Consider the following 57,013-nt stretch of genomic DNA (forward strand, 5'->3'; position numbering starts at 1 on the left):
TCTTCGAGTACGTCGCGATCTGGGCGGCCAAGCGGGCGAAAGGATCGCCGCTGCGGGTGATGATCCTGCTGACCCTGATCACCGCGACCGCGTCCGCGTTCCTCGACAACGTGACGACGGTGCTGCTGATCGCGCCGGTCACGTTGCTGGTCTGCGACCGGCTCGGCATCGACCCGGTCCCGTTCCTGATCGCCGAGGTGATGGCGTCGAACATCGGCGGCGCCGCGACGCTGATCGGCGACCCACCCAACATCATCATCGCCAGCCGGTCCGGGCTGACCTTCAACGACTTCCTGATCCACCTGACGCCGCTGGTCGTGCTCGAGCTGCTCGTGTTCACGCTCGTCCTGCCCCGGCTGTTCAAGGGCTCCTTCACAGTCGATCCCGAGCGGGTGGACGACGTACTGCGGCTGAACGAGAAGGAGGCGATTCAGGATCGCGGGCTGCTGATCAAGTGCGGCCTGGTGCTTCTGCTCGTCTTCACCGGTTTCGTCGGGCACGCCGCGTTCCATGTCGCGCCTTCTGTGGTCGCGCTGCTGGGGGCCGGCGTACTCGTTCTGATCTCGAAGGTTCAGACCCGCGACTACATGGCTGCCGTGGAGTGGCAGACCCTGCTGTTCTTCGCTGGTCTGTTCGTGATGGTCGGTGGGCTGGTTAAGACCGGGGTGATCGAGCACCTGGCCGACTGGGTCGGCTCACTGACCGGCGGGCAGCCGCTGTTCGCCACGATGCTGGTGCTGATCGTGTCGGCGCTGCTGTCCGGCGTCGTCGACAACATTCCGTACGTCGCCACGATGAGTCCCGTGGTCCTCGATCTGACCCGCGGCATCGCCGATCCTGCGCACGCGCACGCCGTCTGGTGGGCACTGGCGATCGGCGCCGACTTCGGTGGCAACGCGACCGCGATCGGCGCCAGCGCCAACGTGGTGGTGATCGGGCTGGCCTTGCGAGCCGGGTATCCGATCAGCTTCTGGGAGTTCACCCGCAAGGGCGTGGTGATGACGGCGATCACGATCCTGGTCGCGGCGCCGTACCTGTGGCTGCGCTATTTCGCCTTTTCCTGAAGGACTTCCGCCAGCGTGGTGAAGTCCGGCACGACGAGGTCCGGCGGCAGAAATGCTTGCGGGTACGGCGTTTTCCGGCGGTCGATGTACACGGTTTGGAGACCGGCTCGGCGGGCGCCGTCGATGTCCCACGGGTGGACCGCGGCGAGCGCCATCCGTTCCGTGGGTACGCCGCAGACGTCGGCCGCGTACCGGTAGGCGTCGGCGTGCGGTTTCCAGTGCTGCGGTACTGAGACGTCGAGGCGGTGCTCCAGGAGCGGCAGGATTCCGCCGTTCCGGAACACGTTTTCGGACATCGCTGCCGCGCCGTTCGTCAGCGTGACGATCCGGACGCCGGCCTCGTGGATCTTCTGGAGTCCTGGTGCGACGTCGGCGTGCAGCGGTAGCCGGGTGAATCCGGACAGTACGTTTCCTACCGTTTCCGCGCTGGGCTCGATCCCTGCCGCCGTCAGTTGCGCCTCGAGGAGTTCGGTGGCCAGGTCGCGGAAGCTGGCGTACGCGCCGACCGCGGTCAGTGCGAGGCCGTCGCGGAGGATTGCGGTGAACCATTCCTCGAGCGTGTGCCGGGGCAGGCCGGCCGCTTCGAAACCGTCGCGCAGCGGTTCCATGTCGGTCAGCGTCTCGTTGACGTCGAGCACCAGTACGTCGATCATCAGGACTCCTCATCTTGGATCAGTCGTTCCAAGATATGATGCTGGGTATGCCGGATGTCAAACATTTCGACGAGGCCGAGGCGCTGGTCGCTGTCGAGCAGCTGTTCTGGCGGCGCGGGAGCGCGGCGACCGGGATCCAGGACGTGGTCGCGGCGACCGGGCTGAGCCGGTCGAGCCTGTACAACGCGTTCGGCGGCAAGGACGCGCTCTACGCTGCGGCCGCCCGGCGGTACCTGGAGCACCGGTCGCGGCCGATGTTCGACCAGCTGGCTGCGGACGGTCGTGGGCTGCCGGCGGTGCGTACGTTCTTCGACAAGCTGCTGCGGCTACGGCTGGCGGGGGAGTACGCCGGCTGGGGGTGCATGATGGCGAACGCGAACACGGAGAGCCCGCCGGATGCCGTACGGGCGGTGCTGTCCGAGCATCACGCCGTACTGCGGGACTCGCTGGCCACCGCGCTGACCGTTGCTCAGAGCAACGGAGAGTTGCGGTCCGGGGTCGAGGTTGCGGGGGCGGCGGAGATGCTCACGCTGCTCGCGTACGCGATCAACCTGCGGTCCCGGGCCGGGGCGACGCGGGCGCAGCTCAAGGCTGCCGTGGTTGCCGCCCTGTCAGCCCTCGCGGTCTAGGCGGTCCAGACCCGCGGGTCCGGGCCCTTCGGGACGATTCGCGTCGGGTTGATGTTCTCGTGGGTGACGTAGTAGTGCCGCTTGATCTGGTCGAAGTCGACGGTCTCGCCGAAGCCGGGCAGCTGGTACAGGCGGCGCGCGTACGCCCACAGGTTCGGGAACTCGGTCAGCTTCTGGCGGTTGCACTTGAAGTGGCCGTGGTACACCGCGTCGAAGCGGACGAGCGTCGTGAAGACCCGGATGTCGACCTCGCGGAACGTGTCGCCGAGCAGGTACGTACGGTCCTTCAGCCGGTCCTCGAGTACGTCGAGGCGGGCGAACAGCGCATCGTACGCCGCGTCGTACGCCTCCTGGCCGGCCGCGAAACCGCAGCGGTAGACGCCGTTGTTCACGTCGCGGTAGATCTCGTCGATCAGCTGGTCCATCTCGGCTCTATCGGCCGGGATCAGTTGCGGTGCGTCGGCGCGGTGGAAGTCGCTCCACTCCGTGGAGAAGTCGAGCGTGATCTGCGGGTAGTCGTTCGTGACCACCTGGCCCGATCTCGTGTCGACGATCGCGGGCACCGTCACGCGGCCGTCGTACGACGGGTCGGTGCGCAGGTAGGCCTCGGACAGGAACTTGATGCCGAGCACCGGGTCGCGGTCGTCCGGGTCGAGGGTGAACCGCCAGCCGCGTTCGTCGCGGACCGGGTCCACGACCGCGAGGCTGATCGCGTCCTCGAGGCCGAGCAGCCGGCGGACGATGATCGAGCGGTGCGCCCACGGGCAGGCGAGACTCACGACCAAGCGGTACCGGCCGGGTTCGACTGGCCAGCGACCCTGGTCGTCCGGACCCTCTCCCGGCGCGGAAGCCGACTCCCGGCTGATCCGATCGGTGAATCGGTTGCCCTGCCGCTTCCACTCACCGGTTGCCGACGTCTCCTGTACGAACTGTGCCCGGGTCATAGCGCTAAAACTACCCCCGTTGCGAATTGGCTGAGCCTGTGGACGGTCGCTGGCCGTTGGATGGCAGCGGACGTTACAGTCGTGCTGACATGGTCGTCCGGGACAACGGGGTCGCGGACGGTCTGCGCGGTTACGACACCGCGGCCCGCGTACCCCGGCAACCGGTTTGCCGGCCAGATTCCCAGGGATACTGACCTCATGGCCCGCCCACGGAACAACCCCGGCGACCTCGCCGAGCTCCCCACCGAGCTCCGCACGGATCGCCCGAAGGGTGACCAGATCCGCGAGATTCTGGAGAACCTCACCCGCTCGCTGGCCGTCGGCACCGTGCTGCCGTCCGAGCGCGTCCTGGCCGAACGCTTCGGCGTGGCCCGGATGACCGTCCGGCAAGAGGTCGACCGCGTCGTGGCCGAGGGCCTGGCCAATCGCCGCCCCGGTGGCGGCACCTTCGTCGCCGAACCGCGCCCGTCCCGGATGCTCGCCTCGTCGTTCAGCCAGGACATGATCAACCGCGGCATCGAGCCCGGCGCCAAGGTCCTCGAACACCGCGTCGGCGCCGCCGACGAGCACCTCGCCCGCGAACTCGAGGAACCGATCGGCACCCCCGTCCTGCACCTCGTCCGCCTGCGCACCGCCGACGGCGACCCGATGGCGATCGAACGTACGGCCCTCTCCCTGAATCGCTACCCCGGCCTCGACGAGATCGACTTCGCCGAGAAGTCCCTGTACACGGTCCTCGCCACCCGATACGGCGTGACCCTCGGCATGGTCTCCGCCTCCATCGTCGCCGCCCCACCACAGCCGTCCGACGCCGAACTCCTCGAGATCGACAGCACCACCCCCTGCCTGATCATCACCTCGGCCCCCCGCACCGCCACCGACCAGGTCATCGAGTTCGGCATCTCGACCTACCGCTCAGACCGCTACGACATAACCGTCGCCTACCGCGCCACCTGAGCTCGGCTGCTGGCGGGGGCTATACGTTCAGGCTGCGCAGGACATTTGGTGGTTGGCCGCGATCTGTTAGGCGGGTTACTACCTCGACCGTGAGGGCCTGGAGGAGTAGGGCACCGACCATGGTGGAGGTTGCGCCGGTGGGTTCTGTCGTGCCTGGGATGGTGATCACGGCGTCGCCGGGGACTCCGCAGTTGTCTATTACTACGTCGGCGGTTTCGAAGAGGCGTTGGCCGGTCGGGGCGCGGGACGTGGTGGCGTTCGAGTGGGCGAGGGAGGTCAGCGCGATCACCCGGACGCCGCGCTCGCGGGCGCCGAGGGCGAATTCGACCGGTACGGCGTTGCGGCCGGAGTTGGACGCGATCAGTAGTACGTCGCCGGCTTCGAGCGGGTTGGTCTCCAGCAGGACGTCGGCGAGGCCGGGGAGCCGTTCCAGGAGGGAGCTCTTCTGGAGGCCTTCGTGGAGCATCAGGCCCGGTTCGAGGATCGCGCGTACGTCGGCCAGCCCGCCCGCTCGTCCGTACAGCTCCTCGGCGAGCGTGTGGCTGTGACCCGTTCCGAACACCCAGAACGTCCGGCCGTCGGCGAGCGCGTCCGCGACCAGCCCGGCGGCGACGCGGATCGCGGGTAGCTGCGTCTCGGCCGCCCGGTGCGCGATCGCCAACGCCTTGTCCAAGTACTCCTCGGCCCCAGCCATGCCCTGAACCTATCGTCCGTACGACGACGCCCGCGAGCGACCCATCTAGACCAGTACGCCGAAGGCCGCTCGGTGCCGCGACGGGTGGTCCACCTCGTCGACGAGCGCGACCGCGAAGTCGGCGTACGAGATCAGCGCCCGCGCATCCGGTGGCGCCACGCGATAACGGCCCTTCCGGGACGGGTCCGCGTGGTCGAAATCCCCGGACGGGGCGATCGACACCCAGTCGAGGGACGATTCCGCGAACACGTCCAGCGCCGCCCGGTGCGCGAGGAAGAGTGAGTGGTACTCCTCCGGATACCCATCGAGCAGCAACGGACCTGCCGTGGTCGGCAGCACCGACGCCAGCCCGACCCAGACGAGCCGCGGTACTCCCGCCTTCACCAATCCGTCGACGAGCGCCCGCGCCGCCCGCGGGAAGAACTCCGCCGGATCACTCCCGCCGTCGTACACCCCCGCGATCACGGCGTCGTACCCCACCGCCAACTCGGCGATCCGCCCCGCATCGGTGACGTCCCCGACAACCAGTGAATCGCCCGCAGTACGCGCGACGCCGATCACGTCATGCCCGCGTCCTCGCGCCTCCGCGACCGCCGCCGAACCGGCGCGTCCGCGCGCGCCGATCACCAGAATCTTGCTCACCGCAACCTCCTCGAGAAAGTGGTACGGCGACCGTAGAAGGAGGGGTGGTTACCGATTGGGTACCTTGGCTGACATGGTTGCCCTGAGCGCGGACATGTTCGAGGAGATCTGCCCGTCGACCGTGCTGCCCTTCCGGATCGGCGGCGACAAGTGGGCGGCTCTGGTGCTGGCGTGCCTCGCGGGCGGCCCGCGCCGCTATTCCGAGCTGCGGGTCCCGCTCGCTCGCGTCAGCCCGAAGGTCCTGACCCAGTCGCTGCGTACCCTCGAACGTGACGGTTTCATCACCAGAACGGCCGAAGAGCGGCGGGTCACGTACGAGCTCACCGCCCTCGGCCGCAGCCTGCTGGAGCCGCTCCGTGCCATGTGCGACTGGGCCGAGGAGCACTGGGACGAGCTCCTGGACGCCCGCGAATCGTAGGCGCGGCCAATAGATCGCCGGGAGCGAACCGCTGACGACTTAGACTGCGCGGGTGGATGAGCAGACGCCGAGCGCCCTGACCCAATTGCCGAGCTGGTTGCTGACGCAGAGTGCGGCCCAGGCGCACCGGATCGTCACCGAGTCGTTCGCGGCCGGAGGTGCCCGGGCGTACCACTTCCGCCTGCTCGCGACGCTGGTCGAGTTCGGGCCGGCCAGTCAGGCGGAGCTCGGGCGGCGCAGTTCGATCGACCGCAGCGATGTTGTTGCCGCGCTCAACGAGCTGGAGACCGACGGGTACGTCGAACGCAGCCCGGACCCGGCCGACGGCCGCCGCAACGTCATCACGATCACCACCGCCGGCAAGCGGCACCAGCGCCGCCTGACGACCTTGGTCGGGAAGGCGCAGGAGGAGATCTTCGGCCACCTGTCGGCCACCGACCGCACCCGCCTCACCACCATCCTCACCAAACTCCTGACCCACCACCAGCAGTAGAACCTGGGGAGGATCCCGTCCCGAATCGGGCGCACAATCCTCCCCAACCCGCGCGGCCGGCGCAGCGCCCCGCGGTGGCGGTGGTGGTGGCGTGGCGGTGGTTCAGGCGGCGGGCAGCTGTGCGCGGGCCGCGCGCTGGGTGCGGCGGACGCGGAGCTCGCGGGCGTGGACCCGGCGCCGGGCGGCGCGGGAGATCTTCCGGCGTTCCTCGGTGACAACGTTCGGCATCTGCGCGGTCGGCTGCATCGGGTTCACAAACAGTCCGATGCACGCCGGCTCGGAATGGTTCCGCCGGACCCCGAAATGACCCTCGGACCGGCCTACTCTGCGCGGATGCCGCTGCCCAGGCTCGTCGCGATCGCCCTGATCCTTGCCCTGGTCGCAGGATGTCAGGCGAAGGCGGAAGCGAAGTACCCGGACAGCCTGACCGCGTGCGAACTGCTGCCGCGGGAGGCGGCGAGCCGCGTCACGGACGTGGGCGCGAAGCTCGGCGACGGGCAGGCGAAGGAGTCGCACATCCTGTTCAAGTACAAGTACTGCGAGTGGAGCTACGAGCAGCCGCGCAAGCACGTCTGGTCGTCGTACCAGCCCGGGCCGGTCGAGCGGCGACTGACGATCAGGTTGACCGTGATCTCCGCCGGACGTCACGGCGCGGCCGGGGCCGCGGGAGAGTACACCGGCCAGCGGGACAGCCAGGTCAAGGACGGTGCCGCGGTCGCGGACCTGCCCGGGCCTGGTGAATCGGCGTTCATGGCAACGGACGAGTTCGGCGGGCAGACGACGGCGACGGTCTGGTTCCGGCGGTCGAACGCGGTCGTACAGGTGGAACTGTCCGGGCGTGACTGCTGTCGTCGCACCGGCGACATGCAGGCAGCGAACCGGCGCAAACTGGTGATCGCCGCCGCGACCGCAGCCGATCACACGCTGCTCACCCGCTGACCGTCGGCGCCGGTCCGCCCGGCCCCGAATTGGTCCTGTTCGGCGCAGATTCGAAACGACTCGGCGATACACCGGTTCCCGTCGCGGGGTCAGCGTTGGTAGAAAGGTAGCCGGGCGCGCCGGCGCGCCCGGAGCCAGCGATGAGGAGCCGTCGACGTGACGAACCAAGAACCAGCGCAGTCCGAGGCACTGTCGAACCTGATGCACGAGGAGCGTCGGTTCGAGCCGCCGGCCGAGCTGGCCGCGAACGCGAACCTGAAGGCCGACGCCTACGAGCAGGCCGCCGCCGACTTCGAGGGCTTCTGGGCGGAGCAGGCCAAGCGGCTGACCTGGGCAACCGAGCCGACCGAGGTGCTCGACTGGAGCAACCCGCCGTTCGCCAAGTGGTACGCCGACGGCAAGCTGAACGCGGCGTACAACTGCGTCGACCGGCACGTCGAGAACGGTCTCGGCGACAAGATCGCGTACTACTTCGAGGGTGAGCCTGGTGACACCCGCGAGATCACTTACGCGCAGCTCAAGGACGAGGTCAGCAAGGCCGCGAACGCGCTGCTCGAGCTGAACGTCAAGGCCGGTGACATCGTCGCCATCTACATGCCGATGATCCCCGAGACCGTGGTCGCGATGCTCGCCTGCGCCCGGATCGGCGCTCCGCACACCGTGGTCTTCGGCGGCTTCTCGGCCGAGGCGCTGAAGGACCGGATCCTGGACTGCGACGCCCGGGTCGTGATCACCTCCGACGGCGGGTACCGCCGGGGTGCGGCGGCGGCGCTGAAGCCAGCGGTGGACGCCGCGCTGGTGGACTGCCCCGACGTACGCAACGTGGTCGTGGTGAAGCGCACCGGCCAGGAGACCAACATGGTCGAGGGCCGTGACCTGTGGTGGGACGACGTCGTCGGCAAGCAGTCCGCGGACCACACCCCGCAGGCCTTCGACGCCGAGCACCCGCTGTACGTGATGTACACGTCGGGCAGCACGGGCAAGCCGAAGGGCATCCTGCACACCACGGGCGGGTACCTCGTCGGTACGTCGTACACGCAATGGGGTGTCTTCGACCTCAAGCCGGACACCGACGTGTACTGGACCGCGGCCGACATCGGCTGGGTCACCGGCCACAGCTACATCGTGTACGGCGCCCTCGCGAACGCGACCACCTCGGTGCTGTACGAAGGTACGCCGGACACCCCGCACCAGGGTCGCTGGTGGGAGATCGTCCAGAAGTACAAGGTGTCGATCCTGTACTGCGCCCCGACCGCGATCCGGACCTTCATGAAGTGGGGTTCCGACATCCCGGCGAAGTTCGACCTGTCGTCGCTGCGGGTGATCGGGTCGGTCGGCGAGCCGATCAACCCGGAGGCGTACGTCTGGTACCGCGAGCACATCGGCGGGAACAACGCGCCGGTCGTCGACACCTGGTGGCAGACCGAGACCGGTATGCACATGATCTCGCCGCTGCCGGGCGTGACCGCCGGCAAGCCGGGCGCCGCGATGAAGGCGATCCCGGGGGTGGCGGTCGACGTGGTGGACGACGCCGGCAAGTCGGTGCCGGACGGGTCCGGCGGGTACCTCGTGATCACCAAGCCGTGGCCGGCGATGCTGCGTACGCTGTGGGGCGACGACCAGCGGTTCGTCGACACGTACTGGTCGCGCTGGCCGGGCGTGTACTTCGCGGGCGACGGCGCGAAGAAGGACGAGGACGGCGATCTGTGGCTCCTCGGCCGCGTCGACGACGTGATGAACGTGTCCGGGCACCGGCTGTCGACGACCGAGATCGAGTCCGCGCTGGTCTCGCACCCGAAGGTCGCCGAAGCCGCGGTCGTCGGTGCGACGGATCCGACCACCGGTCAGGCGATCGCCGCGTTCGTCATCCTCCGCACGGAGGCCGGCGACGGCGGACCGGACGTGGTGCAGGAACTCCGCAACCACGTAGCCAAGGAAATCGGCCCGATCGCCAAGCCCCGCCAGATCATGGTCGTCTCGGAACTCCCCAAGACCCGCTCCGGCAAGATCATGCGCCGCCTCCTCCGCGACGTCGCCGAGAACCGCGAGGTAGGCGACGTCACCACCCTTGCCGACTCCACCGTCATGGACCTGATCAAAACCAACCTGGAATCCGGCAAGTCCGACGAGGACTGAACACTTCGATAAGTCAGCAGGCCCCCGGTTCGCCGGGGGCCTGCTGCCGTTCAGGCGGGTTCTTCCAAGAGGGACGGGAGTTGTTCGAGGGCGACTACCTCCGGCGGTGGGAAAGCCTCTGACTCACCAATGGGGCCGGCCGTGCACCTGATACTTGGGCAGGATCTTGACGTCGTAGGCGACAACATCCCCGACCCGCCGGCCAGGGCACCACTGACCGCTCCGGTGAAACACCTGTATCTCATCCACCCGCGCGACTCTTTCACGGGATGGAACCAGGTGGGGACTACCGTCGTGGGGTGACGGCGGTGCTGGCGATTGTTCATGTGGGGCTGGCTGCGGCGTGGGTCGGTGGGATGGCGTACTCGTTGTTCGTGGTGCAGCCGAAATTGAGGAAGTATTTCGGGGACGATCAGGGTGGGCGTGAGGCGCTGATCGCGGTGATTGCTTCGGGCAACCGGTGGAAGGTGGTCGGGCTGATCGGGGCGATCGCGGTCAGTGGGATCGCTTTGCTGGTGAGGAATCATGATCATTGGCAGATCCACGTAATCAAAGGGGTTCTGCTCGTGGTGGCGAGTGGGATCTTCTGGTACGTGTCGTGGCGGCACTGGCCGCAGCGGGTGTTCGCGACCGCCGCGGAGTTGCCGGGGTTGCAGCGGCGGCTGATCCGGTTGGCGACCGCCATGCTCGGACTCGCCGGTACCGCCTTCGTGCTCGGCGTTCTCGCAACCCATCTCTGAGCCGTGTCAGGATCTGGAGGTATGGGGAAGGGAACTCGGTGGGCGGCCGCTGTGGGGACCTGCATCGTCGTCGGCATCGTCCTGCCGATGCTTTGGCACCACTCGTTCGTCGACCTGAAGGTCTACCGCCTCGGCGGCAACACCCTCCTGCACGACCCTTCGCAGCTGTACGGCGTCCAGCTCGGGGGCACCGTCCTGCCGTTCACCTATCCGCCGTTCGCGGCGATCGTGATGGTGCCGTTCGCGCTGGTTCCGTGGCCCGTCGCCGTGGCGGTCTGGACGCTCGGTACGGTCGTGTCGCTCGTGCTGGTCTGGCGGCTGTCGATCCGGCTGCCCGCCCCGATCGCGCTGATGGTGGTCGCCGCCTCGCTCCTGTTCGAGCCCGTACGGGAAACCCTCGGCTTCGGCCAGATCAACCTCATCCTGTGCGCGTTGATCCTGTTCGACGTCCTGGACCGCAAGCATCCGGGACGCGGCCTCTGGATCGGTGTAGCGGCCGGCCTCAAGCTCACCCCGCTCGTCTTCTTGGCCTTCCTGGCCGTGACCCGGCAGTGGAAGGCGCTGCTGAACGCGGCAGCTGGATTCGTCGCGACAGTGTTGCTCGGCTTCTTGGTGGCGCCGCACGCGTCGTGGCAGTACTGGACCTCGCTCGTGTCGAAACCGACGCGGATCGGCGGTCTGGCGTACGCCGGTAACCAGTCCTGGAACGCCTTCCTGATCAGGCTGACCGGTGACCTCGACGGTGGCGGACCGGTCTGGGTCGTCCTCGTACTGCTCACAGTCCTCGGCGGGCTCGTCCTGTGCCGGACCCTCTGGCTGCGCGACCAGCAGCTCGCCGCTGTGTCGGTCTGTGCGCTGGTCGGTCTGCTCTGCTCACCCGTGTCTTGGAGCCATCACTGGGTCTGGGTGATCCCGCTCGGAGTGTCGTTGCTCCAAGTCGTCGAACAGCGCCTACGGCTGCCGGTCGGGATCGCGTGGTTCGCACTCGTTGCCCTCGGCCCGATCTGGTGGCCGCCGAATCACGACAATCGTGAACTCAGCTGGTCGCCCGTCCAGCAGCTTCCCGGAAACGCGTACTTGATCGCCGCCGTGGTCGCGACCGGAGTTCTCGCCTGGTCGCCGGCCCAGGCCTGTCTGAGACGTTGGTCACGGAAGAGAGCGGTTGTGTGACGCTTCGTCAGAAATACATTGGAACGGGATGTACTTCTGGCAAGCGAGAGGAGCGACCGGATGTGCGGGATCACCGGGTGGGTGGCGTACCGGCAGGACCTCGAGGCGGAGCGGGCGGTCGTCGACGCGATGACCGAGACGATGTCGTGCCGCGGGCCGGACGCGCGCGGTACCTGGTACGCCAGACACGTCGCGCTCGGCCATCGCCGGCTCGCGGTCATCGACCTCCCCGGCGGCGAGCAGCCGATGACCACCGACGTCCCGGACGCCACGCTCGGGATGGTCTACAGCGGTGAGGTCTACAACTACACCGAGCTGCGTGACGAGCTCCGCCGCCGCGGACATCCGTTCACGACCGACTCCGACACCGAGGTCGTGCTCCGCGCGTACGTCGAATGGGGTACGGCGTTCGCCCAGCACTTGAACGGGATGTACGCGCTCGCGATCTGGGACCCGCGGAACGAGACCCTGGTGATGGTCCGCGACCGGATGGGCATCAAGCCGTTCTTCTACTACCCGACCGCGGACGGCGTCCTGTTCGGGTCCGAACCGAAGGCGATCCTCGCGAACCCCGCCGTACCGGCCGTGGTCGAGGCCGACGGACTGCGCGAACTGCTGACCGTGTCGAAGACGCCCGGCGCCTCGCTCTGGGCCGGCATGCACGAGGTCGAGCCCGGGACCGTGGTGACCGTCGACCGGAACGGCATCCACACCACCGTGTACTGGCGCCTCGAGACCAAGCAGCACGTCGACGACCAGCAGACGTCGGTCGCGCACGTCCGCGAGCTGCTCGACGACATCACCCGCCGCCAGCTCGTGGCCGACGTACCGAAGTGCGTGCTGTTGTCCGGCGGTCTCGACTCCAGCGCGATCACCGCGCTCGCGGCCGGCCAGCTCGCCGAGGAGGGTCGGAAGGTCCGCAGCTTCTCGGTCGACTTCGTCGGGCAGGAGAAGAACTTCCAGCCGGACGAGTTGCGCGGTACGCCGGACACTCCGTACGTGCACGACGTCGCGGACCTCGTGCACTCGCAGCACTCCGACATCGTGCTGGACAACGCGGCGCTGACCGATCCGGAGATCCGCCGGAAGGTGGTGCGCGCGAACGACGCCCCGCTCAGCGGCGACATCTACGGGTCGTTGTACCTGTTGTTCTCGGCGATCCGCGAGCAGTCGACGGTCGCGCTGTCGGGCGAGTCGGCGGACGAGGTTTTCGGTGGGTACCTGTGGTTCCACGACCCCGAGGTCCGGAACAGGCCGATCTTCCCGTGGATCGCGTACATGGCGTCGCGCCGCCGTCCGAACCAGACGCACGTACTGCGGAAGGACGTACTGAAGCAGCTCGACCTCGGCGGTCACCTGCGCGATCGCTACGCCGAGGCGGTCCGCGAGGTGCAACGCCTCGACGGTGAGTCCGACGACGAATGGGCGATGCGGAAGGTCTGCTACCTGCACCTGACCCGGATGGTGCGGATCCTGCTCGACCGCAAGGACCGGATGAGCATGGCCGTCGGGCTGGAGGTCCGCGTCCCGTTCTGCGACCACCGGCTCGTTGAATACGTGTACAACACCCCGTGGTCGCTGAAGACGTTCGACGGGTACGAGAAGAGCCTGCTGCGCGCCGCGACCCAGGACGTGTTGCCGCAGTCGGTCGTGGACCGGCGCAAGTCGCCGTACCCACAGACCCAGGACCCGGCGTACGTCGTGACGTTGGCCGGCCAGGTCCGCGACCTGCTGGCCGAAAAGCATCCGGTCTTCGAACTCGTGGATCGCAGGAGCGTACGGAAACTGGCCGACAGCGCCGACGCGACGGCCCGCCGCCAGCTGGAACAGACTCTTTCGCTGGCGACCTGGATGGACCTCTACCACCCGGAGATCAAGTTGCTGAGATAGCAGGCGTTTGGATGCCTGTGCCAGGATGGCGCTTCCCGACGGAGGTGATCACGATGGCGCAGGAAGCATTGCAGCTGCTGGTCAGCATGCACCGGATCGTCAGGCATCTGCGCCGGAGCCGGACCACCACGCTGATGCATCCGACCCAGTTCCTGGCGTTGATGCTGATCGCCGACGAGCAGCCGATCCGGATCGGCGAGATCGCCACCCGGGTGCCCTGCTCGCAGCCGACCGCGACCACCACGGTCGCGGGCCTGGAGGAGGCCGGCCTGGTCCGGCGCGAACCGGACCCGGTCGACGGCCGCGCGACCGCGGTGGTACTCACCGACGCCGGCGCCGAGACGGTCGAGGCGTCCGGACGGCAGGCGGCCGAGGAGCTCGCCAAGCTGCTCAGCCGTCTCGACGACGCCGACCGGAAGCTCGTCCTGGAGGCCGGCGCGGTCCTCGCCCGGGTGACCGACGACCTTTAGTGCAGACCCGGGACGACGCTGACGGTGTACGGCGGCGTACCGGGCGCGACGTCGAGCTGACTGTTCACCCACAACAGCCGGCCGCGATCACGGGCGATCGTCGTCGGGGTGGCGCCGACCGCGGCCGGGCTGGAGTCCGCGATCAGCGTCGCCGCGGTGAAATCGTCGTTCAGGATCGCGAAGCGGGTGACGTACTTCCCGCCGCCCGCGTTGTAGACCGCGTACAGGCGGTGTCCTTCGAGGAGGTAGCCGTCGCCGGACAGGATCCCGTTCGGGACGTCGAGGACGCTGACCTGCTTGGTGCTCAGGTCGACCCGGTACGTGACGTCCTGGCCCTGTTCGCCGACGAGCAGGACCCTGCCGTCGGTGACGATGCCGTTGAGGAAGTACGGCGTCGGCTGGAGCTGATCGCGGGTGATCCACGGCTCGAGCTTGCCGAGGCCGCTGCGGGTGAGCGGCGCGCGCCAAAGCTGGTTGTGCGCGGAGTCGGTCACGTACACGGCGTCGCCCGCGATCGTGAAGTCGTTGAGGAACGAGCCTTCCGCCGCCTGTTGTACGTCGAGCAGCCGGCCGCTGGCGTCGTACAGGAAGAGCTTCGACGTACTCGCGCCGGCGATCAGGACGCGGCCCCAGCGGTCGACGTGGATGCCGGTGGCCGACGTACGGCCGTCGCTGCCGGGTGGGAGGAAGCGGGTGAGGTACGGCGAGCGGGTGTTGCCGCGGTAGACGGCGCCGGTGCCGACGCTGGTGACGTACATCGTCCCGTCCCGCGTGACTGCGATCCCTTCGAGGTTGTCGCCGGGCGTGGTCGAGACGACGTACTCCGTCGGCCGGTGGACCGTGGCCGCGTTGGCCGTCGGTGCGGTGAGGAGCAGGAGGGCGGTGACGAGCGCGAGACGTTTCATCCGGTCAGTGTCGGAGGGTACGGCCGGGCGACGCGACCGGATTCGGTTCTGGCCGAAGAGGTCTGGGCGCGGACGTTCCCGGCCGTCACAATCGGGAGATGATCCGGTTTCACTTCACCGCGGCTGACCTCGGCCGGGTCACGTTCCCGGTCGAGCCGCACCCGCTGTGGGAGGCCGCGCTCGCGGCACGCGCGTTGGGGGCTCGGTCGGTGGCACCTGGGGTACGGCGTTGGCGTCGTACGGCGGCGCCGCGGGTGCAGGGATCGATGCGCCCGCTGTTCAAGCTGATCTCGCCGGGCGGGTTGTTTCCGGACTTCCTGACGCCGGAGGTGTCCGCGCCAGGGCTGGAGCCGGCGGTCGAGACGTTGATGGAGACGCCCGCGGACGTCATCCGCGACGAGCTGGGACCGTGGCTGCCGCCCGAGATCGACCGCTACATGGGTGGTCTGCTGGAAGGCCGCGCCGGGTCGCGCCGTGCTTTGGGCAACGCAGTACGCGCCTTCCACGAACAGGTGCTGATGCCGTCATGCGCCGAACTCCAACGCCGCTACGGCGCCGACCTCGGCCTCCGCACCCAAGCCCTGCTCCACGGCGGAGTAGACGCCTTGCTGTCCTCTCTTCACCCGGACGTCGAGTGGGACACGCCGGTCCTCACGACGTACGGCCCCACGGAGACCTGGACCACCGACATCCACCTGAACGGCCGCGGCCTCGAGCTGTACCCGTCCCCGCTGGTCACCAACTGCCTGGCCATGGACGCCCTCGACCGCCGCCCTGTCCTCGTCTACCCCTGCACCGACCTGACCGACACCGACGTCGACCCCACCACCACGGACGCACTCGCCGACCTACTCGGCCGCACCAGGGCCGCCGTACTTCGCTCCCTCACCCAACCCGCCACCACAACCCAACTCTCCCGCCGCCTAGGCATCTCCCTGGCTTCGACCTCGGACCACACTCGAATCCTCCGAGCCGCAGGCCTGATCACCACCCACCGAACCCAAGGCACCGCCGTACACTGCCTAACCCCCGCCGCCCGCCCGCTGCTGACCAAAGAAGCCGCAACAAGCTGAGCGGATGACGTCACCACGACGGTGGTTGCCTTTAGCAATATCCACAGTTGTGGACAACTAATTCCCTTGTTTTCAAGGGGATTCGGCTTTGAAAACTGTCGGAGGGCATGTCTAGAGTCTTAGGCATGGACAAGGCGCCGGAGGTGATGACCGAGGACGAGCTGGTGTGCGCCCTGGACCAGACCGCCGTCGACATCGCCGGCCTGGAGACCCGCCGCCTGCGCCTGATCGCCGCGCTGGACAAGACCGGACACGCCGAACGGGTCGGCGCCCGCGACACCCGCCAGTTCATCGAGTACCGCTACCGCCTGGACCACTACCGCGCCCGCCGCGACCTCCAACTCGCCCGCGCCCTGCCCAAATACCCGGCCATCACCAGGCAACTCGACGAGGTGAAACTACGCCCCGCCCAGGCCGAAGCGATCGTGTTGGAGCTGGAGAAGGCACCCTCGACGGTGCCGGTGGCCGACCTGGAGTTCGCCGAACGGGAACTGTCCCGCCTCACCCATCTACCACCCACCGAACTGCGTAAGGCCGCCATCCAGGCCCGCGACATCCTCGACACCGACGGCCCCGAACCCGAAGAACACAAGGCCTCGGCCCGCGAAACCCTCACCCTCCGCGGCGTCAACTTCAAGGGGTACCTGGCCAACGAGAACGCCGAACTCTTCCGAACCTTGATCACGACCGGCGCCCGTCCGCACAAGACCGTCGACGGCGCTCCCGACCCGCGCTCGCGCGAAAAGCGCCAGGCCGACGCCCTCACCACCGCCCTGACCCTGGCCGCCACCGCCCTCGACACCGGCGTCCCGTCCCCCACCATCCCCCGCCCCACCACACCCGACACGTCGGCCACCACAGGCACAACGGCGTCGGGTACTGCAGCGGCCGGTGAAGCGGCATCGGGCACTGAAGCGGCTGGCACGACGACGCCGGGCGCTACGGAGGGTACGGCAGCGCCCGGTACATCCGGCGCGACCTCGACGGCAAGCGCGGCCCCGTCCGGCAGCTCTGTGCCTGCGGAGGACGGCAGCGCAACCCCTGGCGACTCAACCACCGGCAGCAGCGCAACCACCAGCAGCGCAACCACCAGCGGCGCGTTCACCAACGCCACAACCCGCGATACCGCGCTAGAAGAACCTGCGACGCAAGGACCTCTGACGGACGGACGCACTGCTGGCACAGCAACCGACTGGACCGCGCCAACTGGCTCAGCTCGTCAATGCGGCCTACCCGGCGGAGATGTCGTACCAGGCTTTGGGGCAAAGGCGAACATCACCGTCACCATCGACCTCGACGACCTCAAAACAGCCACCGCGGACGCCATCGGGCAAACCGTCTACACCAACGGCCTGTCCGCCGCCACCATCCGCCGCCTCGCCTGCGACGCCAACATCATCCCCATCGTCCTCGGCTCCAAATCCGAACCACTGGACGTCGGCCGCTGCGAACGCCTCGTCACCAAAGGCATCCGCCGCGCCCTGAACACCCGCGACCGCGGCTGCGTCGTCTGCGGAGCCCCACCCGTCATGTGCGACGCCCACCACCTCATCTCCTGGCTCGACGGAGGCCCCACCGCCATCTGCAACCTCGTACTCCTCTGCCGACGCCACCACACCGACCTCCACAACGGCCACTGGCACATCACCATCACCAACGGCGTCGTCCACGTCAGCCGCCCCACCTGGGCAGACCCACCGCCCCGCGATCAACTCCCTCCACCGGCCGCAGCTTCACCACCATCAACGCCACCGCCCGACCGCTCGGACGTCGGCCGATCATCCACGGGCGACGCAAACCTCGACGATCCATCCCGGCGCCGCACTGCCGCAGGTCGATCAGTCACCGACCCGCGAACGGACGGTGAGGACGAGCAGGCCTTGCGCGCCGCGACCTACCTGGCGATCTGGGGCGAACCCCTCCCATCCGACCCCAACAAACGACCAGCCGAAACCCCACATTCGCCCTCTGTCGATCCCTGGAGCGAACCCGCCAACGCCGTCTGACCCGACCCTGCCTAACGAACCCTGGTGTGAGCTGACACGGTGAGCGGAGGCGGTGGTGCTGGCTGTGTCCGAGCTGGCCCTGCCCGAGTGGGCTGTGTCCGGGCAGGTCCCGTCTGAGCCGAGCTGCCGGTGTCGGCCGCAACGGGAGGTACGCAGTTGCGGCCGCGTGGCAGCGCAGGCGGAATGGGTGGGCCGACAGTCCGTGCGCGGCAGCTGTCGGATGCTGAGGCCGTATGTCTCCACCACCTGACAGACGAAACCGGACCGACCCCCGCGCTCCGCACAACGTGCCGTACGTCCGTGCCGTACGTCCGTGTCGTGCAGCGGCAGCTACTTGGGGTTGTGGGTGGGCTGCGGGTGGAGGTGCGTTACAGGCTAGGGGAGTGCGTGCATGTGGTGGATGTACGCACTCCCCCGGTTGCTGGTCCCGCGGTTCTGGTGGCTGCGGGGTGGGGGTCAGTTGCGGTGGATGGTGAAGGTTGTGGTGGTGTTTTGGATGTCGGTGGTGTTGTTGGTGAGGGTCAGGTTGTTGAAGGTGACCTCGCCGCGGGCGGGGCCCTGGTTCGGTTCGGGGAGTTCGTTGGCCCAGATTCCGAAGCCGGACTTGGCGTCGAAGGCGTCGCCGGACTTGTGGGCGCCGGTGATGGTGGTGTTGGCGAAGATCGTGTCGGCGACCGGGAACTGGGGGCTGCCGTTGACGTAGTTGGTCTGGAACATGATTCCGGAGTACGTCGGGTCGACGATGTCCAGGTCGCTGACCCGGATGCCCTGGAAGATCTTCGAGGCCGAGAAGATCCAGACCGCGCCGAACGCCTGGTTGCCCCAGAAATGGCCGCCGGAACGGACGACCGACGCGTTCTGGAACTGGGTCGGCGGTGTCGCGCCGAAGCCGTTCATCGGGATGCCGAAGTCCAGCGAGCTGATCGTGATCCCCGGGTAGGTGAGCATGTCCGCCGCGTACAGGTTCCGGAAGACGTTGTTCGTCCCGCCGTACACCGCGAACCCGGCGGCCCGCCAGGTGAGCATCGCGGACAGGTTCTCGAACACGTTGTCCCGCACCTCGCCGCCGCCGTTGTCGGTGGCGTTGAAGAGCGCGAAGCTGTCGTCACCGGTCGAGCGGGCCTCGTTGTTGCTGACCGTGTTCCCGGCCGACCCGTTCGTCATGTTGATGCCGTCGGCGAACGTGTCCCGGATCCGGGAGTTCTTGATCGTCGACGTGTCGGTGTTCGAACCCCAGTACAGGCAGACCATGTGCTCGACCCAGATGTTGTCGATGGTCATGTTCGCCGTACCGGAGAAGTCGAACACCTTGCCCGGCCCGTCGATCCGGGACGTGTAGTTGCCGAAGTACGCGAACCCGCTGAACGTCGACCCGTTCGCCGACGCCTCGGACCGGAACCCGATGTCGGTGTTGTCCTGCGTGTCCGGCGCGTGGAACCGGGTGAACCACGGCCCGGCCCCGACCACCTTGACGGCCTTCCCGTACACCTGGAACTTCGACGACGTCTGGTAGTCACCCGGCGGCAGGTACACGCCCTGCAGAGTGCTGTCCTGACGCACCTGGTCAAGCGCGTTCTGCACGTCCTGCTGCGTGAACCCGTTCGGCGTCACGAACCCCGCGCCCGGATTCGGGATCGCGGTCGCCGCCTCGGTGTCGACGAAGTCGATCGAGTACGTCGTACCGTTCGCCGGGTCCTTCTGCAGCCGGATCTTCGTCCCGGCCGGGTACGTCTGGTCGAGCATCAGGTTCGCCTCGTCGTAGATGTGCCGCGCCGGCCCGGATCCGGGCGAGTTGTTCGGCGACGACTCCGCGCCGTACAGCCAGGCGTACTTCGAGGTCAGCGGCAACGTCTTCGCGAAGGTCCCGTTCACGTAGACGCTGAGCGTCGACGACTGTCCGCCGCCGCCCGCGGAGTCCGGGATCGAGAACCGCGTGACCAGGGTGTTCGTCGCGGCCCGGGTGGTGAACTCGACGTACGCGCCGTTGCTGTTCAGCGTCACCGCGCGCCGCCCGGACGCCTCGCCGGCCAGGTCGCCGATCGTCCGGTTCGGCCCGATCACGGACGCGCCGCCGCCGACCGCGGCATCCTCCGCCTCGAGATGGTCGTACGGCATGTTGGCGCCGCGTCCGACGAAGAACGGCCGCTCACTCGTGTTGTTGGTCCGCTTCACCGGCAGTTCGTTGGCGTCGTCCGCCAGTACGACGCGCACCGTGTACCGCCCGTTGACGGCCGTCCAGTTGCCCAGAGCAACGGCAGGCGTGGTCGCGCCGGCCGCGATCGACCCGTTGTACGAACCGGTCAGCGTCGTCACCACCGACGTACCGTTCAAGACCGTGAGAGTGATCCCGTGCGCGCCGGATGCCGTCGCGACACTGCCCTGGTTCGTCAACGAAACCGAGAAGGAAACGGAGTTTCCGGCGGACGGGTTCCCCGGCGTCCAGTTCACCGCGGACGCGACCAGGTCCGAGCTCGCCACCGGTGTCACGACCAGTGGACTCGAAGCGTTTGCCGTGTTGTTTCCGTCGTTCTGCTCGATCACCGTGTTGTCCTCGTCGACCTTCGCGCTCACCGCGTACGAGCCCGCGTCCCGGGTCCCGATCGAGGCGCTGACCGTCGTCGACGCACCGGCCGCGAGCGCGCCGACGGCTGCCGTACCGACCTTGGTGGCACCGAGGTAGAAGTTCACAGCGGTCGGCCCTGAGCCGGCGGTACCGCCGTTGCCGACCGTCGCGTGGACGGTGATCGAATCGGTCTCCACCGGCGCCGTGGGCGTCCAGGAAACTCCGGAAAGCGTGAGATCCGGGTTCGGAGCCGGTACACCGAGCACCTGCAGCTCGGCCACCTGCCCGGCCGGTGCGCCGGTGTTCCCGGTGAAGTTCAGCCGTACGTCGGCGACCCGCGCGCTGACCGGGATCGTCACCGAGTTCCCGTTCGCGGGATCGAACGAGTAGTTGGCAGTGCCAACAATCGGGACGAAGTCGGACGCACTCTGCTCGCGGCCGAGGATCGAGAACGTCTGCGTCCGCGCGCCCCAGACCGGATCCGGGTTCAGCCGCACCACGACCGCGCTGAGGTCCGCGTTCGCGCCGAGCTGCGTGGTCAGCGTGGCCGGGTTCGCGTTCCCTTCCCAGTACGTCGTCACGTCGTCGTCGTTGGCGTTCTCCGGAACGTAGGTGAACGTATACCCGGACGCCGTGATCGGCTTGTGCAGCGCGAGATTGCTGCCGGGACCGCCACTGCCGTTCCGGGTGACAGTGTCGCTGTTCGGCGATTGGTTGCCGGCAGCATCCTTTGCGCGAACGTAGTACGACACCGACACGTTCGTGGGTTGGTTGTCCGTGTACGTCAGTCCGGTCACGCTGGTCCGGAGCTGCCCGTTCGCGTACACGTCGTACCCGGTGACGCCGACGTTGTCGGTCGAGGCGTTCCAGGTGAGCTTGATCTGCCCGGCACCGGGCTCGGTGTAGGCCAGGCCGCCCGGGGCGGTGGGAGCCTGGGTGTCGCCGGTCGCCGGCCCGTAGACCTCGAGCTCGGACAGCTGTCCCGCGGGCCAGCCGGTGTTCGCGGTGATCCGGACCCGGACGTACCGCGTGGTCGCCGTACCGTAGTCGACGGTCACGGTGTTGCCCGGCGGGCTGAAGGTGCGGGCCGCGGACGCCGACAGGTCGGTGAAGTTCTGCCCGTCGGTACTGCCCTGGATCGCCAGGGTCTCGTCGCGGGCGCCCCAGTCGGCGGTCGGCAGTTTCAGGACGACCTCGTTGGTTGCGACCGTCGAGCCGAGATCGACCTGGACCCACTGCGGGAAGGCGTTGTTGGCGCTCTCCCAGTAGGTGCTCTGGTTGCCGTCGGTCACGTTCGGCGCGACGTAGTTCTGGGTGACGCTGCTGGCCGAGGCAGGCTTCCCGGCCGCGAGGTTGGGGCCGGCGAGGATGGCGGCGTGTGCGGGACTGGTGAGTGGTGCAGCCGCGAGACTCGCGGCCAGCAAGGCGGTCAGCAACCGCCATCTGGGTATGCGCATGAGACCTCTCCTAATGGGGGCGGACAGAGAAGAGTTAGAAACTTTCGGCAGCTTGCCAAGTTCTTGCGCGAACGGTGCCTCATTGTTACGGCATGGCTACGCGCGCGTCAACGGCTCACGACAAAGGGCCGGCTCGCACGCTGCGAGCCGGCCCTTGGTGGTACTGCGTCAGTGCTTGGCGACACCCTCCGCGCCCGCGCCGGTGAACGCCCGGACCGTGAGCTCGCTGTACCGCGACTCGCTCGACTTGTCCTTGCCGAGGTACGTACCGAGGACGCCGAACAGGAAGCCGAGCGGGATCGACACGATGCCCGGGTTCGACAGCGGGAACCAGTGGAAGTCCGCACCGGTGATCATCGACTTCTCACCGTTGCCCGACACCACCGGTGAGAAGATCACCAGGACCACGGCCGAGACCAGGCCGCCGTAGATGCTCCACACAGCACCCGAGGTGTTGAACCGCTTCCAGAACAGGTTGAACAGCAGCGCCGGCAGGTTCGCCGAGGCCGCGACCGCGAACGCCAGCGCGACCAGGAACGCGATGTTCAGCTTCTGCGCCGGGATCGCCAGCGCGATCGCCACCGCGCCGATCCCGATCGCCGCGAACCGCGCCACCCGCAGTTCCTGCTTCTCGGTCGGCTTCTGCTTCGAGATGACGTTCGCGTACAGGTCGTGGGCGAACGACGACGCCGACGTCAGCGTCAGGCCCGCGACCACGGCGAGGATCGTCGCGAACGCGACGGCCGCGATCAGCGCCAGCAGGATCGCCCCGCCGACCGACCCGGCGCCACCGCCGACCGACTCGGCCAGCAGCGGCGAGGCCACGTTGCCCTTCGACGCCGCGACGGCCGACCCCTTGGCGGTGTCCAGCAGCGCCGCCGCCCCGAACCCGAGCGCCAGCGTCATCAGGTAGAACACGCCGATCAGGCCGATCGCCCACTGCACCGACCGCCGCGCGGAGCGGGAGTCCGGGACGGTGTAGAAGCGGATCAGGATGTGCGGGAGTCCCGCCGTACCGAGGACCAGGGCCAGGCCCAGGGACAGGAAGTCGATCTGACCGGTCAGGTCCTTGCCGTACAGCAGACCGGGCTGCAGGAACGACTCGCCCTTGCCGGACTTCGAGGCGGCCGAGCCGAGCAGCTCGGAGATGTTGAAGTGGAACTTCAGCAGTACGAGGAACGTGATCACGACGGTGCCGGCCATCAGCAGCACGGCCTTCACGATCTGCACCCAGGTCGTGCCCTTCATGCCGCCGATCGTCACGTAGATGATCATCAGCGCGCCGACCAGGATGATCACGGCCGCCTTCAGGCCTTCGTTCTTCACCCCGAGCAGCAGCCCGACCAGCGAACCGGCGCCGACCATCTGGGCCAGCAGGTAGAAGATCGACACCACGATCGTCGACGTCGCGGCCGCGGTCCGCACCGGGCGCTGCTTCATCCGGAACGCGAGCTGGTCGGCCATCGTGAAGCGGCCCGAGTTCCGCAGCAGCTCGGCGACCAGGAGCAGCGCGACCAGCCAGGCGACCAGGAAGCCGATCGAGTACAGGAAACCGTCGTACCCGTAGAGGGCGATCTGGCCGGAGATCCCGAGGAACGACGCCGCGGACATGTAGTCGCCCGCGACGGCGAGGCCGTTCTGCGCGCCGCTGAACGAGCGGCCGCCGGCGTAGTAGTCGGCCGCGGTCTTGTTCTGCCGGGACGCCCACCAGGTGATGTACAGCGTCACGGCAACAACCGCGGTGAACAGGGAAATCGTCAGCGCCCGGTTGCCCGGCTCGGTTGCCAGCGGGATGAGAAGCGAGTTCACCGGCGGCGCTCCCTCTTGTACTTGGCGTTCAGGCCGTGGGCCAGCGGATCGAGCTTGCGATTGGCGAACCGGCCGTACAGGGCCGCAATCACGAACGTCGACACGAACTGCAGGAGGCCGAAGATCAGCGCGACGTTGATGTGGCTGCCGCCGATCCGGTGGCTCATGAAGCCGCGGGCCCAGTTGTTGCAGGCGACGTACGCCAGGTACCACGCCATGAAGGCGATCGTCCACGGTACGACGAAGTTCTTGTAGCGCCGTTTCAGCTCAGTGAAGTCGGCCGCGTCGTGCACCGCCTGATAGGCGCGGGCGTCACGCTCGCGCACCATCTCCTCGTCCATGAGTTCCCCTTTGTACGGACTCGAACCAGGTGCACGTTAGCCCCAAGTCGCGCGTTTGTGACCATTAGGGCGTGTCCGACCGCAACCAAAAAGTTCTAAAGGTGCGGCGCCACGGGGCCGTCGATCGCTCGGCGGTAGTTGGCGAATTCGCTCGGGCGGGCCCGGAAACAGTCCGTCAGGTACGGCATCCGCAGCGGCTCGGGCGGCCGGGCGGTGTGCTCGTAGATCAGGTCGATCTGCTCGAGGATCTGGTCGCGCCGGGACTCCTTCAGTACGGCGACCCGCGAGTGCGACTGCGCCAGCTGCCGCAGGGCGCCGCGGTTCAGGTCGTGCCAGTGCCGGAATCGGGCCTGTTCGATCATCGTGAACAGGTTCGACTGCTCCAGGATCGGCAGCGGCTCGAAGCGGTCGGTACCGCCGAAGCCATCGCCCTGCACCACCTGCCAGATCCGGCGCACCCACGGCACCACGGTGTCGGCGTTGTTCCAGAGCAGGCCGAGGACGCCGTTCGGCCGCAGCACCCGGGCGATCTCCGGCAGCGCGCGGGCGTGGTCGAACCAGTGGAACGCCTGCCCGACGATCACCGCGTCCACCGAGGCGTGCGCCAGCGGGATCGACTCGGCCGCGCCGACCATGGTGTCGATCCCGGTCTGCCGGCGGCAGACCTCGAGCATCTCGGGCGACGGGTCGACGGCGATCACGTGGTGACCGAGCCCGGCGGCGACCGCGGCCAGCTTGCCGGTACCAGCGCCGAGATCGAGCACCTGCAGCCCGCGCCCCGGGCCGAGGACCCAGCTCAGCGCCTCGACCGGGAACGTCGGCCGGCCCGCGTCGTACGCGACTGCGACCGCGCCGAAGGACTTGGCGCGCGCGGCGTTCACGCCGTTGCCGGGGGCCGCGGCCGGGTCCCCGGCCGGCTCATTGGTGGTCATCACCGCAATTCTGCCCCAGAAAATGACACAGTCCGGCTGGAATCCTGCTACTCGCCGAGTTTCTTCTGTTCGATGTGTGCGTTCAGCGTGGCCAGCTCCGGGTGCTCGTCCAGGATCTTGACCAGTTCGGCGCAGTTCAGGTGGCTGCCGTCGAAGTCCTCGATGAGGGCGTCGAGCAACTTCCAGTCGTCGGGGGTGTCGAGCGTCAGCCGGTACTGCGCGGCGTTCCTGGACGACGGGCCGTCGGACCACGGCAGGTTCAGCAACCGCATCTGGCCGGACCGGTTCTGGTGCAGGTACGACGTGACGTGCTCGCGGTCCGCCTTGAGCGTGGCGTTCCGCTCCGCGTCGTACAGCCGGGCCGCGGAGAAGATCTCGAAGTCCATGCCGCGCGGGTAGGTGCGTTCGAGGCAGTTCGAGAGGTAGAGGTCCGGGTCGTTCTCGGCCCGCCAGCGGTCGACGCCCGCGGCAACGATCTCCGGGTCGATCAGTGGGCAGTCGGACGTGACCCGGACGATGCCGTCGAGGTTGTGCTCGCGGGCGGCACCGGCGAACCGGCTGAGTACGTCGTCCTCGCTGCCGCGGAACACCGCGAAGCCGTCCTCGTTGCACAGTTGCACGACCAGGTCGTCGTTGAAGTTCGTCGTGGTCGCGACGATCACCGGGAGGCCGGTGCGGGTCAGGCGGTCCAGGTGGTGTTCCAGGTAGGAACGGCCGGCGACGGTCAGCAGCACCTTGGCCGGCAGCCGGGTGCTCGTCACGCGGACCTGCGTGATGATTCCTACCTTCAGCTGTTCCATCGGAACATCTCCCGAATCTCTGCGGGTCCGGCGACGTGGTCGACACCCAGTTCGGTGTCGGTGAAGTCGCGGGCGACCTCCGCCGGTACGTACGGCTGGTCCATCTCCGGCCACAGCCGCTTGATCCGCGCCTGACCGCCGAACGACGGGTGCTCGTTCTCCAGCACCATGGGATCACCGTAGACCCCCGGCTGCAGGCCGAGCGAGGCGCCGTACAGAACGGCCGAACTGAGCCGGTTGGACGCGACGCGCTGGTGGCGGCGGAGTTCCTTCAGCTGTTTGACCAGGAAGTTCGCGTCGGTACGGCGCCAGTGCAGGCCGCGGTAGCCGTGCGTGATGACCCGGAACCCGGCGTCCTTGTAGACGTTGCGGATCGCGGGCTTCTCGTACTCGTTCCAGTAGAGGCAGACGGTCACCGGGCCGGTCTCGTGCTCGTTGATCGAGGCAACGATCCGGCCGTGGTCGCCGAGTACGTGCTGGCCTTCCCAGCCGTGGAACGGGTAGAAGATGGTGCCTTTGGCCCGTTTGTCCGGGGTGGCGAGTCCGGGGTGGTTCTTGAGCAGGTACAGCCAGACGGAGCCGATCACCGAGTAGTTGCGCAGCCCGAGCGCGTGGCCGCGGCGGCGGACGCTGTCGGACCAGACGAACTTCGGTACGCCGGGCGCGAAGTTCGTGCCGTACGCGAACCCGTCGAGGATGTTCCAGCCGTGCTGCAGGTAGCCCCAGATCCGTGGCGGTTTCGCGAGGCCGGCGTACGTCGCCATGATGTTGGCGTGTCCGTAGAAGTGGTTGGCGTGGTGCATCAGCGCCGTACCTTCTTCAGTACGCGCTTGAGGCGGCGGCGGATCACGCGCGCCGGGTTCATCACCGCGTGACCGACGCGGTACGGGCGTGAACGCCGGATGCCGCTGACCGTTCCCTCGAACAGGATCGCGCGGGCACTCGCGTGGGCCAGCTCGTCCGCCAGCCGCGCGATCGTCCGCAGCTGCTCGGCCGAACCTCGCGGCCTGATGACCTCGTCCGGGGAGAACTCCTGCTCCGGCACGGTGATGCCTGCCATCGACGCCACCCGCGCCGTCAACGCATGCGGATCGGCCGCCGCGGGCCAAGGTTGCCGTGAGCCACTTTCCAGCACCCGGGTCGCAAACCGCCTCAGGTGCTCGACGACATCCAGCTGTTGGGCCTCCCCGAACAGCCGGTACGACGACCCCTGCAGGATCACGTTGTCCGGCGAGCCCGCGCCGCCGGCACCCAACCAGGCCACATACGACGGGATCACCCTGCGTAGCTCCGCTTGGTCATCGCATCGCAGGGCTGTCAGCAGGTGCTCCTCCAGAAGGACACCTTCGCCGCATGGTACGACGTCCGCGGGAAGTATTGCGGGCGCTTCCGCACCCACCACGAAGTACCAAGCCGGCGCCAATTCGAACGCGACCCCCGCGGCGGCCGCATCCAGCACCGCCCTGTACGGGTCCATCAACACCGGCCCATCGTTGCGCGAGGCAACAGCCCGGGCCGCGACAACCGCGGCGAACCCGTCCACCTCCGCCAGCGCCACGTCAGCCTGCACAAGCGAAGGAAACACCGCGTACGTCTGGTCAACCCGCAGACCGGCGCCTTCAACCGCCGCCATCACCCGCTTGAACCCGGCCGGCGCGAGCTCCCCGACGCTCCGCCCCCAGTCCTCGTCCCGCGGAAGCGCCGCCCCGATCTCCGGCTGCACCAACCGCTCGAACCCGAACGCATTGGCCGACCCCAGCAACACTGTTCCCCCAGGCCTGAGCAGACCCACAAGCCGCTCGAGGCTGTCCCCCCAGGTGAACCCCGCCGTATCCGGCCCGACAAGCCGCTCCAGCCCGTCCAACGCAACAATCGCGTCGTACTGCGAATCCTCGGTGAACCGGTCGAGGGAGCCGCAGTAGACCTGGCCCTTGGTTTCGCCGATGAGTTCGGCCAGTTCTTCGGCGTCGGGGGCTGAGCGGACGAGGAGGTCTACCGAGGTGACCCGGGACGCAACCAGCGAGATCAGGTCGGCCGCGTGCGGCCCGGCGACGAGGACTGCGGCGTCGGGGTTCAGCGTGGCGGCCAGGAGCGCGGTGGCGGCGGGGCCGGACACCGCGGGGCGGGCGTCGCCGGGGTGCAGGTCGGACCAGTTGAGCAGCTCGCCGCCGACCAGGTTCGATCGGGTCACATCAGTCACGCTATCCAACCAAACTGAGAAGGGTCTCGATCACCCGGTCGACGTCGGCGTCGGTGAGGTCCGGGAAGAGCGGGAGGGACAGTTCCTCGGCGTAGAAGCGTTCGGCGTTCGGGCACAGGCCGCGCCGGTAACCCTGCCGGGCGAAGACCGGGTGCCAGTACACGGGAATGTAGTTGACCTGTACGCCGATCCCCGCCGCCCGCATCCGCTCGAAGATCTCGCGGCGCCGGCCGCCGAGGACACGGATCGGGTACAGGTGCCACATCGGATCGACCCCGGCGCGCTGGACCGGCGTACGCAGGCCGTCCACCCCGGCGAACGCCGCGTTGTAGCGGGCGGTGATCTCCGTACGGCGGCGCTTGAACTCGTCCAGGCGCCGCAGCTGCGACAGCCCGAGGGCCGCGCCGAGATCGGTCAGGCGGTAGTTCATGCCGTACTCGTGGACCTCCTGGTGCCACGGGCCCTGGTCGGTGATCTCGAAGCGGGACGGGTCGCGGACGAGGCCGATGAAGTGGAACTCGTGCGCGCGCTGGGCGACCTCGGCGTCCTTGCAGACGACGGCGCCGCCCTCACCTGTCGTCAAGTTCTTGGTGGGGAAGAAGGACATGGTGGTGACGTCGGCCAGGTCGCCGACCGGGCGGCCGTCCGCTGACCCGCCGACCGAGTGGGCAGCGTCGGCCAACGTCTTCGCGCCTACCCGATCGGCCAACGGCTGCAATGCGGGGTAGTCGGCGGATTGGCCGGCGTAGTCGACTGCGGCGATGACCCTGGAATGTTCTGTCAGAGCGGCTTCCACACAGGCCGGGTCCAGGAGGCCGGTGTCGTAGTCGATGTCGGCGAAGACCACGCGAGCGCCGAGCATGGCGGCGCAGGAGGCGGTAGCCACGAAGGTCATGGGGGTGGTGATGACCTCGTCGCCGGGGCCGATGCCGAGGGCGGCGTACGCGATGTGCAGGGCCGCCGTTCCCGACGTACAGCTCACCGCCCGATGCCCGCCCGCGAGCTCCGAGATCGCGTCCTCGAAGGCTGTGACCGCAGGACCGGTGGTCAGCCAGTCACCCCGCAGTACCGCGGCGACCGCGTCGATGTCAGCTTCCGAGATCGACTGACGCCCGTACGGCAACACGGTCAGTAGTCGCTTTCGAGGGTCTTGCGGATCTCCTCGATCGAGTACCACTGGTCGTTGGTGTCGGAGGCGTAGTGGAAGCCGTCCGCGACCGGGGTGCCGTCCAGCGGCGGCTGGTAGCCCCAGCTGGCGAGGTCGGGCTGGAGGACGTACCGGTTGCCGAGGGAGACCGCGCGGCGGCCTTCCTCCGGGCTGATCATCTCCTCGTGCAGCTTCTCGCCGGGGCGCAGGCCGACATCGGTCATGATCGCGCCGGGCGCGATCGCCTCGGCCAGGTCGGTGACCTTCATCGACGGGATCCGCGGTACGTACAGCTCGCCGCCGGTCATCAGGTCGAACGAGTCGACGACGAACTCGACGGCCTGCGGCAGCGTGATCAGGAACCGGGTGCAGCGCAGGTCGGTGATCGGCAGCGGCTGCCCGGCCGCGTGCAGCGCGCGGAACTTCGGGATGATCGAGCCCCGGCTGCCGATCACGTTGCCGTACCGGACGACGCTGAAGCGGGTGTCGTACGCCGCCGCGTAGTGGTTGCCGTTGATGAACAGCTTGTCCGCGGTCAGCTTGGTCGCGCCGTACAGGTTGATCGGGCTGGACGCCTTGTCGGTGGACAGTGCCACGACCCGCTTCACGCCGCAGTCGATGGCCGCCTCGATCACGTTCTGCGACCCGATCACGTTGGTCTGCACGAACTCCCACGGGTTGTACTCACCGCTGTCCACCTGCTTCAGGGCGGCGGCGTGGACGACGTAGTCGACGCGGTGCATCGCCCGCAGCAGCCGGGAACGGTCGCGGACGTCGCCGAGGAAGAACCGCAGCCGCGGGTCGCCGCCGAACGACTGCCGGACCTCCCACTGCTTCAGCTCGTCGCGGCTGAACACGATGATCCGCCGGGGGTTCAGGTGCTCGAGTGCGTGCCGAACGAACGTCCGGCCGAACGACCCGGTACCGCCGGTGACCAGGATGTCGGAGCCGGTGAGGATTGACACGCGAGCGGGACCCTTCTGACGGACAGTTCCGAACTGCGCACACGCGGTGCAGACCTCGAAACAATAGCCGCCCTGCGATGGGCCTGCTCAACCCACCGTCTCGACGCACGGTGATCAAACGTACGTTCTCCGGCAGGGCCGACCGCGGAAACCGGTACGGTCGTCCGCGTGAAGCGCGTCGGGGTGCGATGTGATGTGGGGCCGGGCCGGGGGGTCGGGCATGTGATGCGGTGCCTGGCGCTGGCCGAGGAGGTGCGGCGGCGCGATGTCGAGCTGGTCTTCTTCTGCGACGCGCACACCGTGCCCTGGGCCGCCGAGCAGATCGCCGCGCGCGGGATCGAGGTCCGGCCGGCGGTCGATGGTCCGGATGCGCACGTCGAGTCGTTCCGGGGCCTGGACGCGGTGGTGTTCGACTCGTACGACCTGGATGCTTCGGTGTACCAGGCGGTCCGCGCGAGTGGGCTGCCCACGGTGGCGATCGTCGACGGTGACTTCCGCGGCGCCGAGGCCGACGTACTGGTCGACCAGAACCTCGCGGCGGAGCTCGACCACCCGGTGCTGCCGCGGGACTCGATCCGCCTGGCCGGCCTGCCGTACGTGATGATGCGCGACGAGATCCTCGACCACCGTCCGGCGCAGCCACCCGCCGAACGGCACGACGGCGTACCGCGGGTCTTCGCGTTCTTCGGTGGTACGGATGCGTTCGGTGCCGGTCCGTACGTCGCTCGCGCGCTGGCGGCGACCGGTCTCCCGTTCGCGGCGACCGTGGTCGCGCCTGGGGACGACCTGGCGCGACGGATCGCGGAGGTTGAGCTGCAGCCGCATCAGGAGCTGAAGGTGATCGGTCCGACGGATCAGCTGGCGGCCCGCGTGCGTGCGGCGGATCTGACGATCAGTGCGTCCGGTACGTCGACGTGGGAGCTGCTGTGCCTCGGGGCGACGGCCGGTCTGGTGTGCGTGGTGGACAACCAGGTGATGGGATACGAGCGCGCCGTCGACACCCGCGCGGCCGCCGGGCTGGGTCTGCTGAGTGCGCTGAAGGCCGACGTGACCTCGGCGGATGAGCCACTCAAACGACTGCTCACGGATCCGGCAGAACGCGGCCGGTTGGCTCGCGCGGGTTGGGACCTGGTCGACGGCCGCGGCCGCGAACGAGTAGCCGACGCCCTGCTAGGGCTTATCTGAGCTCGTAGATGGTGGCGTCGAGCGTGGCGTGCCGCAGCCGGACGTAGTTGCGGAGTGCGGGCGACACCTGGCCGGCGCGGTTGTCGGCGTACAGCCAGCGGACGCCGGCCTGTTTCAGGCGGTCGATCGTCGCGGGTGACGGTGCTTTGAACGCGGCGTCGTTGGCGGCCAGCTCCTGGCGGTTCCAGTACGGGATCAGGCTCGGGTTGCCGTCGTTGGCGAGCGCGATCCGGTTCGCCTGGTTCGAGTACGACCAGCCCTCGATCAGCACCGGCCGCTCGGACAGGGCCGCGAGCCAGAAGTGGCGGCTGTCGCAGACGCCGTCGCGCTGGATGATGCAGTGCGCGTTGGTCGCGATCAGCTCGCCCGGCTTGCTGTTCCGTCGCAACCACTGCGCCGCACCGGCCTCGGCCGCGGTCGCGCCGCCGCGGAACGGGTGCGCGAACACCAAGTTCGACGCCTTGTCCGAAACGAACGCCTGCAACGGGACGAGCGCCGCCCCGATCATGCAGGCCGCGACCGCCCCGCCGAGCATCGCGACGAAGAAGTTGCCCGGCCGCCGCGCGACCTTCCACACGACCGCGACGAGCAGTGCGACGACTACGACGACGGCGATCGTCCACAACCACGGCCCCTTCACCCCGCGCAGGTCCGCCGACTCCGACCGCGCGACCGCGAACCCGGCCAGCCCGAGCAGCCCCGCCGCGCCGACCAGTACGACGGCCCACCGATCGCCGAGCCGCCCGACCAGGTTCGCCAGCCCGGCGGCCGCGAGTACGGCGACGACCGGGAACGCCGTACGGAGGAAGTACAGCTGACTCACGCCCGACTGGGTCGTCAGCAACGTGCCGAGCAACCCCGCGACCGCGACCCCCGCCAGGAACACCGCCCCGGTGTCGCGCCACCTGCGCCCGAGGAAGAACAACCCCGACGCGGCCAGCGCCCAACTCAGCAAAGTCGTTGCCCCGGACAACAACTGCGCGTGCGGGTTCGAGACGAGCATCGGGTACGGCGCCAGCTGGACGAACGTCTCGAACGGCTTGATCCGGGTCCCCCAGGTGCTGCCGCCGAAGATCGTGATCAACGCCGCCACGAACACCACCAGCGTGACCAGCCCGCCGAAGAACGCCGGCCGCGTCCGCCGCTTCGCCAGCCCCAACTGCAGAAAGGCGAACGCGAACCCGGTACCCACCACCGGCAGGATCGTCGACTTGGAACCGGCCGCGACGAGCGCGAGCAGGACCAGCAACACCCATCGGTTGCGCGGCCTCCCATCGGCGCGCAGTAGGTCGACCGCCAGGATGCAGATCGCCAGCGCGATCAGTACGCCGAGGTTCTGCGTCGGACTCAGGTACGCCGCCACCGCCGTCGAGATCCCGCCCAAGCCGGTGGCCGCGAACGGCTGGACCGCCCCGCCGAGCCCGGCGACGAACACCGCGAGCGGCCCGGCCCAGGTCGCCCCGGATTCCGCGGCCGGAACGAGGCGGGTGGTGAGCGCGAACACCAACCCGCATCCGGCGAGGAACAGCGGCAGCCAGCTCAGCGAGTGGATCAGGTCGGTCAGGTCGATCCGCGTCCCCCACTGCGTCGCGGCCGTCGCCTGGTGGAAGAACGTGTGGTACTTCATCGGCTCGCCGCCGAGCCACAACGTCCTGATCGGTACGTCGTACTTCGCGCTCGCCGCCAGCGCCTGCTGGAACGCGAGGTCCGGGTACGCCCGCAGCGGATCGGTGTACGCCGGGAGGAACTGGCCCGGCCCACGCCGGTACACGATCAGCAGCACGACCGCGGTCGAGGCCGCGAGCAGCCAAGCCTGCAGCGGGCGCAACGGCCGCTCGACCCGGCGCCAGACCCGCGCGCGGGCGTCGCCGTCCAGGAACGCGATCACCAGGACGACCGGCGCCCACACCCACGACCACGCCTGCAGGCCGATCGACGCGCCGGCGAGGTACACCAGCACCTGCCCCGCCGTACCGACCGCGAACCCGGCGGACAGGTCCTCGACCAGGTTGCGCCCGTACCCGCCGATCAGCCGCCACAGCGCGAACCCGGGCAACATGACCGCGACCCCGGTGAACAGCACGAAACGGACGAGCTCGAAGAACGTCGCATGCAGCGCGAGCAGCACCAGAGCCAGCACCACGACGGCGAGCCCGGCGACCAGACCGGAAAGGGACGGCCCCGCGGTCCGCGGCCCCCGCCGCCTCGCTCTCGCGCGCATGTCGTAACACTAATGTGAAATCCATCGCTGCATGAAGGCGGTGTGTCACTGCGTGTAGGCTCAGCGGCCTATGAGTTGGTACGACGCGCTCGAAGCCGGTGAACTGACCGTACGGCCGTCCGTGGACGCGGCGAAACGGTTCGGGGTCTCGATCGACCGGATGTCGGTCTCGGCGTCGGCCGGTACGCCGCTCGCGGAGGTGCTGTCCGCGGTCGAGAAGTCGACCGCCGAGGTCATCGTGCTGCGCTACCCGGCCCGCGAGACGACCTGGTTCGCGGCCCTCGCGAGCGGTCCGCGGCAGGCCTTGCTGGCCGACACAGTCACCTGCTGGGCGCTGCCGGTCGGCAAGGGCCGGCGTCCGGCGCCGCTGGCCGGCTTCACCACGCAGGTCGAGGACGACATCGACGACGAACTCGTGGACGACCTGGTCGCGGACGTGTTCGGCGACTCCGGCAACCACTACTGCTCCGACCCGGTGTTCGACCGCGCGGTCGCGTTGGCCGGCCGGCAGGAGTGGGCCCGGCGGCGGATCGCCGCGGCCGGTGCCGTCGTACTGCGAGGTCCGGACCGGCGGATGCTCGCGCTCGCCGCGCTCGACCAGGAGACCGCGTGGACCGAGATCCAGCTCGCCGGCGTCGTCCCTGCCGAGCAGGGCCGCGGCCGGTACGGTCACCTGCTGGCCGCCATCGAGGACGCGTGCACGACCCGCCGCCTGGTGGTCACCACCCAGGCGCACCAGACCGGAATCCAGCGCATCTGGTCCCGCTACGGGTTCGAACCCGTGCATAACCTCCTGACGGTGCACCTCGTTGCCGCTACGTAGACACACGACTACCGCGAGGGAGGGCACGTCGGAGTGACTCCGCGGTTGAGCGTGGTGGTGCCCTTTTACGGTGTCGGTGAGTACCTCGGAGACTGCCTGGAGTCGATCGCACGGCAGGCCTGGACCGATTTCGAGGCGATCCTCGTCGACGACGGATCCCCGGACGACAGTGCCGTCGTCGCGAAGGAGTTCTGTGCCCGGGACTCGCGGTTCCGGCTGATCCAGCAGGAGAACGCCGGTCCTGGTCCGGCCCGTGACGCGGGCATCCGCGAGGCCACCGGTGAGTACCTGGCGTTCGTGGACGGCGACGACCTGGTGTCGACGTACGGGTTCGCCGCCCTGGTCCGGACGCTGGACCGTACCGGCTCGGACTTCGCCGGCGGGAACGCGCGCCGGTTCAACAACAGCTTCGGTGTCCGGCCGTCGTGGTTGCACAAGCAGCCGTTCGCCCGGGTCCGGCACGCCACGCACGTGACCGAGTTCCCCGACCTGGTCCTGGACCGGATGCTGTGGAACAAGGTGTACCGCCGCTCCTTCTGGACCGAGTACGGCTACACGTTCCCGCCGATCCGGTACGAGGACTATCCGATCGCGCTGAAGGCGCACCTGGACGCGGTCACCGTCGACACGATCACGCAGGCCGTCTACTACTGGCGCGAGCGCGAGTCCGGCGAGTCGATCACCCAGCAGAAGTTCCAGCTCGGCAACATCCGGGACCGGGTGACGTCGGCCGGGATGGTGATCGACCTGGTCGAGGACGCCGTACCGGTGGTCCGCCGGCGGACGCACGCGCACCTCGCGCAGATCGACGTACTGACGCTGATGTCCGCGTTCGGGTCCGTCCCGGCCGACGACGAGCAGGCGCTGGTCGACCTTTCCCGCGAGCTGCTCGACCGGCTCGACGAGGACATGCTCGCGAAGACCCACCGGTACGACCGGATCCAGCATGCCGCGCTCCGCTCGGGCGATGTCGACCTGCTCCGCCGGCTCGCGGAGTTCCGCAACTCGGGCGGTCTGCGCGGTGGGGCGCGGGCCGTTTCGCGCGGGCGGCGGCTCGAGTACAACTACCCGGGCCTCGGCGAGTCCGCCGTACCGCGTCGGCTGTACGGGGTGCGCGACCAGGACCTGTCGCTCGCGACGAGTGTCCGCGAGGTCGCCTGGGTGGACGGCAAGCTGTCGATCAAGGGCACCGCGGAGATCCGCCACCTGGAGACCGACCGTACGTCGACCCTGGAGCTCGCGCTCGCCGTCGGCGAGACGTCGTACCCGCTGGAGGTACGCCGGTACACCGCGCTCGACCTGCACGGGACGCAGTCGCTCGTCGGGTTCGAGGTACTGCTCGACCGCTCGTTGCTCCGCGAGTGCACGGGTGCTCCGGCGCACTTCGAGGTGCGGATGCGGTCCGGGAAGCGCGTGCGGAAGGGGATGCTCGGCGGTCAGGGGCCGGGGAGCCCGGGCTGGCCGCCCGGCGCGTGGATCGACTCCTCGAACTGGATCCAGCCCGGCCCGGGCAAGAGCGGCTGGTTCTCGCTGCGGCGGCTGACGGATCCGTGCCGGTTGACCGCGGTCGAGCAGACCGACCGCGAACTGGTCCTGCACGGCACGGCGTCGTTCGACGAGCCTTCGTTGTTCCTGAGCCGCCCGGTCGTCGGTGGCGACGAGGAGGTTCCGCTGGAGGTGGACGGGCGCGACTTCACCGCCCGGCTGCCGATCCGGGACATCCTCGACGCGGCCAACCACGACGACCCGTTCGGTCAGCGGACGACCCGGGTGTTCCGGGTCCGTGGTCCTGAGGAGCAGGAGCGCGTGCTGCTGTGGACCGCGGGCGACGCGGCGGCGTCGCGGGTCGTGGACGACCGCGTGGTCACGGTGACCCGGTCCACCGGTGGGTACGTGAACATGCACGAGTCGCCGATCCGGACCACCGCCGTCGAGGCCGTTGCCAGCGGCAAGGAACTGGTGGTTCGCGGGTCCGCGGGCGGCGACGTCACGTTCAGCTGGCGGCGGTACCTGGCCGACTCCGACGACCACCTCGACGTCGCGTGCCGTCGTACCGCCGGCGCCGACGGCGGGTGGTCCGTAGCCGTCGACGTGGACGCGCTCGTCCCGGTGACCGCCGTACAGGTCTCCGTGGATCCGTTGGCCGCGCTGGCCGACTGGATCCTGTTCGCCACCAGAGCCGACGGTACGGCGCACGCCGTACAGTGCGAGCCGTTCCTGTGCAGCCGGTTGCCGTTGGCAATCGCTTCTGGGACGCACGCGCTCGCGGTCCGACCCCATGCCGGCACTCTGCACGTCGAGGTGCGCTGATGCATCACCACAACCACTACTACGGTCAGACGCACATCCTGTCCCGGTACGCCGGGTTCGACTTCGACCACCCGCCCCGGCTGCGTGGCTATCTGCAGCACGGGTGGAACATCGGCTGCGGGTGGAACCCGGTGCACGAGTTCTACGACGGCGCGTGGCGGTTCACCTGGAGCGACGCGCCTCGTCGACGCGGGCATGCCCTCGGGCGGCGGAACTACCACAGCATCGGTGCGCCGTTCCTCTACCTGATGGAGCTCGAGCCTGAGCCAGAGGAGCCGGTCGAGCGCGAGGGCACGCTCTGGTTCCTCTTCCACGGGTGGGAGGGCGGCAAGATCCACGGCGACCACCAGCGGCTGATCGACGAGATCCGCGAGACCGAGCCCGGTCCGGTGACGTTCAGCTTGTACTACACCGAGTACGACCGGCCCGAGGTGCGCGGGTTCTACGAGGACGCCGGGTTCCGGGTGGTGTCGTTCGGGCGGCGTGGGTTCTCGTACGAGGGCACCGACCGGCGGTTCCTGTTCAAGCAGCTGGCCGAGCTGCGCAAGCACAAGCGGGTCGCCGCGAACCGGTTGTCGACGGCAATCTTCTACGGCGTCGCCGCCGGCTGCGAGCCCGCGGTGTACGGCGACCCGATGGAGATGGACGGGGAGAACCCGTTGTTCGGCGGGCAGAGCCGGATCGAGCGGCTGTGGCCGGAGATGCTCGGCAAGTCGATCGACCTCGAGGCCGCCCGCGCGACCACCGACCTCGAACTCGGTCGCCCCTGGATGATGCCCGCCGCGGAACTGCGGAGCCTGTTCGATTGGAGAGAGCGTGTCTGAGGTTCAGGTGGTCCGCGGTGAGATGCAGCCGTGGACCGATCGTACGACGCCGCGGCCGGCGCTCGCGGCGCTGCTGACCGACGTCGTCCCCGCCAACCGGCGGACGCTGATCCTCGGGCCGCACGCGCCGCAGCTGATCGAGTCGGTGCTCGCGCACTCGGCCGACGTGACGATCCTGCTCCGGTCGGTCGCCGACGCGCAGCAGCTCGGCCAGGACTTCGGTCCGTGCCTGCAGGTGATCGCGGGCGCACTCGACGGCCTGCAGACCTCGCCGTATGAGGTGATCATCGCGTCGGACGGGCTGGACCGTCTGCTCGGGTACGACAGCGCTGACCTGTCGTGGAGCGCGCGGCTGGACGCCGTCGCCGCGCTCGCTGCGCCGGACGCTGTCGTCGTGCTCGGCCTCGAGAACGAGTTCTCGTTGCTGAACCTGCTGGACAGCCGGCCCGCCGACGAACGCCACGGCGACGACGAGTGGCGCCCTCTGCACGACGATCCGTCCCGACCGGTGTCGGTCGAGCAGCTCAAGCTTGCTTTGCCGTGGACCGCGGAGGTGTACGCCGACTTCGCGTCCCGGCTGTACGTCCGCGCCGACGTGGCGGCGAGCGCTCGCCCTGGCGAACTCCCCACCCGGCTGGCCGTCGCCGCGGTCGAGCAGACCGACGTACCGCTCCTGTCACCCGCCCACGAGGGCCTCGACACCGCCGCCCGAGCCGGCCTCCTCGCATCCGTCCCGACCGGCTGGCTCGCCATCATCGGCGCCCAGCCACCCCACGACATCTACACAGAAACCGCCGGCGCCATCCTCACCGCCGATCAGAACCTGACCGGCTGGGACGTCACCACCACGCCGGACGCCACCGATTCAACCTCCGACGGACTGCTCTCCTTCGACCCCTCTGTGGTCCCCACCACGATCTCGTCGGGCGTGTCCGTTGAGAGCGTGTTGTTCCGCCTGGCCTCGGCGGAAGATGTGCCGGCGTTCCGGAAGCTGGCGGCTGACCTGGGCGACTGGGTGACCGAGTCGCGGGTGGCGCTTCGGTGGGACGACCTGGTGTACGACGGCGAGTCCTTCTCCTACGGGGTCTCCGGGTGGGTCGCGCCGAAGACCGTGGCGAAGGAGGATCTGCTGGCTGCTGCGTGGGTACGGTTCCACGACCGGTTGATCGGGCAGCAGCGCAGGCATCCGTGGCCGCCGTGGATGGTCGGCGACGATCTCGTGTCCGCCTGGATGGGGATGTCCGGGGTGGAGGCGCCGGAGCAGACGCAGGCGACGTCTCCGGACGCCCCGTCGGCGGCGAGTGAACAGATTGCCAAGGGCTAGCAGATCGCGCAGGCCCTCGACGACATGCTTGGGACGACCAACGAAGTGGTCGACCTGCGGACGGTGCTCGCCGAAGCGGAGGCCGCCAAGCACGAGCTGTTCGAGCTGAAGGGCCACGTCTACGGACTCGAGCGGACGCTCGGCTTCCGGAACAAGGCGATGAAGACCCGCGAGAACCGCATCCGTGAACTCCGCGGTCAGCTCCAGAAGGTCACCGCGGCCCATGAACGGATCCGGGGATCGCGCACGTACGCCGTCTCCCGCGTCATCTTCCACGCCGCCCAGGTCCGCAAGCCGAAGACCGTCGCCCGCAAGCTCGCCCGTAAGATACGCAAGAGATGACGGCGCCACGCCTGAGCGTGGTAGTGCCGTTCTACAACGTGGGGGCTTATCTCGCGGATTGTCTCGACTCGATCGCGCGGCAGACGTTCGCGGATTTCGAGGCGATCCTGGTCGACGACGGTTCGCCGGACGACAGTGCGGTGATCGCGAAGGAGTTCTGCGCCCGCGATCCGCGGTTCCGGATCGTCGAACAGCCGAACGCGGGTCTCGGCCCGGCGCGGAACACCGGCGTCGAGCACGCGTCGGGGGAGTACGTCACGTTCGTCGACAGCGACGACCTGGTGACGCGGCACGGGTTCGGGCTGTTGATCAAGACGCTCGACCGGACCGGTTCGGACTTCGCCGGCGGTAACGCGCGGCGGTTCAACAACAGTTACGGCGTACGCCCGTCCTGGCTGCACGGGCAGGCGTTCACAGAGGACCGGCCGGCCACGCACATCTCCGAGACGCCGGAGCTCGTGCTGGACCGGATGGTGTGGAACAAGGTCTACCGCCGTTCGTTCTGGGACGAGTACGGGTACCGGTTCCCGGCGATCCGGTACGAGGACTACCCGGTCACGCTGAAGGCGCACCTCGAGGCGGTCACCGTCGACACGATCGCGGCGCCGGTGTACTTCTGGCGTGAGCGGGAGTCCGGCGACTCGATCACCCAGCAGAAGTTCCAGCTCGCGAACATCCGCGACCGGGTGGTCTCGGCCGGTCTCGTCCTGGACCAGGTCGAGGACGCGCTGCCGGAGATCCGCAGCCGGGTTCACACGCACTTCCGCCAGATCGACCTGCACGCGATCCTCTCCGCGTTCGGCACCGTGCCGCCCGAGGAGGAGCAGCACCTGGTCGAGCTCAGCACCGAGCTCCTCGACCGCCTCGACGACGACGTACTCGCGACCGGACCGCGCCTCGCCCAGCTCCAGTTCGACGCTCTGCGCGCCGGTGACCTGGAGCTGCTGCACAAGGTCGCCCTCGATCCGGAAACGGCTGAGGAACACCTGCAGCTGACCAAGTCCGACTTCACGCCGGCGACCAGCGTTCGCGAGGTGTCCTGGATCGACGGCGAACTGTCGATCCGCGGTACGGCGGAACTCCGGCACCTGCAGTCGAAACCGTCCAGCCTCCGCGTCGGCCTGGTCATTGCCGGTCGCAACCATCGGCTTCCGGTCCGGCGGTACATCACGGCCGACCTGCGCGGCGAGCAGAACCTGGTCGGCTTCGAGGTCCGCGTCAGCCGTGAACTGCTGGCGAAATGCCCGGCCGGTCCGTCGCACTTCGACGTACGGCTGCGCAGTGGCGGGATCGTCCGGCGGGATCTGCTGCGGGGGCCGAAGGCAGGTAGCCCGGGATGGCCGCCTGGTTCGTGGATCGACGGGACCAACTGGATCCAGCCCGGTCCGGGTAAGGACGGCGCGCTCGCGGTACGGCGGCTGGCGGATCCGTGCCGGTTGACCGCCGTCGAGCAGACGCCGGACGCGCTCGTACTGCACGGACGGGCGGCGTTCGACGAACCGTCGTTGTTTGTCAGCCGGCCGTTGTCGGGTGGCGAGGAGCAGCTGCCGCTGGAGGTGCACGGCCGCGACTTCACCGCGTGGTTGCCGATCGGGCCGATCCTCGCGGAGATCAACCCGGACGACCCGTTCAGCCAGCGGACGACGCGCGCGTTCCGGATGCGCGGGCCGGAAGGTCGCGAACAGGTGCTGCTCTGGACGGCCGGCGATCGGTTCGTCTCGCACGCGGAGCGCGGGCGGGTGGTGATGCTGACCCGGTCGAACGGTGGGTACGTGAACCTGCACGAGTCGCCGATCCGGACGACCGCCACCGCGGCGGTTGCCGCAGGCAACATGCTGGTGGTGCGCGGTCCGGACTGGGGCGATGTCGCGTTCAGCTGGCGCCGGTACCTGCCCGACTCCGACGATTACGTGGACGTCGAGTGCCGCCGTACTGTCTCCGACGACGGCTGGGCTGCGGTCGTCGACATGGCCGCCCTGGAACCGGCCGAATGGATCCTCTTCGCCACCGCGCCCGACGGCACGTCCCACGCGGTCCAGTGCGAACCGTTCCTCTCCAGCCGCCTCCCCCTGATCATCACCCGCACCCGCCAGACGCTCGCCGTACGCCCCCTGGCCGGCACCCTCCACCTCGACGTGACGTAGCAGCCAACCCCCTCCCGCATTTGCTGGGTAAGCCAGGCAGATGGGGGGTTTGTCACCCGCTACCAGAGTGTGGAACCCGGCATTTCCCTGGCTGACCCACCAAATGCGTGGAGGAGCGGGCGGGCGGGCGGTGAGTGAGTTAGCGGCGGGCGATCAGCAGTTGGTGGGTGACCGGCCAGTCGACGGGGGTGCCGTCGGGGGTGGTGATGGAGGCGACCGGGGCGATGCGGTTCTCGATGACCCAGTCGTTGCGCCAGGCGTGGGAGGACGGGTCGATGGTGAAGCCGGCGCGTTCGGCGACCGCGGACCAGCCGGCGAAGTTCAGGCCGCAGAACTGTTCGTGGGTCTCGCTCAGCCAGTTGTCGACGTAGTCCTTGCGGGTCAGGAAGTCCATCGCGTCGGCCAGCCGGAGCGTCAGCTTGTCACCGCTCAAGGCGTACGAGAACGGGACTTCGGCGTTCCGCCGGAAGTCGTGCGCGAACTGGAAGAACCGGGCCCGCGTCGACAGCTTCCCGACGTACGACGCGGCGTCGTCGAGGGTCTCGAGCTCGGACACGTCGTCCGGGTTCACGCCGTCGCTGTCGTCCAGCCGCAGTACGACGGAACGGTCGGGCTCGTCCGGGCCGCAGACGTCGGAGTTGATCCAGACGCCGTGCGGTGCCGTGTGCGCGAACAACGCGTCCGCGAACCGCTGGACGGTCGCTGGCCGCGAGCCGTCGGCGTACGACCAGATCTCGTGGGTGAGCGCGAGCGTCAGAGTGGTGTCGATCGACCGCGGCGGGAAGACGGCCGAGCCGAGCATGTTGCGCTGGTAGAAGTAGACGTTCGGGTTGGTGAAGAGGCCCTGCTCCTTCTTGTGCACGCATTCCGCGTACAGGTGCCGGGCGACCTCGACGCCGATCAGGTCCGACTCGTGGAACCGCGGATCCTGGTCGATGAGCTGCAGCGTCGCCCCGGTCGCGCAGCCGATGTCGAGGATCCGCCCGGGCCGCACGAAGTCCTTGATCTGCGACCATTTCCGGTCGGCCGCGGTCTCGAACGCGTCGGCGTACGTCTTGTAGTCACGCGTCGTCGTCAATCCGCCGTCGTCCCCGACCACCGGATCGTTCACACACCGCGCGACCTGCGCATCCAACGCGTACCGCTCGAACACATCGACAGTCGCCGGATGTGCGAGCTCCTTCCAGGCATCGTTGCCCGCAGCAATCATCAACAGGACGTCCCAAGGCCGGGCCGTCCCCTCCGGCTCCACCCCGATCACCTGATACCCCAACCGCTCATAAAGCTTGCTCACGGCAGGCGTAGAACAGGCCACAACCGTATTGGCCGGCGTCAACCGCACCAGATCATCGGTCCCGGCCTCGATGGCCTTGATCGTCACCTCGGCGAACTCGTCGGTCGGCGGTGTGTCCACAACCCCCACCACCAACGACCGAATCCCCTCAGCCAGGCTGAACCGCTCGATCGCCGCTTCCCGCCGGTCGAAGCCCACCGGATTCCGCTTGGTCGTCTGATGATTGGCCGACGTCACCGCCCAAACCACAGTCCGCCCCGCAAACCCGCGCAAGAACTCCCCCTGGAACCGCGTCAACACATGATGCCGCCCAGGAAACAGCAGGTACATCAGAGCAGGTCCCAGGTGAGCGGGGTTCCGGCTGGTACGTCGGTGCGGAAGGGGCGGCCGTTGACCTGGGTGAACAGGTCGGGGGCGAGGCCGCCGGCGGGGCGGATCGAGCGGACGTTCTCGAAGGTGATCAGGTCGCCGGCCTTGACGTCCTGGGTCACGTAGAGGGAGCGGCGGAAGCGGAGGACGTTCTGTTCGGCTTGTTTGGGGCCGATGACCGGCTTGCCCAGGGACAGTTGGGCTACCCGGGTGCTTTCGACGAGCATCTCCAGTTCCCAGGGTTCCAGGGAGAAGGCTGAGTCGACTCCGCCGTCTGTTCGTTTGAGGGTTACGTGCTTTTCGATGACGGTCGCGCCCAGGGCGACGGCGGCTACCGCGGCGCCGATGCCCATCGTGTGATCGGAGAGGCCTACCTGGACGTCGAGGGCGTCGCGGAGGACGGGGATGCCGCGGAGGTTCGACTGTTCAGGAGGCGCCGGGTAGCTCGCGGTGCAGGAGAGGACGATGATCTGCTCGTTGCCGGTCGATCGCGCGGCGCGGACCGCGGCGTCGATGTCGGTCAACGTGGCGGAGCCGGTCGAAATGATGATCGGCTTGCCGGTTTCGGCCATGCCGCGGACGAGCGGCAGGTCACCGATCTCGTTCGACGCGACCTTGTACGCCGGAACGTTCAGCTTCTCCAGGAAGTCGATCGCGGTGCTGTCGAACGCCGACGAGAACGCGACCAGCCCGAGGGATGCCGCCAGCTCGAAGATCGGCTCGTGCCACGCCCAGGGCGTGTGTGCTTCCTTGTACAGGTCGTAGAGCCGCGCCTCGCTCCACAGCTCGTGCTCCGCCGGCAAGCGGAACGCCGGCAGGTCGAGGTCGAGCGTCATCGTGTCGGCGGTGTACGTCTGTAGCTTCAGCGCCTGTGCACCGGCCTCCGCGACCGCCCGGACGATGTCGAGCGCACGTTCGAGGTCGCCGTTGTGGTTCCCCGACATCTCCGCGATCACGAACGGCTGATGCTCCGGCCCGACCGGTACGTCGCCGATCTCAATCGTGCTGTTCATGCTTTCCCCTGGGTTCGACGATCTTCTTTGCGCAGGCTGATCGGGATCACGGTGAGCTCGCGTCCGTCGGCGTACCGAGTCTCCGGTGTCCCTTCGGTGAACCGGAAGCGCCGGTTCATCTGCCGGACCACGGTGTTGTGTTCGAGCACCTCACCGGTGAGTACGTCGAGCCCGAGCTCGTCGAACGCGTACGCCGTGGCCTCGCGCATGATCTCGATCCACGCCGGCAGCGTCTCGCCGCGTTCGGCCAGCCCTTCCGAGTCCAGGAAGAAGCCCCACGCGCCCCTCGTACCGTCGAGGTCGAAGAAGTTCACCACCCCGGCGGTCCTACCGTCCCGTGTGTAGATCAGCACCCGCCGCGACGGGTCGACCGAGGTCTTCGCCCACCATGCCGCGTGCTCGTCGGCGCTGATCTCGTGTGCGGTGATGCTCACGTCCCGATTCGCCTGCTGGTTCCGCAGCTGCCGGATGATGTCGACATCGTCGTCGGTCGCGGTCCGCAGCATGGTCCTAACCTAGCGCCACACTTAATGAACGCTGTTCTTGTGGGGGCTTGATGTGTAAACATCTTTCGACTTCACCTTGAACGACGGTCGGAGAGTGACATGAGAGTCTGGCGAACCATGGGTGTTCTGGGCGCGGCAGCGGGCCTGTTGCTGAGCGGTCTGACCGGTACGGCGTCCGCCACACAGACGGCCGATCAGCAGACGTGTACGCCGAACGCGTCCACCCCGCTCCGGCAGTTCCGGGCGAGCTGGATCTCGTCGGTGGTGAACATCGACTGGCCGTCGAAGACCGGGTTGAGCGCGGACCAGCAGCAGGCCGAGCTGATCGGCTGGCTCGACGACGCGGTCCGGCAGCACCACAACGCGGTGATCCTCCAGGTCCGTCCGACCGCGGATGCGTTCTGGCCGTCGAAGGTGGAGCCCTGGTCGCAGTACCTGACCGGCCACCAGGGCGGCGATCCCGGCTACGACCCGCTGAAGTTCGCGGTCACCGAGGCGCACAAGCGGAACCTCGAGCTGCATGCCTGGTTCAACCCGTACCGGATCTCGATGGGTACGGACCTCAACGCGCTGGTCCCGACACACCCGGCACGGCTGCATCCGGACTGGGTGGTGAAGTACGGCCCCAAGCTGTACTACAACCCAGGTATCCCGGCGGCCCGCAAGCTGGTCGAGGACGCGATCATGGACGCCGTCTCGAACTACGACATCGACGGCGTGCACTTCGACGACTACTTCTACCCGTACCCGATCGCCGGTCAGACGTTCGACGACGCCGCGACGTTCGCGCAGTACAACGACGGCTACACGAACCTGCAGGACTGGCGCCGGCACAACATCGACCTGCTGATCCAGGAGCTGGGCAGCAGGATCAAGGCGATCAAACCGTGGGTGAAGTTCGGCATCTCGCCGTTCGCGGTCTGGCGGAACAAGGCGACCGACCCGGAGGGCACGGACACCACGGCCGGCGTGCAGACGTACGACGACCTCGCCGCCGACACCCGTAAGTGGGTCCGCGAGGAGTGGATCGACTACATCGTCCCGCAGGTGTACTGGGCCCAGGGGTTCGCGCCGGCCGACTACAACAAGATCGTGCCGTGGTGGGCCGAGCAGGTCCGCGGTACCCACGTCCACCTCTACATCGGCGAGGCGACGTACAAGGTCGGTACGTCGACGCAGTCACCGGACTGGTCGGACCCTGCCGAGCTGAGCGACCACCTGGCGTTCGACAGCACGATCCCCGAGGTCAAGGGAAACATCTACTTCTCCGCGAAAGACGTCCGCGCGGACCGCCTCGGTGCGACGACGCTGCTCAACAACAACTGGTACTCGAAGCCCGCGCTGATCCCCGCGATGCCGGCCCTCGACTCCCGCGCGCCGCTCCCGGCACACGCGGTCCACGCAACCCGCACCGCCGACGGCGTCCAGTTGAACTGGTCGCGGACCTCGGCGGACACCACGTCGTACGCGATCTACCGCCGTGAACTCAAGAGCGACGACCACTGCCCCGACAACGACGCCCGCAACCTACTCACCACACTCCGCTCGACCGGAGCCACCCAGTCATACGTCGACACCACAGCCACCCCAGGCACGGCCTACCTGTACTCGATAACCGCCCTGGACCGCCTCGCCAACCAGAGCGTCGCAATCCCAGCGATCTCGATCCGCTGATCTTCCTGCTGACGGCAGTGTAGAACTTCTGCTAACGGTAGTGTAGAAGCGCTGCTAACGGTAGTGTTCAGCTCCTGCTGATGGTAGGCTGGACGTTGTGGCGGAGTACGTGGAACGCATTGTCGACGCTGAGTTGGACGAGCTGCTCGCAGGGCTTCCCGCGGTTACGCTGGACGGCCCCAAGGGCGTCGGCAAGACCGCAACGGCGGCCCGCCGGGCGCGGACGGTGTATGCGTTGGACGACCCGGCCCGGCGGCTACTGCTCGACGCTGAGCCGGATCGGCTGGATCGAGCCGAACCGCCGGTGCTGCTCGACGAATGGCAACTGCGGCCGGAGGTGTGGGATCAGGTCCGGCGAAGCGTCGATCGAGACGTCACGCCGGGTCGCTTCCTGCTGACCGGCAGCGCCAGACCGGTCAACGCACCGACACATTCCGGAGCCGGGCGGATCGTCCGGCTGCGGATGCGTCCGATGTCCTTGTCCGAGCGAGGGATCGAGACGCCGACGGTCAGCTTCAAGGGCCTGCTGGCCGGAAGCCGGGGTGCCGTGCGCGGCAGGACAGACGTACAACTGACGACGTACACCGAGGAGATCGTCCGGTCAGGATTTCCCGGTATTCGGCCACTCACCGACCGGCCTAGACGCGCCCAACTCGCCGGGTATCTCGATCGGATCGTCGAGCGGGACTTTCCCGAGCAAGGGCACCTGGTGCGGCGGCCTGCGACCCTACGCGCCTGGCTGGCTGCTTACGCTGCAGCGACTGCCACAACAGCGTCGTACAACGCGATCCTCGACGCCGCGACCGCGGGAGCCACGGACAAGCCGGCGAAGACGACGACCATGGTGTACCGCGACGTGCTCAGCCAGTTGTGGTTGCTCGATCCAGTGGAAGCCTGGTTGCCGACCCGGAACCGGCTGAGCCGGCTCGCCTCGGCTCCGAAGCATCATCTCGCCGATCCGGCGCTGGCGGCCGCGCTGCTCGGTGTCGGCGTGACCGCCCTGCTCGACGACGCGGTCAAGGGGCATCCACGAATCCGGGACGGTGTTCTGCTTGGCCAGTTCTTCGAGTCGCTGGTCACGCTCGACGTACGCGTCTATGCGCAGGCGGCCGAGGCCGGCGTCCGACACCTCAGGACGAGGAACGGCGATCACGAGGTGGACCTGATCGTCGAGCGTGCCGACCACCGCGTGCTGGCGATCGAGGTGAAGCTCGCCCCCGTTGTGACCGACGACGATGTGAAACACCTGCTCTGGTTGCGATCCGAGATCGGTGAGGACCTTGTCGACGCGATGGTGATCTGTACAGGCACGGATGCCTATCGCCGTCAAGACGGCATAGCCGTCGTTCCCGCTGCCTTACTCGGACCCTGACCTCTACGGGCTCCGGAGTTCCGGCGTAGTCGTCGGCTGCGTCGGGACCGAGCCGGTCTGCGTCGGGGACGTCGGAATGCTCGTCGGGAGGGTGCCGGTTGGGAACGGGACCGTTGGCTGGGTGCCGGTTGGGAGGGTTGGGGTTGGGAAGGTGGACGTCGGGGAGGGCGAGCTCGGTCCGGTTGGGAAGGCGGGGGAGCCGCTTGTCGACGAGGTTGGGAACGGGGTGGACGGGCTCTGGGTCGGCGTCGGGGTAGGGGAGATCGACGGGAACGGGTTCGTGGGTGGGGGTGGGTAGATCTGGTAGACGCGGACTGTGCCGAGCTGGAAGCGCAGTTCGGTCAGCTTGTCCAGGTTCTTGGGAGGTGCGCTGACGCGCTCGTCGAGCAGTAGCCACTGCACGCCGTACTTGCTCCGCAGCGTCTCGATGGTCTGCCGGGACGGGTTGCGGAAGACCTCGTCGTTCAGCTGGAGCAGGTCCTGGTTCCAGTACGGTCCCTGGACGCCGGCCGGATAGCTGTCGTCGATCCGCACCTGGTACGCCCAACCTTCCACGAGCACGCGCCGTTCGGCGTACCCGGCGATCCAGTACGACCCGGTCTGGCAATGCGACGCGCGTGCCTGGTGGCAGTGCACGTTCGTGGCGATCCGGTCGTCGGACCCGGAGTTGCGCCGGATGAAGCGCGCCGCCTCGATCCCGCCCGGCGCGATCGATTCGTACGACGTCAGCGGCGGGTTCGCGAACCGCCGTACGGACGCCACCGTCGGCGACACCGTCGTACCGACGAGCACCGCCACCGCGATCACCGCCCAGGTACGCCGGGAGCCTCGCAGGACGAGCCCGAACACGCCGAGCCCGAGCGCCGCGATCACCAGCGTCACCGCGAGCCCTTGCCCGAAGCAGTTCGTCGACGTGCACGAACGCGGCGTCTGGTGCCGGCCCCAGTAGATCGCGGCGACCCCGATCGCGGCCGCGACGCCGGTGATCCAGTACTGCCGCCGTTCCAGCGAACCGAGGCCCCAGGTCGCGAGCAGTACGCCGAACACGAAGCCGGTGCGAACGAAGAACAGTTGGGTATCCCCACGATCCGCGAGCAACGACGCCAGCAGTACGGCGGCCCCGAACCCGGCGAGCAGGAACACCACCATCACCTCGCGCCGCTTGATCAACAGCGCGCCGGCGACCGGCATCAGCCACCCGATCACGACCACGGCCCCGATCACCGGAACCGCGGACCCACCGCCCATCCGGTCCGCCAGGCTCTCGAACGTCGCCCCGGGATCGAACCGCACCGTCGAGGCCGCGCCCCGCAGTACGAAGAAGAACGTCAACGCGTACGCCGCGGCAACGCCCACGCCGAGCACCAGCGCGCGCAGGTTCAACCGCCCCGCGCGAACCGTGAGGTAGATCCACGCAACCGCCAGCCCCGTCGCGTACACGGGAAGCGTGGTCGCCTTCGTCAACGCCAGCGCCGCGACCAGCACCCCGGCGGTGACGAACAACCGGAACAGCTGCCCACGCGTCGTACCCGGCCGTCGCCGCAACAGCAACGTCGTCACCGCGATCAACGGCAGCAGCAACACGGTCGAGAAGGCCTGCGGCGGGTTGGTCAGTTGGCCGAGCGAGAACGGCCCGTCGGCGAACACCCGGTCCGTCACCGCCCACGGCCAAGCGACGAGATCGCCCCCGGCCACGACGAGCCCGGCGGCGATCGGTGCCGCCACCGCGCGACCGGTCAGCAGCATCCCGACCGCGGCCGCGCCGAGTACGGTCAGCAGGATCCACAGGAACGGCGCCATCCGGTGCGTCAGTACGTCGAGCGGCACGCTGGTGATCCAGTGCGCGGAGGCGAGGTGCTCGTACGCCGCCCAGTGGCTGGTCAGCCAGCCGCCGTCGGCGTACGGGATCCGCGGCGGGAAGTGGTGGGTGACCTCACCCGCGATCGCGAGGTTGTGCGGAGCGTCCGAGTCCGGCCGCAAGGCCTCGGATCCGTTCAGCGGAATGAGGCGCGCGCCGACGCGGACGAACCAGGCGGCCGCGACCCCGACGGCGAGCATCACGCCGGCCAGCGACCACCACGGCGTCGGTCGTTCCGGGAGCTTGCGGCGCGGCAACGCCCGCCACATCCCGAACGCCAGCGCGGGCATCAGCAGCGCCGCGAACGGCATGCCGAACAGCATCCCGAGCGGGTAGACCAGCGCTTCGACGGCCAGGCCGAACGCGGTACCGAGGACGACGTCCGCGGTCAGCCAGCCGACGCCGCCGGTCAGCCGCCGCCAGAACATCGTGCCCGGTACGACGATCACGACCAGCAGGTAGCCGAGGTACGCGGCCGGCATCCACGGCGGGTGCTCCTGCAGCGCGACGAACCAGGCGATCGGCAGCACGGGCAGACTCACCAGCGCCGCACTCCGCCTCCCACGCCCGGCAGCACGACGCCTTCCCGGTCTGATCACCCGGCACAGTGTAGGAGCCGGACGAGTCCCGTCAGCCGTTTACCCCCGCAGACATTCCGTTTACACTCAGTAATCTCCAGGTCTGGGGAGGTCCGATGCTCGTTCAGCACATCGCCGGCCTGCCGGTCGAGGAGGTCCTGCTGGCGGCGCTGGCCGCCGCCGGCCCGGTGATCGCCCTGACCTGGCTCGAGGTCCGCGCCCGGATCAAACGATTGAAGGACCGGCTACGCGGCCGTGACTGTGACGGAACCGTTGGTGACGGCGGGAGATCCGAGGCTAGGCTTCGGGACTATGAGTTCGGTGGATCGGAGTCGGGTCAGGGAGTTGATGGGTGAGGTGATGACGGCTCAGGGCCGCGCATTGCCGGCCGACGACACAGCGGATCTCCGGGAGATCGGGTTCCGGTCGCTGGACTTCTCCGAGCTGGCCCTCCGGGTGGAGGACGAGCTCGGCGACGAGCTGAACTTCGATGCCCCCGGGCTGCGCCGGATCGCGACGGTCGGCGACGTACTGGACTTCATCGAGCAACTCCAGTCCGCGTGAGTGGCCGGCGCAGCACCGCGCTGATCGGTGACGACAACACCGTCGTCGTCGGCGGTAAGCGGCTGACCTGGCGGACCCTGCACAAGCTGCCGCAGCTGCCGTCGCCCGCGGCCGTGCTGGTCGACAACGGCGGCGACGCGCTCGCGGCCGTCCGGCACCACGCGGTCCACGGCACCGAACTGCTGGTCGCGACCGAGTCCCGCGTCGACGAACTGATGCGCGAGGAACTGGGCGAGTCCGGGTTCGCGATCGTTCTGCCCGATGGGGCAATCACCCCGGCCAAGCTGAAGCGCGTGGAGGAGTCGGGCCGCGCCTGGCTGCTGACCTCAGGCTCGACCGGCCGCCCGAAGCGGATCGGCCACACCCTCGAGTCCCTGACCACGGTCACCGGCGATCAGCCACCACGTACCTGGCTCCTGCCGTACTCGCCTGGGACCTACGCGTGGTGGCAGCTCGTCACGCTCTCGCTGACCCAGCCCGACCAGGGCTTGGTCGTGATCGAGCCGCACGAACTCGAGGACTGGCCGGCGATCGCGACCGAGCACGGCGTCACGGCGGCCTCCGGTACGCCGACCTTCTGGCGGCAGGCGATCTACCGGGACGCCGACGCGCTGGCTGCCGTACCGCTGGAGCAGATCACGCTCGGCGGCGAGCCCGTCGACCAGGCGATCCTCGACCAGCTCCGGGAGCTGTTCCCGAAGGCCCGGATCTCCTGGATCTACGCCTCCTCCGAGGTCGGCGCGTCGATCGTCGTCCACGACGGCAAGGCCGGCTTCCCGAAGTCGTGGCTGGACCGCGACCCGGACCCGGAGCGGCCGGTGCTGAGCGTCGAGCGCGACGAACTGGTGATCCGCTCGCCGCACCACGGCGCGGGCCTGATCGGCGCCGTACACACCGGCGACCGGGTCGAGTACGACGGCGACCGGGTGCTGATCACCGGACGCCTGGACACCGACGAGATCAACGTCGGCGGCTCGAAGGTCTCGGCCGGGGTGGTCCGCAACGTGCTGATGGGCCACCCGGGCGTCTCCTGGGCGCGGGTGTTCGCGCGCAAGGCGCCGCTGGTCGGCCGGATGGTCGCGGCCGAGGTGGTTCCGAACCGGTTGCTCGGCCCGATCACCGACGCGGACCTGGTGCAGTGGTGCTCGAACCGGCTGCCGGACTACGGCGTACCGCGGCGGATCAAGTTCCTCGACGAGATCCCGCAGAAGGAAACCCTGAAGAGCGATGTCTGAAATCGTCCCACCCGCGTCGGTCGTCCTTGTCTCCGGCGGGTCCCGCGGCCTCGGCCTGGCGATCGTCACCGACCTGCTCGCCGCCGGCCTGAAGGTCGCCGCGTTCGCCCGTACGGTCACCCCCGAGCTGACGGCGCTCGGGCAGAAGTACCCCGAACACCTGCACTACGGCTCCGTCGACGTCAACGACGCCGCGGCCGCTCAGGCGTTCGTCCGCGAGGTGGAGACCACGCTCGGGCCGATCGATGCCTTGGTCAACAATGCGGCGATCGGCCAGGACTCGTTGCACGTCCACACGTCCGCGGAGCACCTGGCTGAGATCATCCGGACCAACCTGACGTCGCCGCTGATCCTGACCCGGTTCGTGCTCCGCCGGATGCTGGCGAAGGGCCTCAAGGGCCGGATCGTCAACATCACCTCGATCTGCGCCCAGCGCGGTTACCCGGGCCTGGTCGCGTACTCGGCCACCAAGGGCGGCATGGACGCGGCCACCCGTTCGCTCGCGCGCGAACTGGGCGGCCGCATCCTTGCCAACGCCATCGCTCCCGGGTTCTTCGCGTCCGAGATGTCGGCCGTGCTGGGTCAGACCCAGCTCGACCAGATCACCCGCCGCACCCCGACCGGCCGGCTGACCGAGCCCGAAGACGTCCTTCCCCTCGTCCGGATGCTCCTGCTCGACAACACCAACCTCAACGGCCAGGTCCTGGTCGTCGACGGCGCCGCCTCGATCTAGCGCCGGACCACCACCGTGAAGCTGGTGGCGTCGTCAGACGCGGCTTCCTCCGTGTCGTCGTCCACCATCTCGTCGACCCGGAGGCCGGCGTCCGCGCACAGGCCGCGGAACGAGGCGGGTGTGTGCCAGTGGATGATCCACTCCCGGTCCGCGGTCTCGGTGCCGTCGGCATCGATTCGTTCGTAGCGCGCGGTGGTGATCCGGGTCCGCAGCTTGCGGTCGTAGCTCTCCGACAGCGGGGTGTACCTGAGCTCCACGCCCGCATCGTCTGTCGACCGGCTGACGCCGAGTTCCTCGGCGGGCGTGGGACCGGGGACCCAGAGCGGGATCAACGCCGCGCCGCCGTCGGACAGCGCGGCGCGGATCGCGACCAGCGCCCGCAGCGCGGTTTCGTCGTCGGCCAGCAGGTTGAACGTCGGCCCGGCGAGGTAGATCGACGCGTACCGCCGGTCCAGACTCAGGTCTTCCATGCGTTGCTGGAAGACCTGAGTCGTGAGACCGCGCTTGGCCGCGTTGGCGCGGCACCGTTCGACCATGTCGCCGGACGAGTCGACGCCGTCGACCTCCAGCCCCGCGGCACACAGCTCGAGCAGGGGCTCCCCGTCGCCGCAGCCGATCTCCAGCGCGGGTTCGCCGTGCGCCTTGACGAACTCCAGGTACGGCTCCGGGTCGAAGGTCTCCGACTTCAGCTTCGCGTACGCGTCGACCACGATGCCGGAGTAGAAGTTCGCAGGCTCCATGCCCGGCACCGTTTCACGAATGACCTCCGCCTGCCAGTGGATTACTCAGGCCTCGACCTCCACCGGTTCGGGTGCGGTACGGAACCAGGTCCAGGGGCGGACGGTGATGGTGATCATCACCAGGCTCAGGGCCGCGTAGACCAGGGAGCCGATGAAGGCTGCGTGGACGCCCTCGACCAGGATCTGGCGTGGGACGGTCGCCGTCGAGTTGCGGCTCGCCGTACCGAAGATCGTGACCAGGATGCCCAGGCCGAGCGCGCCGCCGACCTGCTGGACGACGTTCAGCATGCCGGACGCGGCGCCCGAGTCCTCCGGTGCGACGCCCGAGATGGCCCGGCCGACCAGCGGGATGAAGATCATGCCGGCGCCTGCTCCGAACAGGACCAGCGGACCGACCACGTCGGCCAGGTAGGTGCTGTTCGCGTTCAGCTGGGTCAGCCAGATCGTGCCGAGCGTGACCAGCGTCGAGCCGGCCAGCATCAGCTTCGCGCCGTCGATCCGGGCAACCAGCCGCGGCACGATCCGCGACTGGGCGAAGAGCAGACCGGTCAGCGGCAGGAAGGCCAGGCCTGCCGCGAACGGCTTGAGCCCGAGCACACCCTGCAGGTACTGCGTCAGGAAGAAGAACATCCCGAACATCGTCCCGACGATCAGCAGCATGGTCAGGTACGACGCCGAGCGGACCGGCGACCGGAACAGCCGCAGCGGCACGATCGGGTGACTGACCCGGCGCTCGATCAGCACGAACGACGCCAGCAGAACGACACCGGCCGCGAATGCGACCAGCACCTCGGTGGAGGTCCAGCCCTTCTCGGCGACCCGGATGAAGCCGTAGACCAGTGAGGTGATGCCGAGCGTCGAGGTCACCGCGCCGGCCACGTCGAACCGGCCGGTCTCCGGCTCGGTCTCGGTCAGCACCTGCCGGGCCGTGAGGACCAGTGCGATACCGATCGGGACGTTGATGAACAGACCCCAGCGCCATGACGCCCAGTCCGTCAGCATGCCGCCGAGCACCAGGCCGACGCTGCCGCCGCCGGACGAGATCAGGCTGTAGTAGCCGAGCGCCTTCATCCGCTCAGGACCTTCGCGGTACGTGAGCATCAGCAGGGTCAGGGCCGCCGGGGCTGCGATCGCACCGCCGATGCCCTGCAGTACGCGGGCGGCGAGCAGCAGCTCGGCGTTCGGCGCGAGGCCACCGAGCAGCGAGGCGAGGGTGAAGACGCTGACGCCGGTGAGGAACACCCGGCGGCGACCGAGCAGGTCGCCGGCGCGGGCACCGAGCAGGAGCAGACCGCCGAACGCGAGCGCGTAGGCGTTCTGCACCCAGGACAGGCTGGAGGTGCTGAAGTGCAGGGCCTCCCGGATGTGAGGCATCGCGATGTTCACCACGGTCGCGTCGAGGATGACCATCAGCTGGGTGACCAGAATGACTGCGAGAACTACCCCCGGCCGCCGGGCGGCCGGGGCCGAGGCGGCGCCGGCCGGCGCCGCGGATGTTGCCGACATGTTGCTCCTTACCCCTGAGGGTTTACAGTTGAGAGGAAAGCGGAGACTTCCTCCGGATACGATACGGAGGCATCCTCCGCTTTGCAAGCGATATTGTGCTGAAAACCTCGGGAGGAGGCTGATGGCGCCGCAACCCATGCCGTGTACGCGGCCGACCCGTGCGGACGCGGCCCGGAACTACGACCGTCTGGTGACGGCCGCCCGGGAGACGTTCGCCGAGCACGGCACTGACACCTCGCTGGAGGAGATCGCCCGCCGGGCCGGCGTCGGCATCGGTACGCTGTACCGCCGGTTCCCGAACCGGACGGCCCTGCTCGAGGCGGTCTACGTCGACGAGATCCAGTCCGTCGTCGACCGGGCGTACGAGTTCGACAAGGAGCTCGCGCCGTTCGACGCGCTGGCCGCCTGGCTGCGCAGCTTCGTCGGGTTCGGGCTGTCCAAGAAGAGCCTGGCCCACGAGCTGATGCTTGCCATCGGCAAGGAATCGCCGTTCTTCAAGGCCTGCAAGCTGAGCGTCCAGGAAGCCGGGAATCTGCTGCTGGACAAGGCGAAAGCGACCGGCGACGTGCGGCCCGAGCTGGAGCTGGCGGACGTGCTGCGGCTCGTCGGCGGCATCACACACTCACCCGAGACCCCGGAGGAGCAGGCGCATCGCCTGCTCGACATCGTGCTGTGCGGCCTCAGGCCCGGAGCTCCCGCAGCAGCTCAGCCAGCGCAGGGTTAGCCGCGTCCCTCTCGGTGTACTTGAGCGGCAGGTCCGGCCACGCGATCGCCAGCTCCGGGTCGAACAGGTCGACCGCGACCCGCTCCGGCGACCAGTGCTCGTTCACCAGGAAGTTGTACGTCGTGTGCGGTGTCAGCGTGCAGAACGAGTTCCCGACTCCGCGGGGCACGTAGAGCGCGTCGGCCGTACCGAGCTCGAACGTCTCCACCCGACCGAACTCAGGACCCGGGCGCAGGTCGACGAGCGCGGCGAACACCCGGCCCGACGACGGCGACAGGTACTTGTCCCACGGTTCGGCGTGGATCCCGCGGATGATCCCGGGTTCTTCGAAGTACGCGACGTTGTGCTGGACGACGTCCATCCCTAGCTCGGCCAGCTTCGCGCGGTGGAAGTTCTCCTTGAACCACCCGTCGTCGTTGGGCTTGACCTCCAGCTCGATCCGCAGCACGCCGCCGATCGACGTCCGGTGCGGCTTCATCGGCGCACCTGCCGGCGCGCGTCGAGCTGGGCCTGATCCGCGGCGGTCAGCCCGGCGTGCCACCCGGCGCCGTTGGTGATCCGCGTCCGCCGGGTCGTCGTGTTCGGGAACAGTTGCGTGAACAACGCATCCACCTGCTCCTCGCGCTTGGCCAGGACCGGCAACAGGCGTCCCGCGTCTGCTTCGGGGACGGCGGCCTGGGTCGCTGCGGCGGTCTGCTCGAGCCGCTCGCCGATCCGCTGCGCGTACGCCATCAGGAACGACTGCCGGAACGACCGCGTCCGGGACTCGCCACGATGTCCGATGTGCTTGCCAGCAGCAATCATCGCGCGATTCGCCTGGACCAGCAGGGACGTGCTGAGGATCTCGGTGTGCTGCAGGTCGACCTCGGCGCCGACGATCGTGACCACCGGCAGGTCTTCGATCACGACCGTACGGCAACGGTTCGCCGCGGCGACCGCGCCGACCAGCTGCGCCTTGGCCGAGACGTACGGGGTGTCCACCCACAGCCGGCGCCCCGCCGAGTCGTCCGGGAGCTCCTCCTCCGTTGCCTCCAGCAACGCGTGGTCCAGCGAGAACTTGGCCATCAGCTCCTGCGCCTTGCCGGACAGCGCCTCCGCCTCGTCGGGGAACTCGGTCGCCTCGGCCTTCGCCAGCAAGGCACGGATCCGCCCGAGCATCTTCCCGTTGGCCGGTACGACGGGGTGCGTACCGCGGACCGGCGTACCGGGCAGGGGGTACAGACGGGCGAGCACCGGTAGCGACTGGAGGAAACCGGCCAGCGACAGGGCGTGGTGCAAGGTGAGGTAGCGGCCGACCCGCGCGGCGGCGCTCCAGTCCGTCAGGTGCAGCGCCGCGAACGGCTGCGGTACGCCGAGGTCGGTCAGCTGGGCGAGCCAGTTCGGATCGATCGTGGTCGTCTTGTACGCGAGGTGCTCGGCGGAGATCGCGGCCAGCAACAGCGGCTCGACGCCGGAGTCCATGCTGCGGCGCCCGTGCTGCACGACGTCGGCCGGCGCCCACCCTCGCTCCCAGGTGGCGCGGAGCAGCCCGGTGAGGAACACCTGCAGGCAACGGTCCACCTGCGCCTGGTCGCGTTCGTCGTACGCACCGAGGCGCGCCAGTTCGGTGTCCGCCCGATCGTCGCGCAGGGCAACGA

At 68.5% G+C, this 57,013-nt stretch carries 51 protein-coding genes (2 of these 51 running past the window's edge); 27 read left to right on the forward strand and 24 right to left on the reverse strand.

Annotation, left to right across the window (positions count from 1 at the left end):
- Positions 1-1,064: the 3' portion of an ArsB/NhaD family transporter gene (locus tag ACZ5BU_RS27865; RefSeq protein ID WP_465703378.1), read on the forward strand. Its footprint begins 226 nt before the window's first position; only the last 1,064 of its 1,290 coding nucleotides appear in the window; the start codon falls outside the window, past its left edge; it ends in the stop codon at positions 1,062-1,064.
- On the opposite strand, the gene ACZ5BU_RS27870 is transcribed toward ACZ5BU_RS27865, so the two are convergent.
- Complete coding sequence (locus ACZ5BU_RS27870) at positions 1,046-1,717, reverse strand: haloacid dehalogenase type II (protein WP_465703379.1); 672 nt, start codon at positions 1,715-1,717, stop codon at positions 1,046-1,048. The genes ACZ5BU_RS27865 and ACZ5BU_RS27870 overlap by 19 nt on opposite strands.
- A 47-nt stretch (positions 1,718-1,764) precedes the next feature.
- On the opposite strand from ACZ5BU_RS27870, the gene ACZ5BU_RS27875 reads away from it, so the two are divergent.
- Positions 1,765-2,346: a TetR/AcrR family transcriptional regulator gene (locus ACZ5BU_RS27875; protein WP_465703380.1), complete on the forward strand. Its 582-nt coding sequence runs from the start codon at positions 1,765-1,767 to the stop codon at positions 2,344-2,346.
- Here the strand turns inward: ACZ5BU_RS27875 and ACZ5BU_RS27880 are convergent.
- Positions 2,343-3,290, reverse strand: coding sequence for a glutathione S-transferase family protein (locus ACZ5BU_RS27880; RefSeq protein WP_465703381.1), 948 nt, complete (start codon positions 3,288-3,290; stop codon positions 2,343-2,345). The genes ACZ5BU_RS27875 and ACZ5BU_RS27880 overlap by 4 nt on opposite strands.
- A 198-nt stretch (positions 3,291-3,488) precedes the next feature.
- Here ACZ5BU_RS27880 and ACZ5BU_RS27885 point away from each other — a divergent pair, with 198 nt between their 5' ends.
- Positions 3,489-4,247, forward strand: coding sequence for a GntR family transcriptional regulator (locus ACZ5BU_RS27885; RefSeq protein ID WP_465703382.1), 759 nt, complete (start codon positions 3,489-3,491; stop codon positions 4,245-4,247).
- 19 nt (positions 4,248-4,266) lie between these two features.
- On the opposite strand, the gene ACZ5BU_RS27890 is transcribed toward ACZ5BU_RS27885, so the two are convergent.
- Together ACZ5BU_RS27890 and ACZ5BU_RS27895 are read right to left on the reverse strand one after the other, a co-directional pair.
- Positions 4,267-4,941 (reverse strand): sugar isomerase domain-containing protein, encoded by a 675-nt coding sequence (locus ACZ5BU_RS27890; RefSeq protein WP_465703383.1) that lies wholly within the window; start codon positions 4,939-4,941, stop codon positions 4,267-4,269.
- A 45-nt stretch (positions 4,942-4,986) separates the two neighbouring features.
- Positions 4,987-5,583 carry an NAD(P)-dependent oxidoreductase gene (locus tag ACZ5BU_RS27895; protein WP_465703384.1) on the reverse strand — a complete coding sequence of 199 codons (597 nt, stop codon included), beginning with the start codon at positions 5,581-5,583 and terminating at the stop codon, positions 4,987-4,989.
- Between the two features lie 73 nt (positions 5,584-5,656).
- On the opposite strand from ACZ5BU_RS27895, the gene ACZ5BU_RS27900 reads away from it, so the two are divergent.
- Together ACZ5BU_RS27900 and ACZ5BU_RS27905 are read left to right on the forward strand one after the other, a co-directional pair.
- The gene (locus ACZ5BU_RS27900) at positions 5,657-6,001 is read left to right on the forward strand and encodes a winged helix-turn-helix transcriptional regulator (RefSeq protein WP_465703385.1); all 345 of its coding nucleotides are present in this window, start codon (positions 5,657-5,659) and stop codon (positions 5,999-6,001) included.
- 52 nt (positions 6,002-6,053) lie between these two features.
- Positions 6,054-6,494, forward strand: a complete 441-nt coding sequence (locus ACZ5BU_RS27905; protein ID WP_465703386.1) for a MarR family winged helix-turn-helix transcriptional regulator — start codon at positions 6,054-6,056, stop codon at positions 6,492-6,494.
- 102 nt (positions 6,495-6,596) lie between these two features.
- Here the strand turns inward: ACZ5BU_RS27905 and ACZ5BU_RS27910 are convergent, their stop codons facing one another.
- Positions 6,597-6,749: a hypothetical protein gene (locus ACZ5BU_RS27910; protein WP_465703387.1), complete on the reverse strand. Its 153-nt coding sequence runs from the start codon at positions 6,747-6,749 to the stop codon at positions 6,597-6,599.
- A gap of 78 nt (positions 6,750-6,827) precedes the next feature.
- Here ACZ5BU_RS27910 and ACZ5BU_RS27915 point away from each other — a divergent pair, with 78 nt between their 5' ends.
- From ACZ5BU_RS27915 to ACZ5BU_RS27940, 6 genes are all read left to right on the forward strand, one after another.
- Positions 6,828-7,433: a hypothetical protein gene (locus ACZ5BU_RS27915; RefSeq protein WP_465703388.1), complete on the forward strand. Its 606-nt coding sequence runs from the start codon at positions 6,828-6,830 to the stop codon at positions 7,431-7,433.
- Between the two features lie 201 nt (positions 7,434-7,634).
- Complete coding sequence (acs, locus tag ACZ5BU_RS27920) at positions 7,635-9,569, forward strand: acetate--CoA ligase (RefSeq protein WP_465703573.1); 1,935 nt, start codon at positions 7,635-7,637, stop codon at positions 9,567-9,569.
- Between the two features lie 299 nt (positions 9,570-9,868).
- A complete protein-coding gene (locus ACZ5BU_RS27925) occupies positions 9,869-10,309 on the forward strand; it encodes a hypothetical protein (RefSeq protein ID WP_465703389.1) in 441 nt (146 codons plus the stop codon).
- A gap of 21 nt (positions 10,310-10,330) precedes the next feature.
- A complete protein-coding gene (locus tag ACZ5BU_RS27930; RefSeq protein WP_465703390.1) occupies positions 10,331-11,479 on the forward strand; it encodes a glycosyltransferase 87 family protein in 1,149 nt (382 codons plus the stop codon).
- A gap of 60 nt (positions 11,480-11,539) precedes the next feature.
- Complete coding sequence (asnB, locus tag ACZ5BU_RS27935) at positions 11,540-13,369, forward strand: asparagine synthase (glutamine-hydrolyzing) (protein ID WP_465703391.1); 1,830 nt, start codon at positions 11,540-11,542, stop codon at positions 13,367-13,369.
- 11 nt (positions 13,370-13,380) lie between these two features.
- On the forward strand, positions 13,381-13,839 hold the full coding sequence (locus ACZ5BU_RS27940) for a MarR family winged helix-turn-helix transcriptional regulator (protein ID WP_465703392.1): 459 nt from the start codon (positions 13,381-13,383) through the stop codon (positions 13,837-13,839).
- Here ACZ5BU_RS27940 and ACZ5BU_RS27945 read toward each other — a convergent pair.
- Positions 13,836-14,744 carry an NHL repeat-containing protein gene (locus ACZ5BU_RS27945; protein ID WP_465703393.1) on the reverse strand — a complete coding sequence of 303 codons (909 nt, stop codon included), beginning with the start codon at positions 14,742-14,744 and terminating at the stop codon, positions 13,836-13,838. The two genes, ACZ5BU_RS27940 and ACZ5BU_RS27945, sit on opposite strands and share 4 nt — an antisense overlap.
- Before the next feature lie 98 nt (positions 14,745-14,842).
- Between ACZ5BU_RS27945 and ACZ5BU_RS27950 the strand changes: the two genes are divergently transcribed.
- Positions 14,843-15,817, forward strand: a complete 975-nt coding sequence (locus ACZ5BU_RS27950; protein ID WP_465703394.1) for an ArsR/SmtB family transcription factor — start codon at positions 14,843-14,845, stop codon at positions 15,815-15,817.
- A 125-nt stretch (positions 15,818-15,942) separates the two neighbouring features.
- Positions 15,943-17,823, forward strand: a complete 1,881-nt coding sequence (locus tag ACZ5BU_RS27955; RefSeq protein WP_465703395.1) for an HNH endonuclease signature motif containing protein — start codon at positions 15,943-15,945, stop codon at positions 17,821-17,823.
- Between the two features lie 456 nt (positions 17,824-18,279).
- On the opposite strand, the gene ACZ5BU_RS27960 is transcribed toward ACZ5BU_RS27955, so the two are convergent.
- The 9 genes from ACZ5BU_RS27960 to pseB form a co-directional block, all read right to left on the reverse strand.
- Positions 18,280-21,843, reverse strand: a complete 3,564-nt coding sequence (locus ACZ5BU_RS27960) for a discoidin domain-containing protein (protein WP_465703396.1) — start codon at positions 21,841-21,843, stop codon at positions 18,280-18,282.
- Between the two features lie 168 nt (positions 21,844-22,011).
- Positions 22,012-23,652: a solute symporter family protein gene (locus ACZ5BU_RS27965; protein WP_465703397.1), complete on the reverse strand. Its 1,641-nt coding sequence runs from the start codon at positions 23,650-23,652 to the stop codon at positions 22,012-22,014.
- Positions 23,649-23,993 carry a DUF485 domain-containing protein gene (locus ACZ5BU_RS27970; protein ID WP_465703398.1) on the reverse strand — a complete coding sequence of 115 codons (345 nt, stop codon included), beginning with the start codon at positions 23,991-23,993 and terminating at the stop codon, positions 23,649-23,651. The genes ACZ5BU_RS27965 and ACZ5BU_RS27970 overlap by 4 nt, the downstream gene beginning before the upstream one ends.
- A 95-nt stretch (positions 23,994-24,088) precedes the next feature.
- Complete coding sequence (locus ACZ5BU_RS27975; protein WP_465703399.1) at positions 24,089-24,925, reverse strand: class I SAM-dependent methyltransferase; 837 nt, start codon at positions 24,923-24,925, stop codon at positions 24,089-24,091.
- 47 nt (positions 24,926-24,972) lie between these two features.
- Positions 24,973-25,725, reverse strand: a complete 753-nt coding sequence (locus ACZ5BU_RS27980; RefSeq protein ID WP_465703400.1) for a cytidylyltransferase domain-containing protein — start codon at positions 25,723-25,725, stop codon at positions 24,973-24,975.
- Positions 25,713-26,528, reverse strand: a complete 816-nt coding sequence (locus ACZ5BU_RS27985; RefSeq protein WP_465703401.1) for a hypothetical protein — start codon at positions 26,526-26,528, stop codon at positions 25,713-25,715. Before ACZ5BU_RS27985 ends, ACZ5BU_RS27980 begins: the two co-directional genes overlap by 13 nt.
- Positions 26,528-27,916 carry a hypothetical protein gene (locus tag ACZ5BU_RS27990; RefSeq protein ID WP_465703402.1) on the reverse strand — a complete coding sequence of 463 codons (1,389 nt, stop codon included), beginning with the start codon at positions 27,914-27,916 and terminating at the stop codon, positions 26,528-26,530. The genes ACZ5BU_RS27985 and ACZ5BU_RS27990 overlap by 1 nt, the downstream gene beginning before the upstream one ends.
- 10 nt (positions 27,917-27,926) lie before the next feature.
- Positions 27,927-29,051: a UDP-4-amino-4,6-dideoxy-N-acetyl-beta-L-altrosamine transaminase gene (gene pseC, locus ACZ5BU_RS27995; RefSeq protein WP_465703403.1), complete on the reverse strand. Its 1,125-nt coding sequence runs from the start codon at positions 29,049-29,051 to the stop codon at positions 27,927-27,929.
- A gap of 2 nt (positions 29,052-29,053) precedes the next feature.
- Positions 29,054-30,037: a UDP-N-acetylglucosamine 4,6-dehydratase (inverting) gene (gene pseB, locus ACZ5BU_RS28000; RefSeq protein ID WP_465703404.1), complete on the reverse strand. Its 984-nt coding sequence runs from the start codon at positions 30,035-30,037 to the stop codon at positions 29,054-29,056.
- Positions 30,038-30,205: 168 nt separating this feature from the next.
- On the opposite strand from pseB, the gene ACZ5BU_RS28005 reads away from it, so the two are divergent.
- Positions 30,206-31,222: a PseG/SpsG family protein gene (locus ACZ5BU_RS28005; RefSeq protein WP_465703405.1), complete on the forward strand. Its 1,017-nt coding sequence runs from the start codon at positions 30,206-30,208 to the stop codon at positions 31,220-31,222.
- Here ACZ5BU_RS28005 and ACZ5BU_RS28010 read toward each other — a convergent pair.
- Positions 31,215-33,443, reverse strand: a complete 2,229-nt coding sequence (locus ACZ5BU_RS28010) for a hypothetical protein (RefSeq protein WP_465703406.1) — start codon at positions 33,441-33,443, stop codon at positions 31,215-31,217. The genes ACZ5BU_RS28005 and ACZ5BU_RS28010 overlap by 8 nt on opposite strands.
- A gap of 70 nt (positions 33,444-33,513) precedes the next feature.
- On the opposite strand from ACZ5BU_RS28010, the gene ACZ5BU_RS28015 reads away from it, so the two are divergent.
- From ACZ5BU_RS28015 to ACZ5BU_RS28040, 6 genes are read left to right on the forward strand one after another with little or no spacing between them, the layout of a single operon-like run.
- Positions 33,514-34,266 (forward strand): N-acetyltransferase, encoded by a 753-nt coding sequence (locus tag ACZ5BU_RS28015; RefSeq protein ID WP_465703407.1) that lies wholly within the window; start codon positions 33,514-33,516, stop codon positions 34,264-34,266.
- A 51-nt stretch (positions 34,267-34,317) separates the two neighbouring features.
- A complete protein-coding gene (locus ACZ5BU_RS28020; RefSeq protein WP_465703408.1) occupies positions 34,318-36,576 on the forward strand; it encodes a glycosyltransferase family 2 protein in 2,259 nt (752 codons plus the stop codon).
- Positions 36,576-37,400, forward strand: coding sequence for a hypothetical protein (locus ACZ5BU_RS28025; protein WP_465703409.1), 825 nt, complete (start codon positions 36,576-36,578; stop codon positions 37,398-37,400). Before ACZ5BU_RS28020 ends, ACZ5BU_RS28025 begins: the two co-directional genes overlap by 1 nt.
- Positions 37,393-38,724, forward strand: a complete 1,332-nt coding sequence (locus ACZ5BU_RS28030; RefSeq protein WP_465703410.1) for a hypothetical protein — start codon at positions 37,393-37,395, stop codon at positions 38,722-38,724. Before ACZ5BU_RS28025 ends, ACZ5BU_RS28030 begins: the two co-directional genes overlap by 8 nt.
- A 24-nt stretch (positions 38,725-38,748) precedes the next feature.
- Positions 38,749-39,066: a hypothetical protein gene (locus ACZ5BU_RS28035; protein ID WP_465703411.1), complete on the forward strand. Its 318-nt coding sequence runs from the start codon at positions 38,749-38,751 to the stop codon at positions 39,064-39,066.
- Positions 39,063-41,210 carry a glycosyltransferase family 2 protein gene (locus ACZ5BU_RS28040; RefSeq protein ID WP_465703412.1) on the forward strand — a complete coding sequence of 716 codons (2,148 nt, stop codon included), beginning with the start codon at positions 39,063-39,065 and terminating at the stop codon, positions 41,208-41,210. Before ACZ5BU_RS28035 ends, ACZ5BU_RS28040 begins: the two co-directional genes overlap by 4 nt.
- A gap of 139 nt (positions 41,211-41,349) precedes the next feature.
- Here ACZ5BU_RS28040 and ACZ5BU_RS28045 read toward each other — a convergent pair whose 3' ends face one another.
- The 3 genes from ACZ5BU_RS28045 to ACZ5BU_RS28055 all read right to left on the reverse strand — a co-directional run bounded on the left by ACZ5BU_RS28045 (position 41,350) and on the right by ACZ5BU_RS28055 (position 44,392).
- A complete protein-coding gene (locus ACZ5BU_RS28045; RefSeq protein ID WP_465703413.1) occupies positions 41,350-42,741 on the reverse strand; it encodes a class I SAM-dependent methyltransferase in 1,392 nt (463 codons plus the stop codon).
- 92 nt (positions 42,742-42,833) lie between these two features.
- On the reverse strand, positions 42,834-43,886 hold the full coding sequence (gene pseI / locus ACZ5BU_RS28050; RefSeq protein WP_465703414.1) for a pseudaminic acid synthase: 1,053 nt from the start codon (positions 43,884-43,886) through the stop codon (positions 42,834-42,836).
- Complete coding sequence (locus ACZ5BU_RS28055; RefSeq protein ID WP_465703415.1) at positions 43,883-44,392, reverse strand: GNAT family N-acetyltransferase; 510 nt, start codon at positions 44,390-44,392, stop codon at positions 43,883-43,885. Before ACZ5BU_RS28055 ends, pseI begins: the two co-directional genes overlap by 4 nt.
- Before the next feature lie 99 nt (positions 44,393-44,491).
- Here ACZ5BU_RS28055 and ACZ5BU_RS28060 point away from each other — a divergent pair, with 99 nt between their 5' ends.
- Both ACZ5BU_RS28060 and ACZ5BU_RS28065 read left to right on the forward strand, forming a co-directional pair.
- Complete coding sequence (locus ACZ5BU_RS28060) at positions 44,492-46,066, forward strand: glycoside hydrolase family 10-like protein (RefSeq protein ID WP_465703416.1); 1,575 nt, start codon at positions 44,492-44,494, stop codon at positions 46,064-46,066.
- A gap of 97 nt (positions 46,067-46,163) precedes the next feature.
- Positions 46,164-47,438: an ATP-binding protein gene (locus ACZ5BU_RS28065; RefSeq protein ID WP_465703417.1), complete on the forward strand. Its 1,275-nt coding sequence runs from the start codon at positions 46,164-46,166 to the stop codon at positions 47,436-47,438.
- Positions 47,439-47,441: 3 nt separating this feature from the next.
- Here the strand turns inward: ACZ5BU_RS28065 and ACZ5BU_RS28070 are convergent, their stop codons facing one another.
- Positions 47,442-49,838 (reverse strand): hypothetical protein, encoded by a 2,397-nt coding sequence (locus ACZ5BU_RS28070; protein ID WP_465703418.1) that lies wholly within the window; start codon positions 49,836-49,838, stop codon positions 47,442-47,444.
- Positions 49,839-49,990: 152 nt separating this feature from the next.
- On the opposite strand from ACZ5BU_RS28070, the gene ACZ5BU_RS28075 reads away from it, so the two are divergent.
- The 4 genes from ACZ5BU_RS28075 to ACZ5BU_RS28090 are packed head-to-tail and all read left to right on the forward strand — an operon-like array spanning position 49,991 to position 52,406.
- Entirely contained in the window at positions 49,991-50,230 is a 240-nt protein-coding gene (locus ACZ5BU_RS28075) for a hypothetical protein (protein WP_465703419.1), read from the forward strand.
- 4 nt (positions 50,231-50,234) lie between these two features.
- The gene (locus ACZ5BU_RS28080; RefSeq protein WP_359941130.1) at positions 50,235-50,438 is read left to right on the forward strand and encodes an acyl carrier protein; all 204 of its coding nucleotides are present in this window, start codon (positions 50,235-50,237) and stop codon (positions 50,436-50,438) included.
- Positions 50,435-51,673: an AMP-binding protein gene (locus ACZ5BU_RS28085; RefSeq protein ID WP_465703420.1), complete on the forward strand. Its 1,239-nt coding sequence runs from the start codon at positions 50,435-50,437 to the stop codon at positions 51,671-51,673. Before ACZ5BU_RS28080 ends, ACZ5BU_RS28085 begins: the two co-directional genes overlap by 4 nt.
- Positions 51,666-52,406, forward strand: coding sequence for an SDR family NAD(P)-dependent oxidoreductase (locus ACZ5BU_RS28090; protein WP_465703421.1), 741 nt, complete (start codon positions 51,666-51,668; stop codon positions 52,404-52,406). Before ACZ5BU_RS28085 ends, ACZ5BU_RS28090 begins: the two co-directional genes overlap by 8 nt.
- Here ACZ5BU_RS28090 and ACZ5BU_RS28095 read toward each other — a convergent pair.
- Positions 52,403-53,146 (reverse strand): class I SAM-dependent methyltransferase, encoded by a 744-nt coding sequence (locus tag ACZ5BU_RS28095; RefSeq protein ID WP_465703422.1) that lies wholly within the window; start codon positions 53,144-53,146, stop codon positions 52,403-52,405. The genes ACZ5BU_RS28090 and ACZ5BU_RS28095 overlap by 4 nt on opposite strands.
- A 45-nt stretch (positions 53,147-53,191) precedes the next feature.
- A complete protein-coding gene (locus ACZ5BU_RS28100; protein ID WP_465703423.1) occupies positions 53,192-54,652 on the reverse strand; it encodes an MFS transporter in 1,461 nt (486 codons plus the stop codon).
- A gap of 121 nt (positions 54,653-54,773) precedes the next feature.
- Here ACZ5BU_RS28100 and ACZ5BU_RS28105 point away from each other — a divergent pair, with 121 nt between their 5' ends.
- Positions 54,774-55,376 carry a TetR/AcrR family transcriptional regulator gene (locus tag ACZ5BU_RS28105; protein WP_465703424.1) on the forward strand — a complete coding sequence of 201 codons (603 nt, stop codon included), beginning with the start codon at positions 54,774-54,776 and terminating at the stop codon, positions 55,374-55,376.
- Here ACZ5BU_RS28105 and ACZ5BU_RS28110 read toward each other — a convergent pair.
- Positions 55,333-55,854, reverse strand: coding sequence for a dTDP-4-dehydrorhamnose 3,5-epimerase family protein (locus tag ACZ5BU_RS28110; RefSeq protein ID WP_465703425.1), 522 nt, complete (start codon positions 55,852-55,854; stop codon positions 55,333-55,335). The two genes, ACZ5BU_RS28105 and ACZ5BU_RS28110, sit on opposite strands and share 44 nt — an antisense overlap.
- On the reverse strand, positions 55,851-57,013 hold the 3' portion of the coding sequence (locus ACZ5BU_RS28115; RefSeq protein WP_465703426.1) for a DUF2786 domain-containing protein. Its footprint extends 46 nt past the window's final position; the window shows 1,163 of its 1,209 coding nt (coding positions 47-1,209); the start codon falls outside the window, past its right edge; the stop codon is at positions 55,851-55,853. Before ACZ5BU_RS28115 ends, ACZ5BU_RS28110 begins: the two co-directional genes overlap by 4 nt.

It is taken from the genome of Kribbella sp. NPDC031520 (assembly GCF_055580825.1).

Bases quoted from the DNA above. Each gene is read 5' to 3' on its own strand.
- ACZ5BU_RS27870 (WP_465703379.1), bottom strand. From the start codon at position 1,717: ATGATCGACGTACTGGTGCTCGACGTCAACGAGACGCTGACCGACATG.
- ACZ5BU_RS27875 (WP_465703380.1), top strand. From the start codon at position 1,765: ATGCCGGATGTCAAACATTTCGACGAGGCCGAGGCGCTGGTCGCTGTC.
- ACZ5BU_RS27880 (WP_465703381.1), bottom strand. From the start codon at position 3,290: ATGACCCGGGCACAGTTCGTACAGGAGACGTCGGCAACCGGTGAGTGG.
- ACZ5BU_RS27885 (WP_465703382.1), top strand. From the start codon at position 3,489: ATGGCCCGCCCACGGAACAACCCCGGCGACCTCGCCGAGCTCCCCACC.
- ACZ5BU_RS27890 (WP_465703383.1), bottom strand. From the start codon at position 4,941: ATGGCTGGGGCCGAGGAGTACTTGGACAAGGCGTTGGCGATCGCGCAC.
- ACZ5BU_RS27900 (WP_465703385.1), top strand. From the start codon at position 5,657: ATGGTTGCCCTGAGCGCGGACATGTTCGAGGAGATCTGCCCGTCGACC.
- ACZ5BU_RS27915 (WP_465703388.1), top strand. From the start codon at position 6,828: ATGCCGCTGCCCAGGCTCGTCGCGATCGCCCTGATCCTTGCCCTGGTC.
- acs (WP_465703573.1), top strand. From the start codon at position 7,635: ATGCACGAGGAGCGTCGGTTCGAGCCGCCGGCCGAGCTGGCCGCGAAC.
- ACZ5BU_RS27930 (WP_465703390.1), top strand. From the start codon at position 10,331: ATGGGGAAGGGAACTCGGTGGGCGGCCGCTGTGGGGACCTGCATCGTC.
- asnB (WP_465703391.1), top strand. From the start codon at position 11,540: ATGTGCGGGATCACCGGGTGGGTGGCGTACCGGCAGGACCTCGAGGCG.
- ACZ5BU_RS27940 (WP_465703392.1), top strand. From the start codon at position 13,381: ATGCCTGTGCCAGGATGGCGCTTCCCGACGGAGGTGATCACGATGGCG.
- ACZ5BU_RS27945 (WP_465703393.1), bottom strand. From the start codon at position 14,744: ATGAAACGTCTCGCGCTCGTCACCGCCCTCCTGCTCCTCACCGCACCG.
- ACZ5BU_RS27950 (WP_465703394.1), top strand. From the start codon at position 14,843: ATGATCCGGTTTCACTTCACCGCGGCTGACCTCGGCCGGGTCACGTTC.
- ACZ5BU_RS27955 (WP_465703395.1), top strand. From the start codon at position 15,943: ATGGACAAGGCGCCGGAGGTGATGACCGAGGACGAGCTGGTGTGCGCC.
- ACZ5BU_RS27960 (WP_465703396.1), bottom strand. From the start codon at position 21,843: ATGCGCATACCCAGATGGCGGTTGCTGACCGCCTTGCTGGCCGCGAGT.
- ACZ5BU_RS27970 (WP_465703398.1), bottom strand. From the start codon at position 23,993: ATGGACGAGGAGATGGTGCGCGAGCGTGACGCCCGCGCCTATCAGGCG.
- ACZ5BU_RS27975 (WP_465703399.1), bottom strand. From the start codon at position 24,925: ATGACCACCAATGAGCCGGCCGGGGACCCGGCCGCGGCCCCCGGCAAC.
- ACZ5BU_RS27980 (WP_465703400.1), bottom strand. From the start codon at position 25,725: ATGGAACAGCTGAAGGTAGGAATCATCACGCAGGTCCGCGTGACGAGC.
- ACZ5BU_RS27985 (WP_465703401.1), bottom strand. From the start codon at position 26,528: ATGCACCACGCCAACCACTTCTACGGACACGCCAACATCATGGCGACG.
- ACZ5BU_RS28010 (WP_465703406.1), bottom strand. From the start codon at position 33,443: ATGCGCGCGAGAGCGAGGCGGCGGGGGCCGCGGACCGCGGGGCCGTCC.
- ACZ5BU_RS28015 (WP_465703407.1), top strand. From the start codon at position 33,514: ATGAGTTGGTACGACGCGCTCGAAGCCGGTGAACTGACCGTACGGCCG.
- ACZ5BU_RS28025 (WP_465703409.1), top strand. From the start codon at position 36,576: ATGCATCACCACAACCACTACTACGGTCAGACGCACATCCTGTCCCGG.
- ACZ5BU_RS28035 (WP_465703411.1), top strand. From the start codon at position 38,749: ATGCTTGGGACGACCAACGAAGTGGTCGACCTGCGGACGGTGCTCGCC.
- ACZ5BU_RS28040 (WP_465703412.1), top strand. From the start codon at position 39,063: ATGACGGCGCCACGCCTGAGCGTGGTAGTGCCGTTCTACAACGTGGGG.
- pseI (WP_465703414.1), bottom strand. From the start codon at position 43,886: ATGAACAGCACGATTGAGATCGGCGACGTACCGGTCGGGCCGGAGCAT.
- ACZ5BU_RS28055 (WP_465703415.1), bottom strand. From the start codon at position 44,392: ATGCTGCGGACCGCGACCGACGACGATGTCGACATCATCCGGCAGCTG.
- ACZ5BU_RS28060 (WP_465703416.1), top strand. From the start codon at position 44,492: ATGAGAGTCTGGCGAACCATGGGTGTTCTGGGCGCGGCAGCGGGCCTG.
- ACZ5BU_RS28075 (WP_465703419.1), top strand. From the start codon at position 49,991: ATGCTCGTTCAGCACATCGCCGGCCTGCCGGTCGAGGAGGTCCTGCTG.
- ACZ5BU_RS28080 (WP_359941130.1), top strand. From the start codon at position 50,235: ATGACGGCTCAGGGCCGCGCATTGCCGGCCGACGACACAGCGGATCTC.
- ACZ5BU_RS28090 (WP_465703421.1), top strand. From the start codon at position 51,666: ATGTCTGAAATCGTCCCACCCGCGTCGGTCGTCCTTGTCTCCGGCGGG.
- ACZ5BU_RS28095 (WP_465703422.1), bottom strand. From the start codon at position 53,146: ATGGAGCCTGCGAACTTCTACTCCGGCATCGTGGTCGACGCGTACGCG.
- ACZ5BU_RS28100 (WP_465703423.1), bottom strand. From the start codon at position 54,652: ATGTCGGCAACATCCGCGGCGCCGGCCGGCGCCGCCTCGGCCCCGGCC.
- ACZ5BU_RS28105 (WP_465703424.1), top strand. From the start codon at position 54,774: ATGGCGCCGCAACCCATGCCGTGTACGCGGCCGACCCGTGCGGACGCG.
- ACZ5BU_RS28110 (WP_465703425.1), bottom strand. From the start codon at position 55,854: ATGAAGCCGCACCGGACGTCGATCGGCGGCGTGCTGCGGATCGAGCTG.